General features: G+C 63.8%; 52 protein-coding genes, 1 tRNA gene and 1 riboswitch (2 of these 54 only partly in view). Of the genes, 33 read left to right on the top strand and 20 right to left on the bottom strand.

Annotated elements, in window-relative coordinates:
* The 7 genes from QQL79_RS14075 to QQL79_RS14045 all read right to left on the bottom strand — a co-directional run.
* Positions 1–274: the beginning of an ABC transporter permease gene (locus tag QQL79_RS14075; RefSeq protein ID WP_284391864.1), read on the bottom strand. It extends 566 nt beyond the left edge of the window; 274 of the gene's 840 nt are visible here — the first part of the coding sequence; it begins with the start codon at positions 272–274; its stop codon lies off the left edge, out of view.
* Entirely contained in the window at positions 271–1,224 is a 954-nt protein-coding gene (locus QQL79_RS14070; RefSeq protein ID WP_284391862.1) for an ABC transporter permease, read from the bottom strand. The genes QQL79_RS14075 and QQL79_RS14070 overlap by 4 nt, the downstream gene beginning before the upstream one ends.
* Positions 1,225–1,401: 177 nt before the next feature.
* On the bottom strand, positions 1,402–2,883 hold the full coding sequence (locus QQL79_RS14065) for an ABC transporter substrate-binding protein (protein ID WP_284391860.1): 1,482 nt from the start codon (positions 2,881–2,883) through the stop codon (positions 1,402–1,404).
* Positions 2,884–3,040: 157 nt separating this feature from the next.
* Positions 3,041–4,672: an ABC transporter permease gene (locus tag QQL79_RS14060; RefSeq protein WP_284391858.1), complete on the bottom strand. Its 1,632-nt coding sequence runs from the start codon at positions 4,670–4,672 to the stop codon at positions 3,041–3,043.
* Between the two features lie 99 nt (positions 4,673–4,771).
* Positions 4,772–5,818, bottom strand: coding sequence for an extracellular solute-binding protein (locus QQL79_RS14055; RefSeq protein ID WP_284391856.1), 1,047 nt, complete (start codon positions 5,816–5,818; stop codon positions 4,772–4,774).
* Between the two features lie 233 nt (positions 5,819–6,051).
* Entirely contained in the window at positions 6,052–7,083 is a 1,032-nt protein-coding gene (locus tag QQL79_RS14050) for an extracellular solute-binding protein (protein ID WP_284391854.1), read from the bottom strand.
* Positions 7,084–7,217: 134 nt separating this feature from the next.
* Positions 7,218–9,878: a sensor histidine kinase gene (locus QQL79_RS14045; protein ID WP_284391851.1), complete on the bottom strand. Its 2,661-nt coding sequence runs from the start codon at positions 9,876–9,878 to the stop codon at positions 7,218–7,220.
* A 179-nt stretch (positions 9,879–10,057) separates the two neighbouring features.
* Between QQL79_RS14045 and QQL79_RS14040 the strand changes: the two genes are divergently transcribed.
* Positions 10,058–10,134: transfer RNA gene (locus QQL79_RS14040), tRNA-His, on the top strand.
* 19 nt (positions 10,135–10,153) lie between these two features.
* On the opposite strand, the gene QQL79_RS14035 is transcribed toward QQL79_RS14040, so the two are convergent.
* A complete protein-coding gene (locus QQL79_RS14035) occupies positions 10,154–12,046 on the bottom strand; it encodes a ubiquitin-activating E1 FCCH domain-containing protein (RefSeq protein WP_284391848.1) in 1,893 nt (630 codons plus the stop codon).
* A 269-nt stretch (positions 12,047–12,315) separates the two neighbouring features.
* Between QQL79_RS14035 and QQL79_RS14030 the strand changes: the two genes are divergently transcribed.
* The 8 genes from QQL79_RS14030 to QQL79_RS13995 all read left to right on the top strand — a co-directional run bounded on the left by QQL79_RS14030 (position 12,316) and on the right by QQL79_RS13995 (position 19,354).
* Positions 12,316–12,945, top strand: a complete 630-nt coding sequence (locus tag QQL79_RS14030; protein ID WP_284391846.1) for a DNA-3-methyladenine glycosylase I — start codon at positions 12,316–12,318, stop codon at positions 12,943–12,945.
* A gap of 416 nt (positions 12,946–13,361) precedes the next feature.
* A complete protein-coding gene (locus tag QQL79_RS14025) occupies positions 13,362–13,631 on the top strand; it encodes a hypothetical protein (RefSeq protein WP_284391844.1) in 270 nt (89 codons plus the stop codon).
* Positions 13,632–13,742: 111 nt separating this feature from the next.
* Positions 13,743–15,239, top strand: coding sequence for a histidine--tRNA ligase (gene hisS, locus QQL79_RS14020; RefSeq protein WP_284391843.1), 1,497 nt, complete (start codon positions 13,743–13,745; stop codon positions 15,237–15,239).
* Positions 15,240–15,276: 37 nt separating this feature from the next.
* Positions 15,277–16,341: an ATP phosphoribosyltransferase regulatory subunit gene (locus QQL79_RS14015; RefSeq protein WP_284391840.1), complete on the top strand. Its 1,065-nt coding sequence runs from the start codon at positions 15,277–15,279 to the stop codon at positions 16,339–16,341.
* On the top strand, positions 16,338–17,045 hold the full coding sequence (gene hisG, locus QQL79_RS14010) for an ATP phosphoribosyltransferase (RefSeq protein WP_284391838.1): 708 nt from the start codon (positions 16,338–16,340) through the stop codon (positions 17,043–17,045). Before QQL79_RS14015 ends, hisG begins: the two co-directional genes overlap by 4 nt.
* A 41-nt stretch (positions 17,046–17,086) precedes the next feature.
* Positions 17,087–17,338, top strand: a complete 252-nt coding sequence (locus QQL79_RS14005) for a hypothetical protein (protein WP_284391836.1) — start codon at positions 17,087–17,089, stop codon at positions 17,336–17,338.
* Positions 17,339–17,397: 59 nt separating this feature from the next.
* Positions 17,398–18,600, top strand: coding sequence for a glycosyltransferase family 2 protein (locus tag QQL79_RS14000; RefSeq protein WP_284391834.1), 1,203 nt, complete (start codon positions 17,398–17,400; stop codon positions 18,598–18,600).
* A gap of 1 nt (position 18,601) precedes the next feature.
* A complete protein-coding gene (locus QQL79_RS13995; protein WP_284391833.1) occupies positions 18,602–19,354 on the top strand; it encodes a TSUP family transporter in 753 nt (250 codons plus the stop codon).
* A gap of 13 nt (positions 19,355–19,367) precedes the next feature.
* On the opposite strand, the gene QQL79_RS13990 is transcribed toward QQL79_RS13995, so the two are convergent.
* The 3 genes from QQL79_RS13990 to QQL79_RS13980 form a co-directional block, all read right to left on the bottom strand.
* On the bottom strand, positions 19,368–19,610 hold the full coding sequence (locus tag QQL79_RS13990) for a BrnA antitoxin family protein (RefSeq protein ID WP_284391831.1): 243 nt from the start codon (positions 19,608–19,610) through the stop codon (positions 19,368–19,370).
* A 303-nt stretch (positions 19,611–19,913) separates the two neighbouring features.
* Positions 19,914–21,557 (bottom strand): chaperonin GroEL, encoded by a 1,644-nt coding sequence (gene groL, locus QQL79_RS13985; RefSeq protein ID WP_284391829.1) that lies wholly within the window; start codon positions 21,555–21,557, stop codon positions 19,914–19,916.
* 48 nt (positions 21,558–21,605) lie between these two features.
* Positions 21,606–21,896: a co-chaperone GroES gene (locus QQL79_RS13980; protein WP_113123956.1), complete on the bottom strand. Its 291-nt coding sequence runs from the start codon at positions 21,894–21,896 to the stop codon at positions 21,606–21,608.
* Positions 21,897–22,122: 226 nt separating this feature from the next.
* Between QQL79_RS13980 and QQL79_RS13975 the strand changes: the two genes are divergently transcribed.
* The 4 genes from QQL79_RS13975 (at position 22,123) to QQL79_RS13960 (ending at position 25,759) form a co-directional block, all read left to right on the top strand.
* Positions 22,123–23,934: a glycosyltransferase family 39 protein gene (locus QQL79_RS13975; protein ID WP_284391825.1), complete on the top strand. Its 1,812-nt coding sequence runs from the start codon at positions 22,123–22,125 to the stop codon at positions 23,932–23,934.
* 49 nt (positions 23,935–23,983) lie between these two features.
* Complete coding sequence (locus tag QQL79_RS13970) at positions 23,984–24,346, top strand: DUF427 domain-containing protein (RefSeq protein ID WP_284391823.1); 363 nt, start codon at positions 23,984–23,986, stop codon at positions 24,344–24,346.
* Between the two features lie 213 nt (positions 24,347–24,559).
* A complete protein-coding gene (locus QQL79_RS13965) occupies positions 24,560–24,757 on the top strand; it encodes a hypothetical protein (RefSeq protein ID WP_284391821.1) in 198 nt (65 codons plus the stop codon).
* A gap of 36 nt (positions 24,758–24,793) precedes the next feature.
* Positions 24,794–25,759: a DMT family transporter gene (locus QQL79_RS13960; RefSeq protein WP_284391819.1), complete on the top strand. Its 966-nt coding sequence runs from the start codon at positions 24,794–24,796 to the stop codon at positions 25,757–25,759.
* Between the two features lie 133 nt (positions 25,760–25,892).
* On the opposite strand, the gene QQL79_RS13955 is transcribed toward QQL79_RS13960, so the two are convergent.
* The gene (locus QQL79_RS13955; protein WP_284391816.1) at positions 25,893–27,323 is read right to left on the bottom strand and encodes a sigma-54-dependent transcriptional regulator; all 1,431 of its coding nucleotides are present in this window, start codon (positions 27,321–27,323) and stop codon (positions 25,893–25,895) included.
* Between the two features lie 187 nt (positions 27,324–27,510).
* Here QQL79_RS13955 and QQL79_RS13950 point away from each other — a divergent pair, with 187 nt between their 5' ends.
* The 9 genes from QQL79_RS13950 to rsmD all read left to right on the top strand — a co-directional run bounded on the left by QQL79_RS13950 (position 27,511) and on the right by rsmD (position 39,405).
* Positions 27,511–28,695, top strand: coding sequence for an ROK family transcriptional regulator (locus QQL79_RS13950; RefSeq protein WP_284391814.1), 1,185 nt, complete (start codon positions 27,511–27,513; stop codon positions 28,693–28,695).
* Between the two features lie 104 nt (positions 28,696–28,799).
* Complete coding sequence (locus tag QQL79_RS13945; RefSeq protein WP_284391812.1) at positions 28,800–30,029, top strand: EAL domain-containing protein; 1,230 nt, start codon at positions 28,800–28,802, stop codon at positions 30,027–30,029.
* 174 nt (positions 30,030–30,203) lie between these two features.
* The gene (locus QQL79_RS13940) at positions 30,204–31,070 is read left to right on the top strand and encodes a TIGR01459 family HAD-type hydrolase (RefSeq protein ID WP_284391810.1); all 867 of its coding nucleotides are present in this window, start codon (positions 30,204–30,206) and stop codon (positions 31,068–31,070) included.
* A 5-nt stretch (positions 31,071–31,075) separates the two neighbouring features.
* Positions 31,076–32,053, top strand: a complete 978-nt coding sequence (locus QQL79_RS13935; protein ID WP_284391809.1) for a bifunctional riboflavin kinase/FAD synthetase — start codon at positions 31,076–31,078, stop codon at positions 32,051–32,053.
* Positions 32,054–32,288: 235 nt separating this feature from the next.
* On the top strand, positions 32,289–35,267 hold the full coding sequence (gene ileS / locus QQL79_RS13930; protein ID WP_284391807.1) for an isoleucine--tRNA ligase: 2,979 nt from the start codon (positions 32,289–32,291) through the stop codon (positions 35,265–35,267).
* 176 nt (positions 35,268–35,443) lie between these two features.
* Positions 35,444–36,007 (top strand): signal peptidase II, encoded by a 564-nt coding sequence (gene lspA / locus QQL79_RS13925; RefSeq protein WP_284391806.1) that lies wholly within the window; start codon positions 35,444–35,446, stop codon positions 36,005–36,007.
* Positions 36,008–36,095: 88 nt separating this feature from the next.
* On the top strand, positions 36,096–36,782 hold the full coding sequence (locus tag QQL79_RS13920; RefSeq protein WP_284391805.1) for a hypothetical protein: 687 nt from the start codon (positions 36,096–36,098) through the stop codon (positions 36,780–36,782).
* A 130-nt stretch (positions 36,783–36,912) separates the two neighbouring features.
* Entirely contained in the window at positions 36,913–38,772 is a 1,860-nt protein-coding gene (locus tag QQL79_RS13915) for a pseudouridine synthase (RefSeq protein WP_284391803.1), read from the top strand.
* A gap of 51 nt (positions 38,773–38,823) precedes the next feature.
* Entirely contained in the window at positions 38,824–39,405 is a 582-nt protein-coding gene (rsmD, locus tag QQL79_RS13910) for a 16S rRNA (guanine(966)-N(2))-methyltransferase RsmD (RefSeq protein WP_284392888.1), read from the top strand.
* Positions 39,406–39,599: 194 nt separating this feature from the next.
* Here the strand turns inward: rsmD and QQL79_RS13905 are convergent, their stop codons facing one another.
* From QQL79_RS13905 to QQL79_RS13895, 3 genes are all read right to left on the bottom strand, one after another.
* Positions 39,600–40,013, bottom strand: coding sequence for a Fur family transcriptional regulator (locus QQL79_RS13905; RefSeq protein ID WP_284391801.1), 414 nt, complete (start codon positions 40,011–40,013; stop codon positions 39,600–39,602).
* Positions 40,003–40,821, bottom strand: coding sequence for a metal ABC transporter permease (locus QQL79_RS13900; RefSeq protein WP_284391799.1), 819 nt, complete (start codon positions 40,819–40,821; stop codon positions 40,003–40,005). The genes QQL79_RS13905 and QQL79_RS13900 overlap by 11 nt, the downstream gene beginning before the upstream one ends.
* Before the next feature lie 176 nt (positions 40,822–40,997).
* On the bottom strand, positions 40,998–41,798 hold the full coding sequence (locus QQL79_RS13895) for an ATP-binding cassette domain-containing protein (RefSeq protein WP_284391798.1): 801 nt from the start codon (positions 41,796–41,798) through the stop codon (positions 40,998–41,000).
* Between the two features lie 261 nt (positions 41,799–42,059).
* On the opposite strand from QQL79_RS13895, the gene znuA reads away from it, so the two are divergent.
* Entirely contained in the window at positions 42,060–43,007 is a 948-nt protein-coding gene (gene znuA / locus QQL79_RS13890) for a zinc ABC transporter substrate-binding protein ZnuA (protein WP_284391797.1), read from the top strand.
* Between the two features lie 137 nt (positions 43,008–43,144).
* Here the strand turns inward: znuA and QQL79_RS13885 are convergent, their stop codons facing one another.
* A complete protein-coding gene (locus tag QQL79_RS13885; RefSeq protein WP_284391796.1) occupies positions 43,145–43,501 on the bottom strand; it encodes a DMT family protein in 357 nt (118 codons plus the stop codon).
* Positions 43,502–43,578: 77 nt separating this feature from the next.
* On the bottom strand, positions 43,579–43,833 hold the full coding sequence (locus QQL79_RS13880) for a DUF2164 domain-containing protein (RefSeq protein ID WP_284391795.1): 255 nt from the start codon (positions 43,831–43,833) through the stop codon (positions 43,579–43,581).
* A 146-nt stretch (positions 43,834–43,979) separates the two neighbouring features.
* Positions 43,980–44,191, top strand: a riboswitch (cobalamin riboswitch).
* A 53-nt stretch (positions 44,192–44,244) separates the two neighbouring features.
* Here QQL79_RS13880 and QQL79_RS13875 point away from each other — a divergent pair.
* From QQL79_RS13875 to cobO, 7 genes are all read left to right on the top strand, one after another.
* The gene (locus QQL79_RS13875) at positions 44,245–44,442 is read left to right on the top strand and encodes a CbtB domain-containing protein (protein ID WP_284391794.1); all 198 of its coding nucleotides are present in this window, start codon (positions 44,245–44,247) and stop codon (positions 44,440–44,442) included.
* A 27-nt stretch (positions 44,443–44,469) separates the two neighbouring features.
* A complete protein-coding gene (locus QQL79_RS13870; protein ID WP_284391792.1) occupies positions 44,470–45,207 on the top strand; it encodes a CbtA family protein in 738 nt (245 codons plus the stop codon).
* On the top strand, positions 45,204–46,262 hold the full coding sequence (gene cobW, locus QQL79_RS13865) for a cobalamin biosynthesis protein CobW (protein ID WP_284391790.1): 1,059 nt from the start codon (positions 45,204–45,206) through the stop codon (positions 46,260–46,262). Before QQL79_RS13870 ends, cobW begins: the two co-directional genes overlap by 4 nt.
* Positions 46,263–46,331: 69 nt before the next feature.
* Complete coding sequence (locus QQL79_RS13860) at positions 46,332–46,799, top strand: hypothetical protein (RefSeq protein WP_284391789.1); 468 nt, start codon at positions 46,332–46,334, stop codon at positions 46,797–46,799.
* Complete coding sequence (cobN, locus tag QQL79_RS13855) at positions 46,799–51,193, top strand: cobaltochelatase subunit CobN (protein WP_284391787.1); 4,395 nt, start codon at positions 46,799–46,801, stop codon at positions 51,191–51,193. The genes QQL79_RS13860 and cobN overlap by 1 nt, the downstream gene beginning before the upstream one ends.
* The gene (locus QQL79_RS13850) at positions 51,186–51,752 is read left to right on the top strand and encodes a hypothetical protein (protein ID WP_284391785.1); all 567 of its coding nucleotides are present in this window, start codon (positions 51,186–51,188) and stop codon (positions 51,750–51,752) included. The genes cobN and QQL79_RS13850 overlap by 8 nt, the downstream gene beginning before the upstream one ends.
* Positions 51,753–51,781: 29 nt before the next feature.
* On the top strand, positions 51,782–52,390 hold the full coding sequence (gene cobO / locus QQL79_RS13845; RefSeq protein ID WP_370461253.1) for a cob(I)yrinic acid a,c-diamide adenosyltransferase: 609 nt from the start codon (positions 51,782–51,784) through the stop codon (positions 52,388–52,390).
* Between the two features lie 141 nt (positions 52,391–52,531).
* Here the strand turns inward: cobO and QQL79_RS13840 are convergent, their stop codons facing one another.
* Both QQL79_RS13840 and QQL79_RS13835 read right to left on the bottom strand, forming a co-directional pair.
* Entirely contained in the window at positions 52,532–53,008 is a 477-nt protein-coding gene (locus QQL79_RS13840; protein ID WP_284391781.1) for a hypothetical protein, read from the bottom strand.
* A gap of 44 nt (positions 53,009–53,052) precedes the next feature.
* On the bottom strand, positions 53,053–53,946 hold the full coding sequence (locus tag QQL79_RS13835) for a cation diffusion facilitator family transporter (RefSeq protein ID WP_284391780.1): 894 nt from the start codon (positions 53,944–53,946) through the stop codon (positions 53,053–53,055).
* Positions 53,947–54,241: 295 nt separating this feature from the next.
* On the opposite strand from QQL79_RS13835, the gene QQL79_RS13830 reads away from it, so the two are divergent.
* Positions 54,242–54,730 carry a cobalamin biosynthesis protein gene (locus tag QQL79_RS13830; RefSeq protein WP_284391779.1) on the top strand — a complete coding sequence of 163 codons (489 nt, stop codon included), beginning with the start codon at positions 54,242–54,244 and terminating at the stop codon, positions 54,728–54,730.
* Here the strand turns inward: QQL79_RS13830 and QQL79_RS13825 are convergent.
* The gene (locus tag QQL79_RS13825; RefSeq protein ID WP_284391778.1) at positions 54,667–55,392 is read right to left on the bottom strand and encodes a cobalt-precorrin-6A reductase; all 726 of its coding nucleotides are present in this window, start codon (positions 55,390–55,392) and stop codon (positions 54,667–54,669) included. The two genes, QQL79_RS13830 and QQL79_RS13825, sit on opposite strands and share 64 nt — an antisense overlap.
* A 130-nt stretch (positions 55,393–55,522) precedes the next feature.
* Between QQL79_RS13825 and cobA the strand changes: the two genes are divergently transcribed.
* Positions 55,523–56,359 (top strand): uroporphyrinogen-III C-methyltransferase, encoded by an 837-nt coding sequence (gene cobA, locus QQL79_RS13820; protein WP_284391777.1) that lies wholly within the window; start codon positions 55,523–55,525, stop codon positions 56,357–56,359.
* Positions 56,346–57,252 carry the 5' portion of a cobyrinic acid a,c-diamide synthase CobB gene (locus tag QQL79_RS13815; RefSeq protein WP_284391776.1) on the top strand. Its footprint extends 389 nt past the window's final position, so only the first 907 of its 1,296 coding nucleotides appear in the window; the start codon lies at positions 56,346–56,348; its stop codon lies beyond the right edge, outside the window. Before cobA ends, QQL79_RS13815 begins: the two co-directional genes overlap by 14 nt.

The raw sequence follows: 57,252 nt of genomic DNA, 5'->3' as shown, positions 1-57,252 counted from the left end.
CCAGCGGCACGCCAATGCCCGCCCCGATAGCCACGGCCAAAGCCGCCACCACAAAGCTCGTCAGCGTGCCCGACATGACCAGCGAAGCCATGTCCCGGCCCAGATTATCGGTGCCCAGCCAATGTTCGGCAATGGGCGCCAGAAAGCGGCGGGCGATATCGATTTGCGCGATCGGGTAGGGGGTCCAAACCAGCGAGACCAGCCCCAACAGGGCAAACAGGATTGTCCCTATAAGGCCGATCATCAGATTGGGATGGCGCCTCAGAAAATTCATGGCGTGCCCCGCTCCCGCAGCCGCGGATCGACCAGCCCATAGGTCAGGTCGACCACGAACATCGTCGCCGTCACCGCCACGATCAGCACGATTGTTGCCCCCCGCACCAGGATCAGGTCTCGCTCGGAAATCGCGGTGAAGATCAGCCGCCCCAGGCCGGGCAGGTAGAACACATTCTCCACGATGATCGTGCCGGCGATGAGAAAGGCAAATTGCAGCCCCAGAATGGTCAGCACCGGCAACAGCGCATTGCGCACCCCATGGCGCCACACGGCCTCGCCCATGGTCAGCCCCTTGGCTCGCGCCGTGCGGATAAAATCCTGCCCCTGCACATCCACCAGCGCCGTCCGCATCACCCGCGCCAGGATCGAGGCCTGCGGCAGCGCCAGCGCCAGGCTGGGCAGCACCAGGCCGCGCAGCGCCAGCCATGGGTCTTCGCCCCAGGGCGTAAACCCACCCGGCGGCAGCCAGCGCAGCCCCACGGCAAACACCAGCGTCAGCATCATGCCAAACCAGAAATTGGGCACCGCCACGCCAAGCTGCGCCAGCACCATGATCGCCGTATCCGGCGCCTTGCCCCGCGCCCGCGCCGAAAAGATACCCAGCGGCAGCCCGATCACCACCGAAATGATCATGGCCATTACGGTCAGCGGCAGTGTCACCGCCAGCCGCTCCCACAGCAGCGCCGCCACCGGCGCCCGCTGCGTATAGGACATGCCAAAATCCCCCCGCAGCATGCCGCCGATCCAGCTCAACAACCGTTCATGCGCCGGTGCATCAAGCCCCATCTGCGCCCGCAAATTGGCCACCGCTTCGGGCGTGGCGGTAATGCCCAGCGTGAACCGCGCCGGGTCCCCCGGCAGCAGGTCGAGCAGATAGAAAATCACCACCGCTGCCAGCAGCAGGGTGGCGGCAAAGCCGAGGAAACGGCGGAGGGCGAAGAGGATCATGGCGTTGAGATCCGGGGCAAAATACCCCCACCCCTGTCCCCTCCCCACAAGGGGGAGGGAGACGATGGAGCCGCAGACTCAACGCGTCCGGCTACGAAGATAGACTGAGAGGGTCTCCCTCCCCCTTGTGGGGAGGGGACAGGGGTGGGGGTGGTCCCACGCGCGGAACGAGCGTTCTCACTCCACCCAGTGAACCCCCCGCAGCACCAGCCCTTCGATCGGAGAATTCTGCCACATGCCCGCAAGCTTGGCGTTCCACACCCCGGTCTGGGCGAGCTCGAACAGGTAGCCATTGACCGCATCCTTGGCCAGGATGGTCTGCGCCTCGATGGCCAATTCCTTGCGTTTGGCGTCGTCAACCGTCTCATTGAGTGTCTTGATCAGCGCCTGGAATTCGGGGTTGTCGTAACCGAAGTAGTAGTCTGGATTGGCATAATTTCCAATGTCGAACGGCTCGACATGGCTGATGATGGTCAGGTCGAAATCATGGTTGGTGTAGACGTCCTGCAGCCACTGGGCGAATTCCACATTGATCAGCTCGAGCTTGATGCCCACTGCCGCGAACTGGCTCGCGATGATCTGCCCGGAGAGCCGCGCATAGCCCAAGGGTGGTAGCTTCAGCGTCGCGCTGAACCCATCGGGATAACCCGCTTCTGCCAGCAGCTCCTTGGCTGCTTCCGGGTCATAAGGATAGGTATTGGTCAGATCGACATAATAGGCATTATGCGGCGCAAAGGGCGCGCCGATCGGCGTGCCATAGCCATAGGTTGCCCCATTGATGATCGCCTTGCGATCCAGCGCATGGGCCATGGCCTGCCGCACCTTGAGATTATCGAATGGCGCCTTGCGATTATTGGTGCCCAGGATCGTCTCGCCTTCGGTGGTGCCCACCAGCACCTTGAATTGCGGATTGCCCTCGAACACGGCCAGCGAATCCGGCGCGAAATTATTGGTACCGTCGATATCGCCGGCCAGCAGCGCACTGGTCATGGCTGCCGTGTCGCCGATAAAGCGGTAGGTCGCCTTGGTCAGCGCGGGCAACTCGCCCCAATAGGGCTCATAGCGCTCCAGCAAGACGCGATTGCCCTTGTCCCATTGTACAAAGGCAAACGGGCCCGTGCCGATCGGCGTTGTCGCATTATTGTCGGCACTTTCCAGCGCCACGATCACTGCATCGCCCCGGCCCAGATTGAACAGGAACAGCCCCACCGGCTTTTTGAGCTTGAAGGTGATGGTGAACGGATCGACCACCGTCACGCTTTCAATATCGGTGTAGAGCTCCTTATGCGCATTGACGCTGTCGGCAGCCAGAATGCGGTCGAAGGTGAATTTGACATCGTCGGCATCGAAGGCCGAGCCGTCATGAAAGGTCACGCCCTCATGCAGCTTGAACGTATAGGTCAAATTGTCGTCCGAAATGGTCCACTCGCTGGCCAACCCCGGCTGCACCGCGCCGTTTTCGTCAATGCTGGTCAGACCCTCGAAAATGTTCTGATAGACCACGATATCGATGGCCTCGGCCGCGCCCGCCGTGGGATCAAGAATTGGTGGCTCCAGCGCCACCCCGATCCGCACCTCGGTCTTTTGCGCCAGCGCCACTCCGCTCAGCGCGCCCATCAGGGCCAGAGCCAGCGCGGCACTCTTGAAAATCCTGCCCATCCCGTCACTCCAAAAACCGCGTTCCCGGCGTCCCCAGGCGAATCGCACCCGGCTTAGCCCGTTATTCCCGTGCAAAACCGTGCCGGCGCATGTGGCGCCAGCTCCCATGGCCCAATCGTATAGGCAAACGCCACTAACATGGCAGTAGGTACAGCGGTTATACTTTCCTACGATCGCCCAGCCGCGTAGCAAGGATGACCGGCACCAACCCTGCCAGCACGATAAACAGCGCCGGCATCGCCGCCTGCGCGAACAGCCCCGCATTGGCCCGGCCATAAACCAGCGTCGCCAGCGTATCCACCCCCAGCGGCCGCAGCAGCAGTGTTGCCGGCAATTCCTTGACGATCTCGACGAACACTAGCGTCGCCGCGCTCACGATGGCCGGCATCAGCGTCGGCAGATCCACCCGCAGCAATAGCCCCAGCCCGCTCTGCCCCAGCACCCGCCCGGCATGCAGCATGGAATCGCCACGCTTCTTGATCGCGGCGTCCAGCGTTGAATGGCTCACCGCCAGAAACCGGATCGCATAGACATAGAGCAGCGCCGCCATCGAGCCCGACAGGATCAGCCCCGGCCGCCAGCCCGCCAGCGCCATGGTCATGCGATTGAACCACAGATCGGCCTGTCCCAGTGGCTGCAACAGCCCCAGCGCCAGCACCGTGCCGGGAATGGCATAGCCCAAGGTCGCCAGCCGGATCGCGCCGCGCGAGAGGCTTCCCGCATGCTGCCCGATCTTGGCAGCCACCAGCCCCAATATCACCGTGATAACAGCCCCTGCCGAAGCCAGCACCAGCGTCGGCCCCAACGCGCCCAGTGTCATCCGCACCGTCTCGGGCAGCACCAGCCTGAACGCCAGATAGCTCAATTCCCCCACCGGAATGCCAAAGCCCATGCCCAGCAGCACAAGGCAAAACCCGAACGCTGCCCAGGCCCGCCCGCCTGTCAGCGCCTCACGCGCCGGCGGCACCCGGCTATCGCGATTGGCGAGATAAACCCGATTATGCCGCGCCCGCTGCTCCGCCGCGATCAAAAGGCCAATGACCAAAACCACCGTCACCGCCAATTGCGCCGCCCCGCCAAAGTCGGAGCGGTTGATCCAGGTCGAATAGATGATGGCGGTAATGGCATTGATGCCGAAATACTGCACCGCTCCCAGATCGTTGACCACTTCCATCATCGCCAGCGTCACCCCCACGACGAGGGCCGGGCGCGAGGTCGGCAGAATGATCGAAAAAAACGTCCGCATCCCGCCCGCGCCCAATGTGCGCGCTGCAATATTGAGCGAAGCCGACTGCATCAGGAAAAAGCCCCGGCACGCGACATAGACATAGGGGTACAGCACCGAGGACAGCACGATGGCCGCGCCCCAATGGCTGCGAATATCGGGAAACCAGTAATCCTGCAGCGTCCGCGCGCCGGTGACCCCGCGCAACGCCGTCTGCAAGGGCCCGGTAAAACCCAGAAATTCCACATAGCCATAGGCCGCCAGGTAAGTCGGCACCGCCAGCGGCAGCACCAGCATCCAATCGAACACCCGGCGCAGCGGAAAATCGTAATGCGTCACCAGCCACGCCGCCACCAGACCCACGACGCCGGTCAATATCCCGACCGATCCCATCAAAATGCCGGTTTCCCGCAAGGCGGTTGGCAACATCGTCGCGGCCAGCCCATTGCTGCCGCTGCTCACCGCCGCCCAGCCCAGCCACAGGATCGGCAATCCCGCCGCCACAGCCAGCACAAGCGCAACGACCGGCAGGGCTTTCACCCCACCGGTCACATTTTTGGTCACTCGTATCTGAGCCGTCAAACAACCACCGTGTCATTCCGGCGCAGGCCGGAATCCATCCTGAGATGCTGCAAGCCCCTCGATCTCGTGGTTGGGCAGCGCCTAGTTCTGCGCACCTTCGTTGAACTTGAGCTCATCGACAAGAGCCGCCGCCGCTGCACGATTGGCAGCGACCTCCACCAGCGGCGTCGCCACGGGCTTCAGCGCACCCCAGGACAGGGTCAGCTCGGACGGCGCCACCGAGGCCACCACCGGGAATTCGTAATTTGTGTCGGCATAGATCTGCTGGGCGTCGTCGGACAGCAGGAACGCGATCAGCGCATTGGCATTTTCGGCATTGGGCGCATGCTTGGCAATGAAGCCGCCGGCCACATTGACCTGGGTGCCTTCGCCCTCGGCGTCGGGATAGATGATCCGCGCCGAATTGGCCCAGTCCTTCTGCTCCGGCTCGGCCTGGTTGTTCAGCATCACACCCATATAATAGGTATTGGTGATGGACAGATCACACGTGCCGGCCAGGATGTTCTTGACGCCTTCGCGGTCGCCGCCGCTGGGGGCATAGGCCAGGTTGTCGCGCACCTTGGTCAGCCATTCGCGGGTATTGTCGAGCCCATGGGCCGCGATGCGCTGCGCGATAAGACCAATATTATAGGCATGGTCGCCCGGACGGGTGCACAGGCGCCCCTTCCATTCCGGCCCGGTAATGTCCTCATAGGTCAGCGCCGTATCCTCGACGCGGTCCTTGGAGACGTAAAACACACGAGCCCGCAGCGACAGCGCGGTCCAATTGGCATCGTCATCGCGGAAAGCTTCCGGCACGCGCTCGGCCAGAACCGGGGTGGTGATCGGCTGGGTCAGCCCCTGTTCCTCGGCGCCCACCAGATTGCCGATATCGACGGTCAGCACCACGTCGGCCGGCGACAATTCGCCCTCGGCGGCAACGCGTTCCAAGAGGCCATCGCCCGCATAAAGCACCTTGGCCTCGATGCCGGTCTCGGCAGTGAACTTGTCCAGCAGCGGCTGCAGCAGGCCCTGCTCGCGATAGCTGTAAATATTGACTTCGCCGCTCTGGGCAAAGCTGGGGGTGCTGAGCCCCGCCAGAAGCGTTGAACTCAGCAGGGCAAAGGCAAGGCGTGTCGTCTTTGTCATGGTTCTCTCCCAAGGGCGGCATCGGGGCCGCAATGGACGCCTTGTCTTGGCAAAGCGTCACAATGTCAAGAAATACCAATAATAACAAAGACTTGCAGCTTAGAGCGATTCAAATCTTCGTTGCAAATCCAATGCGAAAACAAGCCGTTAGCTGAGCGAGAAAATCATGTTACGCGCCTGCGGCATTTGCGCCTAAACCCACAGGGTGGTTAGAACAGCAGCAATGCGGCGACCTAATTCTGCGGCCCCTCATCAAACTTCAGCTCATCCACCAGCGCCGCCGCTTCCTTGCGATGCGCGGCAATCTCGGTCAGCGGTGTCTGGTCCGCCTTGAGCATCCCCCAGCTCGCGACGAGTTCTGATGGCTCCACCCCCGGCACCACCGGAAATTCATAATTGCCGCTGGCATAAAGATGCTGCGCTTCATCCGACAGCAGGAATTCCACCAGCCGATCGCCATTGTCCTTGTTCGGCGCATATTTCGCCAGGATCGCCCCCGACACATTGACCTGCGTGCCCTCGCCATCCGCATCGGGATAAATGATCCGCGCGGAAGCGGCCCAATCCTTCTGCTCGGGCTCGGCCTCATTGGTCAGCATCAGCCCCATATAATAGGTATTGCCGATCGCCAGATCGCAGGTGCCGTCAAAGATCGCCTTGACCTGGTCACGATCCGCCCCTGTCGGCGCCCGCGACAGGTTATCCCGCACCGCCCCCAGCCAGGTTCGCGTGCGGTCCACGCCCCAATGGGCGATGCGTGTGGCGATCAGCCCGATATTGTAGACATGCTGGCCCGAGCGGGTGCAGAGCCGCGCCTTCCATTCCGGCTTGGCAATGTCCTCATAGGTCAGCGCCGTCTCACTCACCCGGTCGATCGAGGCATAAAACACCCGCGCCCGCAGCGATAGCGCCACCCATTGCCCATCGGGGTCATGATATTGGTCGGGCACCCGCGCCAAAGCCGCCGCCGAAATGGTCTGCGACACACCCAGTTCCTTGGCATTGGCGAGGTTCCCGATATCGACCGTTACGATGACGTCCGCCGGCGAAAGCTCCCCCTCCGCCGCCACCCGCTCGATCAGTCCATCGGCGGCATAAAGCACATTGGTCCTGATCCCGGTTTCTTCCGTGAACCGGTCCAGCAGCGGCTGGATCAGCCCCGGTTCGCGATAGGTATAGACATTGACCTCGCCATTCTGCGCCCAGGCCGGCGCGCTCAGCGCCCCCAGGATCAGCAGGCAAGCAACAAGCGCGGTTCTGGCCATCGGGACTCTCCATCGGCATGCAGCGGGCGTTGTGCGCCGCCAACCGATGTCTGTCAATAAACTCAACAAAACCAAGAGTTTACCGATTGGAATGGTTCAAATCTGGCCAGCAAATGCCATGCACGATCAGGCGCTTAACTGCTCGGCTGCTCCGATTGCAGTGCCGGCTTGTCCACCAGGTCCGCCGGGATCAGCAGGGTAAACAGCATGCCCGTGGCCCCGGCCGGGTCCACCGACAGCGCAAATCCATTGACCGACAGCAGCGAGCGCGTCAGCGCCAGCCCCACGCTGGAACGCACGGGCGTCAGCGCCTTGCCTTCCCGGCTGGTGCCGTCGCGGAACACCACGAACCGCTCGGCCATATCGACCGGCGCCGTCGAGCTGTCCCGCACATGCACGGAAATGCCGCCATCGTCCTCGCGCTGCGCCGAAATCACCACCGCACCGCCCGTCGGCGTCTGGTCGATGGCCGAAGCCAATAGGTTCAGCACCGCCTGGACCAGCGAGGCGCGGTCGGCGGTCACCCGTGGCAGGCTCTCGGAAATCGCGTTGCGCACGATGACGCGGGCATTGCTTGCTTGCTGCCGAATGCGCATGACGCAGCTTTCGAGCAGCCCCGTCAGCTCGATGCTGGCGCGTTGCGGCAGGTAGCGCCCGTCACGCAGCCGCGCATAATCATCCAGCTCGTCGACCAGTGCGGCGATTTCCTGCCCGGCCGCCGAAATGTCCTGCGCATATTCTTCATAGCGCTCATTGCCCAGTGCGCCCGAGGCCTGCGCACGGATCAGGTCGGAAAAGCCGACAATGGTGTTAAGCGGCCGCCGCACGCCCCGGCTGATCCGCGCCAGCAGCGCCGGATCGGGTTCCCCCGGCCCCGCAAGTCGGGCAGGGGTCGTGCCACGTTCTTTGACAAAGCCGAAATAGCCCGTGACGATGCCGGCCTGTCCTTGCGCGAAAATGCTCATCTCGGCCGCCCCGCCATCGCTGCGCAGGGTAAGGCTCGGGCGCGCCGTCTCGGCAAAGCGGGCCGGCCGCTCGAGAAATTCGCGCAAGGCCGCCAGGTCGTCCTCGGCCACCAGCCCGCTCAATGGCCGCCCGGCCAGGCCTTCGCCCAGCAAGGCGAGCGCCCGTGGGCTGGCGAGGTTGATCACCCCGGCCCGGTTGGCATCGAAAAAGCCGTCGCCCCGCATTTCGGCGAAAGACTCGGCAAAGGCGCGCACCGCCGCCTCGTGCCCGGTGCGCACTTCGGTGGCGCTAGCCGATAACATCAGGGCAGGGCGGCCCTGCCAGGAGATTGATTGCAACCGCGCCGTCACCGGCACCAGCGCGCCATTCCGCTGCACCAGATGGTTGACTGGCCCAGCCTCCTGCTCATCCGGCCCCGCTGCCGGAAACACCGAGGCCAGGCCCGCATTGCGCAATTGCTCCACCGAATCATAGCCCACCATTTCGGTGATGGCCCGGTTGGCAAACAGCACCTGCTGGTCGCGGAACACCAATATGCCCAGCGGCAGCCGGTTGAGCACCAGCGTTTCTCCGCCCAGATTGATCAGCGCGCCCGCCACGCGTTGCGGCACTGCCACCGGCGGCGGCTCGGGTTGCGGCGATGGGGGCGGCGTCACCGGCGCGGCGTCGCCAATGCCCACCCGGTCATTGAGAATGCGCGATAGCTCATCGAAATTATAGCGCGACACCCGCTCGACTGCTTCGGGATCTTCGGGCAAGGGCGGCGCGATTTCGGCAATCGCTGCCGCCACGCTTTCGGGGTCCGAACCGGCGCTTTCAGGCGTTTCCGAACCGGTTTCGTCCGGCTCCGCGCCCGCCTCGCCAGTAAAGCCCCGGCCCGTCACGCGATAAAGCTGCCCGCTGGCCGGCGCCGGCGGGTCTTCGGGCTTGGCATACATGACATCGTCTGCCGATGTCAGCGGGGTAAAGAGCGCCGCATCCGCCGCCAGCCGGTCGACCAGGGCCGAGAGCCGGCTGACCGATTCGGCTCCGGCATTATCGTCGCTCTCATGCCATTCCGGCCCGGGCTCATCATCGGCCGGCGGCATTGGCGCGGGCGGAGCCTCGCCGTCGTCCGCTATCGGCGCCTGCCCGTCCGCCTCGGCCGAACGCCAATTGGCCAGCTCCTGTTCATAGGCATGTTCGTCCGCGGCGATGATTTCGGCCACCGTGTCGGCGTCGCCGCTCTCGACCGTCTCTTCGCTGGCGGGCGGTATCTCTGCAGCCGGCTCGGCTCCCTCATCGGGGCGGCTCTCGGCCGCCGCGGCTGCGAGAACCTCCGCTTCGATCGGGTCGACGCCAACCACCAGCAGCACCGGCTGTCCATCCTGCCAGATCAGCGGGGTTGTTGCGCAAGTGCCCGAGGCCGGCTTGCTGCCCGCCAGAAACTGAATGCGGGCCAGGCTGGTCCGTCCGGTCGAGCCCAGCCTGATATTGCGCGCCACCTGCCCCTTGATCGGGGTGGCGAGCGGCGCACGCTTCAATCCATGTTTCTTGAGTTTCGCCAGAAACAGCTCGGCGGCTGCGTTTTGCCAGATCAGCTCCTGGCCATCCTGCGCCCAGACCCAGGCCGGACGTGCATCCTCGGCATGCTGCAGCACGCGACGGGCGCTCGGCGATGTGATCCAGTCGGCATCCATATACAGCCAGTTTCCGTCGAGAAGGGGTGGCCTCTTGCTGTGCCAGATCGGCACAATTGCGCGCACCGTCCTTACGGTTTCTTCAATATAGTGCGCGTGTCCCATGGTCCAGAGCAGCCGGGCCACGCTTCCCGCAGCTTTGATCGCCATGGTTAAGTGCAAAAACCTTACGAATGGTCACGTTTTCGTGGCCGTCACGATCATGTTGTGGAAAGGCGCGGTGTCGGGCGGTGGAATGAGGCAAAAAGGGTGCTTGTCATCCAGAAATTCTCGACCTATGTTCCGCCCGCTTTCGGGACGCCCCTCCGGCATCCCTCGACAAGCCCCCTGCCGCCTTAGCTCAGTTGGTTAGAGCGCTAGATTGTGGATCTAGAGGTCCCCCGTTCAATCCGGGGAGGCGGTACCATTTTTCAGCAGAATCAAAGTTATTTCGTGACGCGTAGTGCCGCGAGATTGCGCCCGATTTCGCTGAACACATCGGCCAATTGCTGGCCGGTATTGGCCTGATAGGCATGTGAGGCATCGGTCGCGCAATTGGCCATCAGGTTGATGGCGCTTTGCGAGTTCACGATGGCAAAGCCAACCGTATAGACGATGATGCCGGCCCGCTTCATGGCGTCGCATTGCGACTGTGTTTGCGAATAAGAGCTCCCATTGGGCGGGGCGCAGGTGATCTGGTCGCTGGCATTGCCGCTACCGGTTGTCGAGCTGTTGCTGATAACGCCATTGCAATAGGAGCTGTTAAATTCGCCATCGGTCATCAAAACAACGGCCTTGACGATGTTGACCTTGCCCGGTCCCGCAGGTTGGCTGTCCTGCGGCCAGGGGCCGTTAAAGTTCGGCGAAACCATATACCAGGCCCAGGCGACGCCGGTATGGCCCGCAGTCGACCCACCAGCGGTCAGGCTGCCGGCCACGCCGTGCAAGGCGGTCTTGTCCGATGTCAGCGGCAATACCGTATTCGGCAGGCATGGATTATTGCCCGTCGCCGGATAGTTCATCCCCAGCGGGGTGGTCGAGGTGGGGACATCCGTATAGGCATTGGCCGTGCGCTCGGTGATGCACGTGCTGATCGGAAAGCGCCGCAGATTGCCCGAGGAATTGGCGAACAGATGATAGCTGCAGCCTGGCAGGACACAGGCAGCAGTCCCGCCGGAACTATAAGTGCCATAGTTGATCCCGTTGGTTTTTGGCGTTCCGGGCAGCACGAAAGTATTGGTGGTCGCGGCGCCGATCGTCCAGGCGAGGTTGCTCCCAGATACGGCGCCATTGTTGTTAAGGCTGGACATGCCGCCAATGCCGGAAAGATAGGCGTTGGCATTGCTTGTCAGGCCGTGTTCTGGCGACGTGACGACCAGCTCGCATGTGCTGACAAGGCATTTGGTGGCCGTTCCACTGGTATTGTTGAGGCTTTTGTAGTTGCGGCCGTCGCTGCCATTTAGCGAATAGGAATTGTCGCTGACCTTGGTAACCACGAAGATCTTGTTATTGAGCTCCGTCATGCCGCCGACATTGTTGATATAGACGACGTCGCCGGTGACGAAACCATGCAGGTTCGACGTGATAACGACTGGTCTTTTCTGCGTCGCTGCGGTGATGGCCTTACCGGTGCCATTGGCCCAGCCGATCGCGGTGATCGGAGTGGGTCCCTTGGGGGTGCCGCGAATGCTATTGGCATAGGTGGCGCCAACATTGACGGCCATGGAGTAAGGCACCAGCGCCATTTTCGAATAGGTCGGTGTTTGCTCGTCCTGCACGACGATGTCGATCAACTGACCCAATGCAGTCTTGAGCGCCTCCACCTTGCTTTGCTTGGTCGAGCCCTGATTGGAGGTGGAGATCGGGTCGTTCATCGATCCGGTCAGGTCAACCGCCACAGCCACCTCGATATCCATCGAACCGCGCGTCACCTCCGAAACGATGCTGGCACTCAGATCGTGCACCCCGACCAATCCGACGAACAGGGTCGGCACAGTCATCTCTGCTTCGAAATAGAGCGATCCCAGGGTTGCGTCCGTGCGCGCCAGGGTCACTTCAGCACTGATATCGGTATCGGCTATGCGATCCACCATCAGCGCCTGGGCCTTCTCGGTCAGCACGGCACTCGTCATGCCGGTGCTGAAGGCCTCCTTCTGCAGCGCCAGCGCCGCCGCATCGAGCGCGATCTGTGCGCGATTGCGCGTCTGCTCCAGCCGCACATAATCCACCACGGCGCCGCCCATGGCGATCAGCACCACGGCCATCAGGCCGAACATGATTGCAAACACACCGCTCTCGTCGCGGCCAAATCGCGCGACAAGCCGAAGGAAAGGACGCATGACGCTAGCACCCGTGGGATCGGTCGCCCCACAGCGGAGCAGCGGGAATATCGGTGATATTCCTTATTAAAAAGCCACCACCGGCCAATAAACTTTTACCCGGCGGCAGATGCGGTTCACGTTTTCGTTTGTCAAATCCGGGTCGCCCCCGCCAACAATACTCGCGACATCTGCCAATCGATGATTTTCGCCGCTGCTTGGGGCCGCAATTCCCAGAATCGCCATGCAGCGCTACGAGCTTTTCCAGCCCGATATCAGTGGAGCCCGCCATGACCGTCGAAGTCCCGCCCCCCGATGGCCTGCCGCGCTGCCCCTGGCCGGGCGATGATGCCCTCTATCGCCATTATCACGATCACGAATGGGGCCGCCCCGTCACCTCCGATACACGTCTCTTCGAAAAGATCTGCCTCGAAGGCTTCCAGTCCGGCCTGTCCTGGATCACCATTCTGCGCAAGCGGGAGCGCTTCCGCGAAGTCTTTCATGGCTTCGACATCGCCAAAGTCGCCGCCATGACCGAGGCCGATATCGAGCGCCTCCTGCTCGATCCCGGCATTATCCGCCATCGCGGCAAGATCGCTGCCACCATCAACAATGCCAGGCGGACTCTGGAGGTTCAAAAGGAGTTCGGCTCGCTCGCCGCCTATATCTGGCAGTTCGAGCCCCGGCCTGGCCATCGCGCCGAAGACTATTCCTGGTCCGCCCTCAGCGCCGTCGCCCAGACCGACGCCTCCCGCGCCCTCTCCAAGGATTTGCGCAAACGTGGCTTCAATTTCGTCGGCCCCACCACCTGCTATGCCTTCATGCAGTCCATGGGCATGGTGAACGATCACATCGAAACCTGCTTCTGCCGCCCCGAAGTCGAAGCCTCCCGCGCTGCGCTTCAGCGACCGGTGAAATAGTCCTTGTGCACTCGTTCCCGCGCGGGAATGGCGTGGCGAAATGAAATGTGCAGGGAACGCCCTCGATTTGCCTGTTGCCCATCGGCAACACCCCTCGCTTTCCGCGACAACCCGTCACACCCCCGCTTGCGGCTCACGGGGCCGTGAGCTAGAACGGATTCGTCCCGCAACGCCAACCAGAGGGAGGCGCTACATGAATATTGTACATGAACTCCATCTGGGCCCACATGCGTGGGGCATGAAGCGAGCCTAAGGCTCACTTTTCATCACCGCCGGTTTTTCTGCCGCGGACACTTCCCAAACCCAGCATCGTGATCGGTTGAAACCGGGTCTTTTTCGACTCCGATTCCCTCCCTTCCCGCCGCTCCTCAACTCACAGAAGGCCGGTCCGCGTTCCTGCGCTGCCGGATATCGCTATGTCGTTCAATGCACTCAATGAGGGCAGCGTCGTGCTGCGCCTTGAATTCTCCATCGCCGATGCCGTGCATCAGCGTGGCCTCATCCCCGTTCTGCATGCAGCTTTTGCTGCCTGGTGGAACCGTCCACGCATCAGCCAGGCTGTCGATCTGTCGCCGCGCCTGCGCGCCGATGTGGGCCTGCCGCCCGCTGAAGGCTTTGACCAATGGCTGCAACAGCCCGCGGCCAACCCGCAGATCCCGCCACCCTTGTGGAGACCGGGCATGTAACCCGTGCCCCCTCGCTTTCTTCGGAAGGCGAGGGGGCACAATCCCCCGCTCACCTGTTGCCCCTCCATGCCCGATCCGCTAACAACGGCCCGTTCCCGAAGGACTGCCCAAATGACCGAAAAAGCCAAGCTCATCGCCCCGCGCCTGCCGCGCGGCTTCGAGGACCGTACCCCCGGTGAAATCGCCGCCGTCGGCGCCATGATCGACAAGATCCGGCATGTCTATGAGCGCTATGGCTTCGATCCGGTCGAAACGCCCCTGCTCGAACTCACCGAAACGCTTGGCAAATTCCTGCCCGATACCGACCGCCCCAATGCAGGCGTCTTCTCCCTGCAGGACGATGACGAGCAGTGGATGAGCCTGCGCTACGATCTCACCGCGCCGCTCGCCCGCTATTTCGCCGAAAATTTCGAAACCCTGCCCAAGCCCTACCGCTCCTATCGCCAGGGCTATGTCTTCCGCAACGAAAAGCCCGGCCCGGGCCGCTTCCGCCAATTCATGCAATTCGATGCCGACACGGTCGGCGCCGCCGGCCCCGAGGCCGACGCCGAAATGTGCATGATGATGGCCGATGTGATGGATGCGCTGGGCCTAGCCGGCAAATATGTGGTCCGCGTCAACAATCGCAAAGTGCTCGATGGCGTGCTGCAGGCCGCCGGCGTTACCTCCGACGACCAAAAGCTCATCGTGCTTCGCGCCATCGACAAGCTCGATAAATTCGGCACCGAGGGCGTCAAGCTGCTGCTGGGGGCAGGGCGCAAGGATGAAAGCGGCGACTTCACCAAGGGCGCCGGGCTCGACGATGCGCAGATCGCGACCCTGGTTGGCTATATCGAAAGTGGCGTTCCCGGAACGGGCGTCGAAAAGGGCAGCAATGCCCATGTCATTGCCACCATCAATACCCTGGCTGGCCTCATCGGCAGTTCGGAAACCGGCCTCCAGGGTGTTCAGGAACTGGCCAGTATTTTCGGCCTGGTCAGCGCTGCCGGCTTTGGTGGTCGCGTCATTCTCGACCCTTCCGTCGTGCGCGGCCTTGAATATTACACCGGCCCGGTTTTCGAGATCGAACTGACCTTCAAGGTGCAGAACGAAAAGGGCCAGGACGTCGTCTTCGGCTCGGTCGGCGGCGGTGGCCGCTACGATGGCCTGGTCTCCCGTTTCCGCCGCGAGCCCGTGCCCGCCACCGGCTTTTCCATCGGCGTTTCGCGCCTGTTCAACGCGCTCAAGCTCACCGGCAATATCGCCTCGAGTGAGCCCGTTGGGCCCGTCGTCGTCCTCGTCATGGACAAGGACCAGACCTCCTCCTACCAGGCCATGGTGGCCGAGCTGCGCAATGCCGGCATCCGCGCCGAAATGTTCCTCGGCAATACCAAGAATTTCGGCAAGCAAGTCTCTTACGCCGACAAGCGCAATTCCCCCGCCGTCATCATCGAAGGCAGCCAGGAACGCGAGCAGGGCATCATCCAGATCAAGGACCTGATCGCCGGCAAAGAGGCCGCCCAGGCCATCACCGACAACGCCGAATGGAAAGCCGCAAGGCCGGGCCAGTTCGAGGTCAAGCGTGGTGACCTGGTAGCGGCCATCCAGAAGCTGCTGAGCGAACAATGATGCTCATGTCCTCCGGCCCATCTCGGGAAACCACCCAATGACCGGCGCCGCCCTCCGCCGCGCCAATCTCGAAGCCCTGGTCGAAGCCCAGGGCGCCACCCGCGCCACCCCGCCATTGCTGCTCTCGGCCGATCCCTATTTCGATCTTGCCGGCGAGGAATTCGGCCGCCGCCTCCTGCTCACCACTGACGCCTCCGGCGCCGAATATTGCCTGCGCCCTGATTTCACCCTGCCCATCGTGGCCGATTACATCGCCAATGGCGTGGGCGCACCGGCTGCCTTCTCCTATCTCGGCCCCATTTTCCGCCAGCGCGAGACCGGCGCCGCCGAATTCGATCAGGGCGGCATCGAATTGCTCGCCCAGCGCGATGGCGATGTGGCGCTCGATCAGGTGCTGACCTTTGCCCGCGCCGCCCTCTCCATTTTTGGCGTCAGCCCCTTGGTTCGCCTCGGCGGGGTAGGGCTCTTCGAAGCCCTCCTGGCCCAGGCCGATATGCCCGATCCCTGGCGCTCGCGCATCCGCCACCGTTTCGGTCACACCGAGGCGCTCGATCGCCTGCTGACCCGGCTCGAACTGGCTCCCGACCTGCCGCGCGAACAGCAGCCCTCCCGCGAGGCGCTGGTCTCCGATGTCACCGAGCAAATGGTCGCCGCCGGCCTCAGCCTGTCCGAAGGCCGCTCGCCCCAGGAAATCGCTGACCGCTATCTCGAGCAGCAGGCTCTCGACGCCGCCCACGTCCCGGCCAAAACGCTCAGGCTGCTGCGCGAATACCTCGCCATTTCCGGCCCTGTTCTGCAGGCGCTGACCCGTATCGAGAGCCTGGCCGCCGAATACCGACTCATGCTCGGCGCGCCCATCCGCACCATTCGCCGTCATCTCAATGGCCTGGGCGAAGCCCGCGTCAGCTTCGACGCCGGCTTTTCCCCGCGCCTCGACTATTACACCGGCATCGTCTTCGAAATGACCGGCCCCAATGGCGAAGTCCTCGCCTCGGGTGGCCAATATGATCGCCTCCTCGAACGCCTCGGCGCCAAAGCTCCCATCGCCGCCTCCGGCTGCGCCGTCTGGGTCGATCGGCTGGAAAAAGAGGTCCGCTCATGACCGGCATCACCCTCGCCGTCCCCTCCAAGGGCCGCCTCGAAGAGCTCACCCGCGACTGGTTCGCCCGCAATGGCTTCACCATTTCTCGCCCCGGCGGCGCCCGCTCCTATCTCGGCGCTATCGAAGGCCTGCCCGACGTCACCGTACGCTTCTTTCCCCCTTCCGAAATCGCCCGCGAACTGATCCGCGGCACGATCGATATCGGCATTACCGGCCGCGATCTCATCCACGAAACCAGCGAGACCGGTCCCCAATCGGTCGCCTTTGCCAAAACCCTCGATTTCGGCCATGCCGACGTCGTCGTCGCTGTGCCCGATGCCTGGATCGACGTCACCCATCTGCACGATCTGGCCGATGTGGCCTCCGATTTCCGCTCGCGCCACGGTCGCTGGCTGCGCATCGCCACCAAATACATCACCATCACCCGCCAGCATTTCGCCAAGGCAGGCATTGCCGAATACCGCACCGTGGAAAGCCTGGGCGCCACCGAGGCAGCCCCCGCCTCGGGCGTGGCCGATATCGTGGTCGACATCACCACTACCGGCTCCACCCTCGCCGCCAACAATCTGCGCGTCCTCGAAGATGGCGTCATGCTGCAAAGCCAGGCCTGCCTCATCGTCTCGCGCACTGCCGATTGGACCAATCCCCGCCGCGCCAGCATGCAGGCGCTGCTATCGCGCCTTGCGGCTGAAACCGAGTTCTGACGAACCAGCCCGTTCTTCCAAGCAAAACCGAGGCTAACACCATGGAATGGCTCCTTCTGCTTCCCCTGGTCTGTATGGGGCTCGTCGCCTGGTCCATCGCCCGCTCGCGCCCGCGCCACGCCAGCCGCCGCCGGTCCCGCCAGTCCGATGACTCGGGCACTGTCTATGGCGGAGATGCCGGTGGCGGCTCCACCCACCGGCATGGCGATAACACTGATTCCGGCGGCACGGGCGATAGTGGTGGCGACAGCGGCGGCGGGGGCGATGGCGGCGGTGGTGGTGGCGGCGACTGAGCTTTCTTGCCTGCCGCCCCTATTTGCGCCACAAGACGCCATCCGGTTTGGGGGCAAACTTGGCCGACGACGTCGAACTCACCATTCTCATGCCATGCCTCAATGAGGCCGAAACGCTGGCCACCTGCATTGGCAAGGCCAATGCCTTCCTCGCCCGCACCGGCATAAGGGGCGAGGTGGTCATCGCTGATAACGGCTCCACCGATGGCTCGCGCGATATCGCCCTCGCCAATGGCGCGCGCGTCGTCCCCGTTGCCCAACGTGGCTATGGTGCGGCGCTGGGCACGGGCATCGAGGCCGCGCGCGGCCGCTACGTCATCATGGGCGACGCCGATGACAGCTATGATTTCGCCAATCTCGATGCTTTCGTCACCCAATTGCGCGACGGCGCCGATCTGGTCATGGGCAATCGCTTCGCCGGCGGCATCGCGCCCGGCGCCATGCCCTGGCACCACCGCTATATCGGCAATCCGGTGCTCAGCGCGATTGGCCGGCGCTTCTTCCATACGCCCATCGGCGATTTCCACTGCGGGCTGCGTGGCTTTTCCCGCGCTGCCGTGCTGGGCCTCAAGCTGCGCACCACCGGCATGGAATTCGCCTCCGAAATGGTGGTCAAGGCGACGCTCGCCCATCTGGATATCAGCGAAGTGCCCACCACGCTGTCCAGGGATGGCCGCTCGCGCCCACCCCATCTGCGGTCTTTCCGCGATGGCTGGCGCCATCTGCGCTTCCTGCTGCTGTTTTCTCCCCGCTGGCTGTTTCTCTATCCGGGCATTGCCCTGCTCTGTATGGGGCTTTTGGTCGGCGCCATCCTGCTGCCCGGCCCGCTGCATATCGGCCAGGTCGCCCTCGACATCCACACCTTCCTGATCGCGGCGCTCTGCGTCATCGTCGGCGCGCAATCCATCGCCTTTGCCGTGATCGGCCGGCGCTTTGCCTCCCGCTATGGCTTCATTCCCCGCTCCGGCACCTATGATCGCATTCTCGAAGCCCTGACCCTCGAGCGCATCCTGGCCATAGCCATCGTGCTGATGCTGGTGGGCCTGGTGGTTCTGCTCTGGGGTTTTGGCCAATGGGCCGAGCGCGGCTTCGGCCGTCTCAATCCCAATTCCACCCTGCGCGCCATGATCCTGGCCATGACGGCCCTCGTCACCGGCTTCCAATTGATGATGAGCGGCTTTATGTCCTCCATGATCAATATTCCCATCTACGAGCGCCGCGTCGCCGATCCCGCGCCGCCGCTCCACTCCGATCAGGCCTGACGTGATTTCCGATCCGCTGATTCTTCTCGCGCTGGCCGCCGTCGGCATGCTGGCCGGCTTTGTCGATGCCATTGCCGGCGGCGGCGGCATGATCGGCATTCCCGCGCTCCTGTCCGCCGGCCTGCCCCCCGTCGCGGCCCTCGCCACCAATAAGCTCCAGGGTGTGGTCGGCACAGCCATGGCTACGCTCACCTTCTGGCGCCGCGGCTTTGTCTCGTTCCGGGCGCTGATCCCCGCCATCGCGCTCACCTTCGCGGGCAGCTTCTGCGGCGCGCTGGCCGTCAAGCAACTCGATACGAGCCTGCTCACCCTGGCCGTGCCCATCGCCTTGATCGGCATCGCGCTCTATTTCGTCTTCGCGCCCAATCTCTCCGATGCCGATAAGGCCGCCAGACTGCCCTTCGGACGCTTCGTGCCGCTCATGGGTCTGGTCATTGGCTTCTACGACGGCATTTTCGGCCCCGGCACGGGCTCGTTCTTCACCATCTGCTTCGTCACCCTGTTCGGCTTCGGGCTCACCCGCGCTTCGGGCAATACCAAGGCGCTCAACCTGGTTTCAAACCTGGCCGCACTGGTGATCTTCATTCCCGCCGGCGACGTCGTCTGGCCCGCCGCGCTGGCCATGGCCGCCGGTCAAATAGTGGGCGGGTATATCGGCGCCCGCACCGGCATCCGCTACGGCGCCAAAGTCATCCGCCCGGTCGTGGCCGTGGTGTCGATAGCGCTGGCGCTGAAGTTGATTTTCTTTCGCTGAGGCTGCCTCAACCCTATTCCAGCCCCGCACTCACCCGCAGCGCCGCGTTGATCCGTTCCTGCCAGCCCGGCCCATCTTCCTGGAAATGCTCCAGCACGTCCCGGTCCAGCCGCAATGACACCAGCTCTTTGCCCGCCGGCGGCGTCTGGCTTTTGGGCGCGGGCGCTGCCTCTACTGGCTTGCTGGTCACGGCCTTGAAGGCGGCCTCGGCCTGATCGAGGGCGCTGCCGCCCCGGCGCATGGGTGGTCTGCTCATGGCAAGAATGCTCCTTTGATCTGCACATCTGTCACCAACAGCATTTGGTTAGCAATCCAAGCTTGTGCGGGGATTGCAGCCGGCAACGAAAAAGGCGCGGTGTTTCCACCGCGCCTCCTGCAAAGTCCGTGACTGGGAAGTAACGAGACTTCGTAGCTTCTTATTCTGCTTCTTGAGTCCGCAAGGCGGACCGGCAGGCGTCTGCCGCGCCCGCGCAGGGCCAGCAATTGGTCCAGCGCGGCTTTAGCGCGTCGGGCCAATTGCGAAACGCCCCGTGAGCGAAAGGAATCTAAGGCGTTAGCCTTAGAAATCCATGCCGCCCATGCCGCCCATGCCGCCGCCGCCACCCGGCATTGCCGGTGCAGCTTCCTTGGGGGCTTCCACGATCAGCGCTTCGGTGGTGATCAGCAGCGAAGCGACCGACGCCGCGTCCTGCAGAGCGGTGCGAACCACCTTCACCGGGTCGATAACGCCGAGTTCGACGAGATCGCCATATTCGCCCGTCGCAGCATTGTAGCCGAAGGTTGCCGAGCTGTTTTCCAGGATCTTGCCGACAACAACGGAGCCTTCGGCACCGGCATTGTTGGCGATCTGGCGCACGGGTTCCTGCAGGGCGCGGCGCACGATGGCGATACCGGCGGCCTGATCGGCATTGATGCCCTTGGCGGTGATGGCGTTCGAAGCGCGCAGCAGCGCAACGCCACCGCCGGCCACGATGCCTTCTTCAACGGCAGCGCGGGTTGCGTTCAGCGCGTCGTCGACGCGGTCCTTGCGCTCCTTGACTTCAACTTCCGTCGAGCCGCCAACCTTGATCACGGCAACGCCACCGGCGAGCTTGGCCAGGCGTTCCTGCAGCTTCTCGCGGTCATAGTCCGAAGTGGTTTCTTCGATCTGTGCCTTGATCTGCCCAACGCGGCCCTGGATGTCTTCCTGGGTGCCGGCGCCATCGACGATGGTGGTGTTTTCCTTGGTGATTTCAACGCGCTTGGCAGTGCCCAGCATGTCGATGGTCACGTTCTCGAGCTTGATGCCGAGATCTTCCGAGATCACCTGGCCACCGGTCAGGATGGCGATGTCTTCCAGCATTGCCTTGCGGCGGTCGCCGAAGCCCGGAGCCTTGACGGCAGCAACCTTGAGGCCGCCACGCAGACGGTTGACGACGAGGGTCGCAAGAGCCTCACCTTCAATGTCTTCGGCAATGATCAGCAGCGGGCGCTGCGACTGCACAACCGACTCGAGAATCGGCAGGATAGCCTGCAGGTTCGAGAGCTTCTTCTCGTGCAGGAGGATCACGGGATCTTCCAGAACGGCGGTCATCTTCTCGGCATTGGTCACGAAGTAGGGCGACAGGTAGCCACGGTCGAACTGCATGCCTTCAACGACATCGAGTTCGGTCTCGGCGGTCTTGGCTTCCTCGACGGTGATCACACCCTCGTTGCCGACCTTCTGCATGGCTTCGGCAATCATGTCGCCGATGGCGGTTTCGCCATTGGCCGAAATGGTGCCGACCTGGGCGACTTCCGAAGACGACTTGATCTTGGAGGAAGCGGCCTTGAGCGAAGCAACGACTTCTTCAACAGCCAGATCGATACCGCGCTTCAGGTCCATCGGGTTGAAGCCGGCGGCAACAGCCTTGACGCCTTCGACAACGATAGCCTGACCCAGAACGGTCGCGGTGGTGGTGCCGTCGCCGGCAATGTCATTGGTCTTGGAAGCGACCGAACGCAGCAACTGTGCGCCCAGGTTTTCGAACTTGTCTTCCAGTTCGATTTCCTTGGCGACGGTCACGCCGTCCTTGGTGATGCGCGGTGCGCCGAACGACTTTTCGATGACCACGTTGCGGCCCTTGGGACCCAGGGTCACCTTGACGGCATTGGCCAGGATATTGACGCCGCGCAGCATCTTGTCGCGGGCATCGGTGGAGAACTTTACTTCTTTAGCGGCCATGAGGGGCGCTCCTTAAGTACGGACAAAAAGAAAGGGCAACAGAAGGGTTTAGCCTTCGATGATGCCCATGATGTCGGATTCCTTCATGATCAGCAGGTCTTCGCCGTCGACCTTGACCTCGGTGCCGCTCCACTTGCCGAACAGCACGCGGTCGCCAGCCTTGACGTCGAGCGCCACGGTCTTGCCGGCGTCGTCGCGGGCGCCGGGGCCCACGGAGACGATCACGCCCTCGGAGGGCTTTTCCTTGGCGGTGTCGGGGATGATGATCCCGCCTTTGGTCTTTTCTTCGCTGTCGAGGCGACGGACGACCACGCGGTCGTGCAGAGGACGGAAGCCCATGATTGCTCCTATGGCATCAATTTCAATGCAATATCGGGCCTGTTAGCACTCGATATAGGAGAGTGCTAACAGGTGACGGGGATATAGGAGGGGGGCTCTGCGGAGTCAAGGAAAACGCTCTCGCCAGCCAATAAACTTTGCCTAGTCGGCAATGATGAAGCCATTGCGACACCCGCCCCGGCGCTATACCACAGGGACCGGATTTCCCAAGGTATTTGCACGCGACATGGCCAGCTCCGATGTTTCCCCGCGCTCTTCCGCCAATCCAGCGGTCTGGGCGCTCATTCTGATCGGCCTTGCGCTGCTGTTCCGCCTCTGGGGCGCCACCGCCATCGGCTTTGGCACTGGCGAAGCCTATTATGCCAGTAGCGCTCGCGAGCTTCACCTCAGCTATTTCGATCAGCCCCCGCTGTCGCTCTGGATCATCTGGGCCACCATGAAGCTGACCGGCTCGGAAGCGGTCTGGCTGCTGCGCCTGCCTTTCGTGCTGATGTTCGTGGTCACCTCCTTTCTGGTCTATCGCCTGGGCGAAAAGGTGCATTCAGGCTGGGCCGGTTTCTATGCCGTGCTGATCCTCAACGTCTCCGCCATTTTCACCCTCTCGGTCGGCAGCTGGCTGCAGCCCGATGCGCCCATGATGCTGTTCTGGGCCGCCACCTGCCTCGTGCTGGTCGATATTTTCGTCGGGCAGGGCGGTGAACGCCCCTGGCGCAATTGGTTGCTCGCCGGCCTCTGGCTCGGCCTAACCCTGCTGTCGAAATATCACGGCGCTTTCATCGGCCTGGGCGCTGCCATCTTCATGCTGGCCAACGCCAATGCCCGCCGCTGGTTCGCCCATCCCGCGCCCTATGTCGCCGCACTCCTGGCGCTGGTTATCTTCCTGCCCGTCCCCATCTGGAATGCTCAAAACCACTGGGTTTCCTTCGCCTTCCAGGGTGGCCGCGCGCTGGCCGAAGAGAGCTGGAACTGGGCCCGGCTGATCCGCATGATTGTCGGCCAATTGCTCTATATCGTGCCCTGGCTGGCCCTGCCGGCCATCTGGGTTGGCCTGCATGCCATCTTTGCCGGCCCGCGCGCGCAATATCCCCAAGGCAGTGTGCCCGGCGCGGCCGCTTTGCTCGCCTATATCGGCGTGCCCCCGGTCATCTTCTTCACCCTCGTTGCCCTGTGGTCCGATACCCAGTTCCATTTCCACTGGCAGGCGCCGGGCTATATGTCGCTGTTTATCATCCTGGCCGCATCCACCACGGTCATTGCGCGCCGCCACGCCTGGCTCATCCGCACCTGGCTGGGCGCCACCGCCGCCATCACCGTGCTGCTGATCGGCGCCCTGCTCAGCCACGCCGCAACCGGCTGGGCCCGCCAGGCTTTCCCCGGCCAATGGGAAGACCCCACCGTGCCGCAAATGGCCTGGACCGAAGTGGGTGAAGCCCTCAACCGCCTCAATGCCTTCGCCACCCCGGACACATTCGTTGGCGGCCTCAACTGGATCGAATGCGGTTATCTCGACGCCCAGACCGCCGGCCGGGCCCCGTTGCCCTGCATTGGCGAAGACCCGCGCAACATCGCGTTCAATGTCGACCTGGCCGACCTCGCCGGCCGTAGCGGCTATTTCGTCACCCGCACGACCGATCCTCAATCATCCATCGCCTATCTCGCTCAGCTCTTCGACAGCGTCTCGCTGGTCGAAACGGTCGACATCAAGCGCAATGGCCTTGTCGAAATCCCTGACCTGCAAATCTTGTCGGCGACCAATTTCCACTTCGATGGCTCAGTCCCCGATGTCTCGGGCCGCAGCGTCTCCCTGCTCGAACTTCCCCGCACCGCCATTACCCGTGTCGAAGGCCAGGTGACAGGTTCCGGCCCTGTCGATCTCTGGCTCGATGGCGTTCAGGTTGCTTCGTTCACTGCCAATGGCCCGACGGCATTTGCCTTCGACGCCCCGGGACGCTGGGATGTCGGCGCGCGCAATTCCACCCTCGAAATCACCGGCCCCGAAGATGTGGAATTCACCGCCGTCTCGGTCACCAGGCAATAGGAACCCACGGCAAACGGTCGCGTTAGGCTAGGGCAAAAGGAGATTGCCCATGCCCCGTCAATGCCTCGACAAAGACATCAGGATCACCCCCGCCAGGGGCCGCGCCCATGTCATTTTCGACGGCGCCGAGATCGTCAGCTCGCTCAATGCCCTCGAGCTGGACGAGCCGGGTCAGCCCCTGCGCATCTATTTCCCGCGCGAGGATGTCCAGCCCGGCATTCTCGAGGCCTCCGAAACCAGGACGAGCTGTCCCTATAAGGGCGAAGCGTCCTACTACACCCTCAAGACCCTCACTGCGACGGGCACCGACCTGGCCTGGTACTACCCCGATCCATGCCCCCTGGTCGAACCCATCCGTGACTACCTCGCCTTCGAAGGCGACGGTATCGAGCACAGGCGTTCCGAGGTTTAGGTAACGGTCTTCTGCCAATGGCATCATTTCGACCCAATCACGGTCGCTTTCCTCGGGCTTGACCCGAGGACCACTCGCCGCTCGTGCCGGGCTGGGAGTGACCCTCGGGTCAAGCCCGAGGGAGGCGATCGTGGGTGAAAGGCAGAAACAACCCGAGCCAAAAATCCCAAAAACCCCCTTTCCCCTCGCCGTCACCTGCTGCATAAGACCGCCATGACCCAATTCACCGCCCCCCTCGCCATCAAGCTGCGCCTCAAAGGCGGCAGCGGCCCCAATGCCAACTGGCACTGGGAGATTCACGACGCCGATGCCAAGGTCATCAAGACCGGCAGCGCCGTCGGCCCCGAGCACAAAGCCTTCGCCACCGCCCGTGTCGCCAAGGAAAAGCTAGAGCAGACCGCCGGCAATTAACCGGCCAAAAGCTGCATTTCGCAGCACGAGAGTTCCGTGACCAGTCCCGCCGCCGCCAGTGCCCCCTCCGTTCATGCCGGTGGCACCAATGCGCTGCGCGGCATCGGGCTCAAGGTCGCCTCGGTCTGCATCTTCGTGGTCATGGCCACCTGCCTCAAGGCAGCGCAGGGCATTCCGGCCGGCCAGTTGGTCTTCTACCGCTCGCTCTTTGCCATTATCCCGGTCATTGCCTGGCTGCTGTGGAAGCGCCAGCTCGTCGCCGGCCTCAAGACCGCCAATCCGGTCGGCCATGTCCTGCGCGGTCTCATCGGCGTCGGTTCGATGGGCCTGGGCTTTTTCGGCCTCACCAAGCTGCCGCTGCCCGAATCCACCGCCATCGGCTATGCCTCGCCCCTGCTGCTGGTCATTCTGGGCGCGCTGCTGCTCAAGGAACGCGTCTTCATCTATCGCTGGACGGCGGTCATTGTCGGCCTTGCCGGTGTCGGCATCATGCTCTGGCCGCGCCTGACGCTTCTGACCCATCCCGCGGGTCTCGGCGCCGAAGAAACCATCGGCGTTATCGCCGCATTGGGCGCCGCTTTCCTCAGCGCCTTCGCCATGTTGCAGGTACGCCGCCTGGTGCAGACCGAGCGCACCGAGACCATCGTGCTCTATTTCTTCGTCAGCGCCAGCTTCCTCTCCCTGCTGACGCTCCCCTTCGGCTGGGTCTGGCCCAATCCGCAGCAAACCGCATTGCTGGTCACCGCCGGCATTGCCGGGGGCATAGCGCAAATCCTGCTCACGGCCTGCTACCGCTACGCCGATCTCTCTGTTATCGCGCCCTTCGAATATACCTCGCTCCTGATCAGCCTTGTGATCGGCTATTTCGTCTTTGGCGACATGCCCACGCTGCTCATGATCATCGGCGCCTCGATCGTGGTCTGCTCCGGCATTTTCGTGGTGCTGCGCGAACACTATCTCGGCCTCGATCGGATTAGATCGAGAGAGGCGAATACGCCTTAGGATCGGAGCTCCTGGTACCCCCACCTAGGGACCATCTTGTGGTTTGAACTCGATCCAGCCTTAAGAGTGGAGAGATCCCTCCCCCTATCAGGGGGAGGCTAGGAGGGGGTACTCCGATCTCACAACCAAGCCCCTAAGCCGCCCCAGCCACACCCATCTCCGCCCAGCCCTGCCGCTTGCGATAGATGGTCGATGGGCTGATTTCCAGCGCGGCCGCGGCCAGCGAGACATTGCCGCCAAAGCTGGCAATGGCATCCTCGATAATGCGCTGTTCCTGCTGCCACATCGGCAAAATCGCCGGCCGCCGCCCCGGCACAGGCGTCGCCACCGCCATGGTGCCGCGCGATTCCACATCGGCCGCCGCCAGCATCTGGGCGTTGATTTCTCCGCCGTCGAACATCACCACCAGCCGCCGCACCAGGTTTTGCAGCTGCCGCACATTGCCCTTCCATTCCGCCGCCGCCAGCACCGCGCCCGCTTCGCCCGAAAAGCCGGTAAAGCCCTTGTGCTCTTCCCTTCCATAGCGTTCGAGGAAATGCCGGGCCAATACCAGGATATCGGTGGGCCGCTGCCGCAGCGGCGGCAGGTGAATGGGCAGCACATGCAGCCGGTAGAACAGGTCTTCGCGGAATTTCTTTTCCGAAATCAGCTGCATCGGGTTGCGGTTGGTGGCGCAGATCACCCGCACATCCACCCGTCGCACGCTCGATTCGCCCACCCGGCTCAATGTCCCGGTCTGCAGGAACCGCAGCAACTTGCTTTGCAGCGACAGGTCCATTTCCCCGATCTCGTCGAGGAAAAGCGTGCCGCCATCGGCGAGCTCGGCCGCTCCCTTGCGGTCTTCATGCGCGCCGGTAAAGGCGCCCCGCGCCACCCCGAATAATTCGCTTTCCATCAGGTCGCGCGGAATAGCCGCGCAATTGATGGCGACCATGCGCTTGCCCGCGCGCGAGCCCTGAGCATGCAGCGCCTCGGCGCACACATCCTTGCCCGTGCCGCTTTCCCCGGTGATGAAGACCGGAGCCGATGAGGTCGCGATCCGCCCGATCTGCTCATAAACAAACTGCATGGCGCTCGATGCGCCGATGAATCCGGCATAATCGGCCATCCGGCCCCCGCTATGGGCCTCAAGGCTCAGCGTCCGTCCCTTGCCGTGCCGCTCGGCCAATTCGCCGATCTTGGCCGCCAGCGCCGGCCCGGTAATGGGCTTGGCCATATAGTCGTGGGCGCCTGCACGCATCGCGCCCACCGCCGCCGAAACCGAGCCGCCATCCGACAGTGCCAGCACCAATGCGCCATTGGCCAGCCGGGTCAGCCGCGCCACGGCTTCCTCGCCGCGATCATCCAGGTCGCCCAGGCTCGACAGATCTGCCAGTACGATATCGAAGCGCCCTTCGCGCAGCGCGTCGGCGGCCTGTCTTCCGGTCGTGGTCAAGGTGATTCGCGGGGCGGTGACCAGATTCTGCGCCAGGCCCTCGGCAACAAGCTGCGCGGCAAGGCCATCCTGCTCGACCAGCAGCAGACGGCCCTGCGACATGCTGTCGCTTCGAGTGTGCATCGCCATGCGGCCCGTCCTTGTCAAAGTCAAATCCGCCCGGCTTGCCCCGCCGCCATGGCGGGGTTTCCGGTGTTACCCCGATTGTTCGCCAACAGGGTAAATAAACCGTATGCACCGGCCGGTGTTTCGGTGCTTGATCGGCCGCCGCGCACACGATTAAGTCGTGGTTATGGAAGACCAATCCCCCATTGATATGTTTGAGCCCATTGGCCGGGGCGTAGCCCAGGCCGGGGTGCGCATTGCCAATGAGCGGGCAGTGCTGACGCTGGTCGCCATTTCCCCCGGTCTTTCCAATGCCGATCTGGCCCGGCGCACGGGCCTCGGGCCCCAAACCACCTCGCGCATCGTCTCCGATCTGGAGGCTCGCTCCATGATCATGCGGGGCGAAGTGCTGCGCGGTCGGCGTGGCCAGCCGGCCACTCCGCTCTTCATCAATCCGCGCGGCGCCTATTGCATCGGCGTCGAGATCGGCTGGCGCCACCGCGAAGTCCTGCTTTACGATCTGGCCGGGCGCACCCTTGCCACGCTGCGCGCCAGCTACGAATATCCCGATGCCAATACCGTCTTTGCCGATGTCGCCGCCGATGTGCAGACCCTGCGGTCCGGCATGGCGCCCGAGGATTGCGGCCGGCTGGTGGGCATCGGCGTCGCCGCGCCGACCTTCATTCATGGCAGCATAATGCGCATCGGCGCGCCTCCTGAGCAGGTCGAGCTGTGGCGCGACATCGACATTGCCGGCCGCGTCGCCGCCGCCACGGGGCTTCCCGCGCAATGGTTCAATGACGGCAGCGCCGCCGGCTGGGCCGAAATCCTGGCGCAGCCCGCGCCGCGCCCCAGCATCTTCGCCTATCTGCATGTCGGCACCTTTGTCGGCGCCGGCATCGTGGTCAACGGCTCCCTCTGGGAAGACCCCTCCGGCAATGCCGCCGATCTGGGCAGCATCGTGGTCGCGGGTCCCGATGGCGCGCCCACCTATGTACATATGGTCGCTTCGCTGAACGCGCTCGATCACCGCCTCAGGGCCGCCGGCATGAGTCGTCCGCCGGGTTTCCCGCAGGATTGGGATTGGGATGCGCTCGAGCCGGTGGCTTCCGCCTGGCTCGATGAGGCCGGCCGGGCGCTGGCCACCGCTGTACTCAGCACCCGCGCCATGATTGATATCGAGCGCGCCGTCATCGATGGGGTCATTCCCCGCGCCATTCTGGCCCGCCTGCTCGAACGCACCACCCACCACCTCGGCCGGTTCCCGACCCTGGTGCGGCCCATGCCCCGTGTCGAGGCGGGCCTGCAGGCCAGCTCGGCCGCGGCCACCGGCGCCGCCCAGCTCCACCTCTTCCGCCGCTACTTCTCCCGTTCCTGGCATTTGCTGGTGACCTAGCACCACACCCCTGCAAAACCCTGCCACGCCGCTTTTGCACCGGGGAGGGCGATGCTAGAAGAAGAAGCCGAATCCCGGCGCGTGGAAGGGGGGCAGGTCCGCCCGTGCAGGCACTGGTCTATATATTCATCGGGCTTGCAGCGATTGGCGTCGGCGCCATCGCCTATTTCGGTCTGACTTTCACTCCGGCCGAAGCCATTCTCGCCGCCGTGGTTTTCGGCTGCGTCTGCGTGGTCCTGCTGGAGCGCGCCCTGCGCCAGCGTGCGGAGGCCCGGCTCGAAAAGGCCATCGAGGATCTTTCGCGCCTGCTGGCCACCGATGCCCAGGCCGGCGCCGTGCTCGGACAGCGCATCAACGCCTTGACCGATATCGATGCCGGCGGGCGCCTTGAAGGCGTCGAGGCCGATATTTCCGTTTTGGGCACGGTCATCCGCCAGGTCGCCGAAGCCGTGTCCGAAATCGAGGAACGCGCCGCCCGTGTCGCGCCCACCCACCGTGACCGCCCTATCGGCACCGCACCCCTGGCGCCGGCTATCCGCGAGCCCGAGCCGGTCATTCCGCTCGAAACGCTGCGTCGTTCGGTGGCCGAAAACCGGCTCATCTATCATGTCCAGCCCGTGGTGACTTTGCCCCAGCGCCGCCCCCAGGGTTATGATCTGGTGCCTCGCCTCATGCTGGACGATGGCGATCTGGCCGACAGCGCCGATTTCCTGCCCCGCCAGGGCGGCGAGGATGTGCTGATCCATATCGAGGCCATTGGCCTGGTCGAAGCCGTGACCATTGCCCGCCGCGCCCGCACCGGCGGCCAGCCCGTCAAGCTCTATGTGCCCCTGTCGCGGGCCACCTTGGGCGATTCCGATGCCTCGGCCCAGCTCATGGCCACGCTCGAAGCCAATCGGGCCATTGCCGCGCTGCTCACCTTCCGCTTCCCCGAAGGCCAGTGGCTCTCCCTCACCACCGGCGAGCGCGCCATTGCCGATGCCATCGCCAAAAAGGGCGCCGGCTTCTCGCTGACCGGCATTGCGTCCCTGCGCGTCGATCTTGCCGAGCTGGCCGCGCAGGGTGTGCGCACGCTGCGCATCGATGCCGCCCGTTTCATCGAGCGGCCTGAAGATTTCACCGATTACCACCCCGCCGATATCGCCAATTATCTCGCCCGTTTCGAGATCGCGCTTCTGGCCATGGGCATTGCCGGGGAAAGCCAGATCGTCGAGCTGCTCGATACTGGCATCACCCTGGTCCAGGGCCCCTATATTGCCGGCCCCGGCCCCATCCGCCCCGATCTCATGGCCGAACCCCTCCGCCAGGTCACCCGCCAGCGGGCCGAGGTTTAATCCCGGCTGCGGTTTCCCGGTAGACCTCATCCTGAGCGTGTCGAAGGACGAGGGCGTGGCGTTCGGTCCCGCCAGTCTGCATCCACCGCAAACCGGCCCCGCGCCGCTTTTCGCTTGATCCTGCCACCCAAGCTGCCACATAGGACGTGCCTTCCACCGCCCCGGACCCCAGCCATGACCCAGCCCATTCCCAACATTGCCGGCCTTTCCGATCTGGCGGGCCGTTACGATGCCGTGCTCAGCGATGTCTGGGGCGTGGTGCATAACGGGGTCGCCGCTTTCCCCAGCGCCGTCGAGGCATTGGTCGAGTACCGCAGGGCAGGGGGCAAGGTGGTGTTCATCACCAATGCGCCGCGCCCATCCCCACCCATCGTCGACATGCTCGACCGGCTCGGCGTGGTCCGCGACGCCTATGACGCCATCGTCTCCTCGGGCGATGCCACCCGCACCATGATCGCCAAATATTCCGGCCGCGCCATCCACCATGTCGGCCCGGCCACCGAGGACGACGCGCTCTATGAAGGGCTCAACGTCCGCCGCACCGGCCCCGAGGAAGCCGAGGCCGTCATCGTCACCGATCTCGACACCGATGACGACACCCCCGAAATGTATCGCGAACGCGCCAAGCTCTGGCTCGCCCGCAAGCTGCCCATGATCTGCGCCAATCCCGACCGCGTGGTCGAGCATGGCGACAAGATCATCTATTGCGGCGGCGCTCTGGGCGATCTTTACGCGGCCATGGGCGGCATGGTGCTCATGGCCGGCAAGCCCTATCAGCCCATTTACGAGGAAGCCTTCCGCCTCGCCGAAGTCGCCGCCGGGCGCAAGCTCGACAAGTCGCGCGTCCTCGCCATTGGCGATAGCGTGCGCACCGACGCCACCGGCGCCGCCCAGTTCGGGCTCGACCTGCTCTTCATCACCGGCTCCATCCACGCCGCCGAACTCGACGCCTTTGGCAAGCCCGATCCGCAGGCCATTGCCGATCTCGTCGCCCCCAGCCGCGCCCGCATGGCCGGCTTCCTGCCCCGCCTCGCCTGGTAGCCACCGTGACCGATTTTCTTCGCCTTTCGGATCTCTCCGCCATCCCGGCCTCGCTGCGCGGCGCCTATGTCGCCATCGGCAATTTCGACGGTTTCCATCGCGGCCATCAATCCGTGCTCGAAGCGCTCAAGACCCGCGCTGCCGAAGCCGGCGTTCCCGCCGTTGTGCTCACCTTCGAGCCGCATCCACGCGATGTCTTCGCCCCCGCCCCCTTCATGTTCCGGCTGACCCAGGGCGACGCCAAGGCGCGCCTGGCCCAGGCTCTGGGGCTCGATGCCATCATCATCGCCAATTTCGACCGCGCCTTCTCCCAGATCGAGGCGGAAGATTTCGTCTCACGCTTCCTCGTCGATGCGTTGGCCGTAACCGGCGTCATCGTCGGCACCGATTTCCATTTCGGCCGCCAGCGCCGCGGCACGCCCACCTTCCTCAAGGCGGAAGGCGACCGGCTGGGCTTTGCCGTCGAAACCCTGGGCCTGATGGATGAGGGCGACGAACCGATCTCATCTTCCCGGATCCGCGCTGCTCTCTCCGAAGGCGCCGTCACCGCCGCCAATCGCCTGCTCGGCTATCACTGGTTCTTCGAAGGCGTCGTCGAAAAGGGCGACCAGCGCGGCCGCGAGCTGGGCTATCCCACCGCCAATATGGCCACCCCCACCGGCTTCGGGCTCGCCCAGGGCGTCTATGCCGTGCGCGCCCGCCTGGGCGACCGCCTGCTCGACGGCGTCGCCGCCTTCGGCAAGCCCATGTTCGATAACCAGCGCCCGCCCTTCGAAACCCACCTCTTCGATTTTTCCGGCGACATCTATGACCAGACCATTTCGGTGGCTCTGCTCTGCCACATCCGCGGCCAGGAAGTCTTCTCCGGCCTCGACGAACTGATCGCCGCCATGGACCGCGACAGCCGCAAGGCCCGCGCTCTCATTGCCGAAGGCAAACCGATTAGTCCGCTCGATGCGCGGCTGGGGTTTGTCGGGGGCTAAGCGGATACCCCCTCCTAGCCTCCCCCTGATAGGGGGAGAGACCGTCTGCTGGCTAAAACTCGATCCAGTTCAAAGAGTGGAGCCATCCCTCCCCCTATCAGGGGGAGGCTAGGAGGGGGTACTCCAATCCCCCAACCCGCACCGGGGCCCCACCAGCCCCCCAAAATCATCCTTTGCCCCATCGCCCACGCCTTGCTAAAAGGCGCCCAATTCTTCCCATGCGATTGCTTACCCCATGACCGATACCGCTGCGGGCGCCACCGAAACCGACTATTCGTCGACGCTCTTCCTCCCGGAAACCGCTTTCCCCATGCGCGCGGGCCTGCCCGAGCGCGAGCCCATCTGGCTCAAGCGCTGGGCGGACATGGACATTTACAAGCTGCAGCGCGAGCAGGCCGCCGACCGGCCGCTCTTCACCCTGCATGACGGCCCCCCATACGCCAATGGCAATATCCATATCGGCCACGCGCTCAATAAGACGCTGAAAGACATGATCAGCCGGTCCCAGCAATTCCTGGGCAACAACGCTGCCTATGTTCCCGGCTGGGACTGCCACGGCCTGCCCATCGAATGGAAGATCGAAGAGCAGTACCGCGCCAAGGGCAAGGACAAGAACGACGTTCCGATCATCGAATTCCGCCAGGAATGCCGCACCTTTGCCGAGCAATGGGTCGATATCCAGCGCGAGGAATTCAAGCGCCTTGGCGTGCTGGGCGAGTGGGATGTGCCCTATCTCACCATGAGCTTTGATGCCGAAGCCCAGATCGCCCGCGAGCTGATGAAGGTCTCGATGTCGGGCCAGCTCTATCGCGGCAGTAAGCCCGTCATGTGGTCGGTCGTCGAGCGCACCGCTTTGGCCGAAGCCGAAATCGAATACCAGGACTATGAGAGCGACGCCATCTGGGTGAAATTCCCGGTTCTGGGCGCCTCCGCCACTGTCGACACCAAGGCCGAAGCCGGTTTTGCCACCAGCGCCGATGCTATCCGTGGCCTCGAAGGGGCCTCTGTCGTCATCTGGACGACCACCCCCTGGACCATCCCGGCCAACCGCGCCATCAGCTATTCCAGCAAGGTCCGCTATGGCCTTTACGAGGTCACCGAGGCGCCCGAAGGCAATTGGGCCAGCACCGGCGAGCGCTATGTGCTGGCTGACAATCTGGCCGGTGAAGTCTTCACCAAGGCCAAGGTCACCGGCTTCTCCCGCCTGCACGATGTCGATCCGGGCATGATCTCCGCCTGCGCCCATCCGCTGCGCGGCTTTGGCGGCGGCTACAATTTCGATGTGCCCCTGCTCGATGGCGATCACGTCACCGACGATACCGGCACGGGCTTCGTCCATACCGCGCCCAGCCACGGTCTCGACGACTTTGAGATCTGGATGAATTCATTCCGCCTCTTGGCCGAGCGCGGCATCGATAGCACCATCCCCTATGTCGTGGCCGATGACGGTTTCTACACCAAGGACGCCCCCGGCTTTGAAGGCGGCCGCGTCATCGATGACAATGGCAAGAAGGGCGATGCCAACCAGCGCGTCATCACGGCCTTGGCCGAGCGTCACGCCATGGTCGCCCGCGGCCGCGTAAAGCACCAATATCCCCATTCCTGGCGCTCCAAAAAGCCGGTGATCTTCCGCAATACCCCGCAATGGTTCGTCTATATGGACCGCGACATCAGCGGGCAGAGCGGGGATACCCTGCGCGCCCGCGCCCTGCGCGCCATCGACCAGACCAAGTTCTATCCTTCGACGGGACAGAACCGCCTGCGCTCGATGATCGCCGACCGCCCCGATTGGGTGCTCAGCCGCCAGCGCGCCTGGGGCGTGCCGATCACGGTTTTCGTGCATAAGGAAACCGGCGAAATCCTTAGGGATGAGGTGGTCAATCACCGCATCGCCCAGTCCTTCGAGGAAGAAGGTGCCGATGCCTGGTATAAGCCCGATGCGGCCCAGCACTATCTGGGCAGCCAATATGCCGTCGAAGACTATGAAATGGTCACCGACGTGCTCGATGTGTGGTTCGACAGCGGTTCGACCCACTCTTTCGTGCTGCGCAATAAACAAAAGTGGCCGCATCTGAAATTCCCGGCCTCCATGTATCTCGAAGGCTCCGACCAGCATCGCGGCTGGTTCCATTCCTCCCTGCTCGAAAGCTGCGCCACCAACGGCTTTGCCCCCTATGACAGCGTGCTTACGCACGGCTTCACCATGGATGGCGAAGGCCGCAAGATGAGCAAGTCGCTGGGCAATACCGTCGCCCCGCAGGACATCATCAAGCAATATGGCGCCGATATCCTGCGCCTCTGGGTCGCCTCCTCCGACTATTCGGAAGATCTGCGTCTGGGCAAGGAAATCATCCAGACCACGGTCGATAGCTACCGCAAGCTGCGCAACACGCTGCGTTGGCTTTTGGGCAATCTCGCCCATTACCAGCCCGGTGACATTGTCGACTTTGCCGATATGCCCGAGCTGGAACGGCTCATGCTGCATCGTCTGGCCCAGCTCGACGTCCAGGTTCGCACCGCCTTCAAGGAATATGATTTCCGGCGCGTCGTGACCCTGCTCGGCAATTTCATGAATATCGAATTGTCGGCCTTCTACTTCGATATCCGCAAGGACGCGCTCTATTGCGACCCGATCTCTTCGGTTCGCCGCAAGGCGTCGCTCACCGTGCTCAATCACCTGTTCGATTGCCTCACCGCCTGGCTTGCCCCCATCCTGGTCTTCACCATGGAAGAATGCTGGCTTGAGCGGCACCCGGAGGAGGGCGCCTCGGTCCACCTGCGCTTGTTGCCCGAAGTCCCGGCCGAATGGCTCGACGATGATCTCGCCAATAAATGGCAGCTCATCCGCGCCGTCCGCCGCGTCGTGACCGGCGCCCTCGAAGTCGAGCGCCGCGAAAAGCGCATCGGCTCTTCGCTCGAAGCCGCCCCAAAAGTCTTCATCGCCGATGAGCGTTACCTCACGGCGTTGGAAGGCCAGGACCTGGCCGAAATCGCCATCACCTCGGATGTCTCGCTACTGACCACCGAAGGCCCCGCCGACGGCTTCCGCCTCGAAGACGTCCCCGGCGTCGCTGTTGTCCCCGTTCTTGCCGAAGGCAATCGCTGCGCCCGCTCGTGGAAAGTCCTGCCCGAAGTCGGCTCCGACCCCGACTTCCCCGACGTCTCCCTGCGCGACGCCCAAGCCTTGCGCGAACGCGCTGCTCTGGGGCTTTAGCGCTTGCTCGCCATCCCGCATCACCCCCTCCCCAGCTTTTTCGCCGCGGCGAAAAAGCTGGCCTCCCCCATCAAGGGGGAGGTGCCGTCCTGTGGGTGTGGCGCTATCTCAGAAAATACACCGCGCTCCACCTCCCCCTTGATGGGGGAGGCCGGGAGGGGGTGATGGGAGCCACTATGTTTTTGACCAAACTCCTCAACCCCACCACCTACGCTTCCATCACCGCGGCCATCCTCGCCTTCGGCATTGATCGCGCCCACAAGGCCTTCCAGGTCTCGGCCGATTGTATCGCCATCGGCGCCGCGCCCTGCGTCGATATCTTCACCACCTATATCCCGGTCTCCATGACCAATTGGCGCGGTGGCGAAGTCGTCCGCGTCACCGATTTCTTCGATTATGTCCTGGTCTGGAATACCGGCATTTCCTATGGCCTGTTCGATAGCCTGCCGGTCTGGGGCCTGGGCGCCATCATGCTCGTGGCCATTGCGCTGCTTTCGGTCTGGTGGTGGCGCGCTGAACAGCGGCTGATCCGCATGGGCCTGGCCCTCTGTATCGGCGGCGCGCTCTCCAATGCGCTCGATCGCCTGCTTTATGGCGCTGTGGCCGATTTCTTCCATTTCCACTGGCAGGCCTATTCCTTCTACATCTTCAACCTTGCCGATATCGCCATCACCCTGGGCGTCATCCTGCTCATTGCCGACATGCTTGGCCTGGGTCGTTCGCGCCGCGTTGACGCCTGATTTCATTCCGCGAACACTTTACTGCCAGAATCTGGTCTTAGGCGGCAGGATGCTATATAAGCGCGGCCGAAATCGTGAAGGACGTTGCATGCGTATTGGATTGACCGGGCTCGCTGTCGCCCGCAAGGCCTCAATGGCGTCGCTGAGCCTGTTGCTTGCTGTCGCGCTGGCTGCCTGTACCACGGTGGAGGGCACTAATGCTCTCACCGATCCTGGTACTTTCGAGCGCGAGGTGATGAGTTCCACCGCCCGCGGCTTTGGTCTGATCCCCGGCGAAGCCCCCAAGGAAGAGCCTACCCAGGCCCGAGCCCCGCTGGTATTGCCGCGCAATGCCGAAAATCTGCCGGCCCCCACCACGGCCGTTGCCGTCGCCCAGCTGCCCGCCAATAGCGATGCGGTGCGGATCGACGCCTCCGGCCTCACCGAAGCCGATCTCGCCCGCCTGCGCAATGCCAAGGTCGTCGATCTGCGCTCCATGTCGGGCCGTCCGCTGACCGAAGCCGAAGCCAGGGCCCTCACCGCCCGCATGCAGGCCGCCAATATGGCGGTCGGCGTCAATGGCAAGCGCCCGCTCTATCTGCCGCCTGACGAATATTTCACCCGCGTCGGCAATGCCGACATGGTCTGCCGCAACCCGGCCGGCCAGATCGTTTCGCTCAGCGATCCGAGCTGCCCCGAGGAAATCCGCCGCGCCCTGCGCAGCACCGGTCCCACCGGCTCGGGTATGCTGGGCGGCGCCATCGATTCGGAAATCCGCGATATGAAGAAGGACTGATCGCCAGCCTTTCTGGCATCTTTCCCAGCGCCCCGCCCTGTGCGGGGCGTTCGTTTTGTGCGATGGGATTTCTCATTGCTCCACCAGCGCCGCCCTCCGGGGTCCCGCATGACATGAAGGCACCACGCCGATGACCGATTCTCCCGTCCCCCACGATACCGGCGACCGCCTCGCCAAGGTCATCGCCCGCTCCGGCCTCTGCTCGCGGCGTGACGCCGAAGCCTGGATCACCGCCGGCCGCGTCAGCGTCAACGGCAAGAAAGTGCTGACCCCGGCCTTCAACGTCACCTCGCGTGACAAGGTCATGGTCGATGGTGCCCCGCTGGCTGCCCGCCAGGGCACCCGCGTCTGGCTCTATCACAAGCCCGCGGGCCTGGTGGTCACCGAGAAGGACCCCGAAGGCCGCCCCACCGTCTTCGAGGCGCTCGAGGAACACGGCCTGCCGCGTGTCGTCTCGGTCGGCCGCCTCGATATCAATACCGAGGGCCTGCTGCTGGTCACCAATGATGGCGGCCTCAAGCGCGTCCTCGAATTGCCCGCCACCGGCTGGCTGCGCCGCTATCGCGTGCGCGCCCATGGCACGGTCACCCAGGCCGCGCTCGACCGCCTCAAGGACGGCATCGAGATCGACGGCATCAAATATGGCGCCATCGAAGCCACGCTCGAGCGCGAGCAGGGCTCCAATGTGTGGATCGTCATGGCTTTGCGCGAAGGCAAGAACCGCGAAGTCAAGAACGTGCTCGGCGCCCTCGGTCTTGAGGTCAACCGCCTGATCCGCGTTTCCTACGGTCCCTTCCAGCTTGGCGATATCCCCGTCGGCGCCATCGAAACCGTCAAGGCCAAGACCCTGCGCGACCAGCTCGGCAAAAAACTGGCCGATGCCGCCGATGTCGATTTCGACAGCGAAATGCCCGAAATCAGCCAGCTCACCGGCAAGCCGACCCGTGATCGCCTCACCGGCCGCGGCACCAATACCGTCGAAATCGCCCAGCAGCGCTTCCGCTTCACCGATCACGCTGAAAAGACCGAAGAGGAAATCCGCGCCGAGCGTCCCCGCCAGGATCGCCCCGGCCGATTCGACAGCCGCAAGCCGGCCGCCAGACGCGTCGATCCGCGTGCAGACGAAGAGATGGCGCCACCCCGCCGCATCCATTTCGAAGAGGATGGCCGCGCCCCCGAGGATTTCGTCGCCAAGCGTGGTGGCGGCAAGCCCGCCTGGCGCGATCCAGACGATCAATCTGCCCGCACCTTCGGCAAGCGTCCCGAGCGTCCTGCCAAGCCGGCCGGCGACAAGAAATCCTTCGGTGACAAGAAGCCCCGCGCCGACAAAAAGTCCTTTGGCGACAAACCGGCCTTTGGCAAGCCCCGCCGCGAGGGTGAGGATCGCCCCAAGCGCGGCTTTAGCGAGCGTCCCGCCCGCGCCGGCGGCTTTGCCGAGCGCAGCGAGCGCCCCAAGCGCGATTTCGGTGATCGTCCGCCCCGTCGCGACGATGCCGGCGCGCCCCAGCGCGGCTTTGCCGAGCGTCCCCGTGGTCCCCGCCCCGAAGGCGGTCGCCCTCCGCAGGATCGTGCCTTCACCGGCACCCCGCGCGGCCCTCGCCGCAATGATGCGGCGGCTGGTGAACGCCCGCCGCGCAGCTTCGCGCCGCGCACCCGTCCCGATAGCGAACGCGGCGAGGGCGCAGCCTTCACCGGCGCGCCCAAGCGTCCCGGCCGCAATTTCTCGGAAAAGCCGCGCTCCATGCGCCCCGACGCCGATCGCGCCCCCCGTCCTGCCCGTGCCCCCCGTCCCGGCCGCGACAATCTAGGTTCGGAGGCTAAGACCTACGGCAAGCCAAAGACCCGCGCCGATGGCAAGCCCCATCCCAAGCGCGACGGCGCCGCACCCTCGCGCGGCCCACGCCCCGGCGGCCCCAAATCCGGCGCGCCACGCTCAGGCGCACCAAAGTCCGGTGCCCGCCCCACCGGTCCGCGCCGTCCCAAGGCCTGACGACAACCACCACATCATTCCCGCGAAAGCGGGAATGATGTGGTGCAATAAATAACCCGGAATAAAGGGAGCCAGCCCATGCGCATCGTCGCCGGCAAATTTCGTGGCAAGCAGCTGACCTCGCCCTCCGACGAGTCCATCCGCCCCACCGCCGACCGCGTCCGCGAGAGCATGTTCAACATCCTCGCCAGCCGCCTCGGCCCGGTCTTTGACGGCATCCGCGTACTCGACCTCTTCGCCGGCACCGGCGCGCTGGGCCTCGAAGCCCTCTCCCGTGGCGCCGCCCATGTCACCTTCGTCGACACTGGCGCGGAAGCCCGCGGCATCATCCGCGATCACATCGAAGCCTTCGGGGCAGGGGGCATTACCAAACTGCTGCGCCGCGACGCCACCGCTCTGGGCACACCAGGCACTTTCGGCCAGTTCAACCTGGTCTTTCTCGACCCGCCCTATAACAAGAGCCTGGGCGAACAGGCCCTCACCGGCCTCCGCGCCAACGGCTGGCTCGCCCCCGGCGCCACCATCGTCCTCGAAGACAGCATCGACGCCAATATCGACCTCCCCGCCGGTTTCACCCTGCAAGACCGCCGCGAATACGGCGCCGCCGCCGTGCATTTTCTGAGCGTGGAATAGCCCACCGGCTTCCCTCACCCCTTGAGGGAGAGGGACAGATTTTCTGCGTTCAGCAGAAAATCAGGGTGAGGGGTTCTGCGCCCTCCTATGCCAGAAACACGGAAAGACACCCCTCATCCCAACCGAATTCGCAAATGCGAATTCGGTGACCCTTAGGACACCTTCTCCCTCAAGGGGCGAAGGGCAGTGAGCCCCTAAGCCGCCACCGCGCATTCCGCACAGCGCCCACGAATCTCCATCGTGGTCCGCTCGACCTTGAAGCCCTTGTGCCCGGCCCAATCGCCCAGCCGCTCCTCGATCACCGCATCGGCGAATTCATCCACCTTCCCGCAGCCCTCGCAGATGGCAAAGGCAATCAGCCCCTTGCGATGGCAATGCTCATCGGCACAAGCCACAAACGCATTGAGCGATTCCAGACGGTGGGCCAGCCCGCGCTCCACCAGTTTGTCCAGCGCCCGATAGACCTGCAGCGGCGCCCGCAAGCCATCGCCGCGCAGCTTGTCCAGAATATCATAGGCGCTGAGCGGGCCTGCCGAATGGTTGAGCGTGCCCAGAACCAGCCCCTGATTGCGCGTCAGATCGCTGGGAACTTCGTGACTATGCGCCATGAACCGGTCTCCTGCCGAACAATCGCCCGGCGGGAACCGCCAGCGACACTGCAAATACTATCAAAGCCATCACTACAATCGAAGGGCCCGAAGCGGTATCCCAGGTTTTTGAGCCATAAAGCCCGCCGATCACGGCCACCGCGCCCAGCCCGGCCGCCACGGCGGCCATCTGCTCGGGTGTCGCGCTCAGCCGCCGCGCCGTCGCCGCGGGGATAATCAGCAGCGAGGTGATCAGCAACACCCCCACCAGCTTCATGGCAATGGCGATCACGCTGGCCATCAAAATCATCAATACCAGCCGGCTCACCTCGGGCCGCAGCCCCTCGGCCTCCGCCAGTTCCGGGCTTACCGTCGAAGCCAGCAGCGGCCGCCATCCCAGAATGAGAATGGCCAGGATCGCGATTCCGCCGCCATAGATGACGGCGATGTCCTCCACCGACACGGCCAGGATATCCCCGAACAGGAACCCCATCAGGTCGATCCGCACCGTGGTCAAAAAGCCCACCAGCACCAGCCCCACGGCCAGCGTCGAATGGCTCAATATCCCCAGCAGCGCATCGGTCGACAGCGTTGCCTGCCGCTGTAGAATGATCAGCGCTCCCGCCACAAATGCCGCCACCGCAAACACGCCCAGCGTCATATTGAGCGACAGGATAATCGACAGCGCCACCCCCAACAGCGCCGAATGCGCCATCGTATCCCCAAAATAAGCCATCCGCCGCCACACGACGAAGCAGCCCAGCGGCCCGGTGACGAGCGCCAGGCCAACACCGGCAATCAGCGCGCGAGAGAAGAAGTCACCAAACATCGAAGTTTTCTCCCGTGCACTGGGGCCAGCCGTCCCCCTCCCCAACCCTCCCCACAAGGGGGAGGGTGCTGGATGGAGTTTTGCGCAACATTACGTCCCAACCACAGAGCGGCACCTCCCCCTTGATGGGGGAGGTTGGGAGGGGGTGTGGGCTAGCCCCGACGCCAATCGTCAAGTCACCCATGCCGATGCCCCTCATGCTCATGCTGGTGCCCATGCTCATCCGCCCCCACCACGCACCCATCGTCATGGTGCTCATGATCATGATGATGCTCATAGATCGCCAGCGTCTGCGCCGCTCGCTCGCCGAACAGTTTCAGATATTCCGGGCTCCGCTTCACCGTCGAAGGCGTACCGGTGCAGCACATATGCCCATTGAGGCAGATCACCGTATCGGTCTCAGCCATCACCACATGCAGATCGTGCGAAATCATCAAAATGCCGCTCTGCGTACTATCGCGGATCGATCGCACCAGCTCGTACAGCGCCACTTCGCCCGAAAAATCCACGCCCTGCACCGGCTCGTCCAGCACCAACAGGTCTGGCTTGCGGATCATCGCGCGGGCAAACAGCACCCGCTGGAATTCCCCGCCCGATAGCTCCTGCACAGCGGCCTTGCGCAGCCTTGTCGCCCCCACGGCCTCCAGCGCCGCATCGATCTCGCTTGCGCTGTGCCGCCCCGTCAGCGTCATCAGCCGCTCCACATTGAGCGGCATGGTCCAGTCAATGCTCAGCTTTTGCGGCACATAGCCGATCCGAATGCCCGGCCGCCGCGTCACGCTGCCCTCGGTCGGCCTGTAGACGCCGGTCACCATCTTGGCCGTGGTCGATTTCCCCGAACCGTTCGGCCCGATCAGCGTCACGATCTCGCCCCGCCGCAGCGTCAGGTCCACCCCGCGCACCAGGCTCCGATGCCCCCGGGTGACCCCGGCCCCCCGCAAGGTCACCAGCGTTTCTTTCTCAGCCAAAGCATCCATAAATCTATCAGCTCCATTCCTCCCCTCCCGCTTGAGGGGCTTCGCGCCGTCCCGTAGGGCCAATCGCTCCAGTGGAGCGATTGGAGGTAAGAAGGCCATGAGAGCTATGCTCGAATGGCAGCTGGGTGGGGGTGCTGCGTTCGGAAGACAGCGCCAAAATCACCCCTTGACGCCCTTCTTTACGTTATAGCATAACATCGCCACAAGCGTAATAACATTACATATTGCTTCGTCTCTCCCGTTCAAGAGGTCTTCCTCCAAATGAAACGTCTCGCCCCCTTCGCCCTGCTGTCCGCCCTGTTTCTGACCACCACCGCCTATGCGGCGCCCAATGTCGTGGCCTCGATCAAGCCGGTGCATTCCCTGGTCGCGGCGGTCATGGCCGGCGTTGGCGAGCCGACGCTGATCGTAAAGGGTGCAGCTTCCCCCCATACCTATGCCCTGCGCCCTTCTGACGCCCGCGCGCTCGAATCTGCCGATATCGTCTTCTGGACCGGCCATGGCATGGAACTCTTCCTGGCCGATGCCCTCGATACCCTGGCCCCCAATGCCGAAATCGTCGAGCTCGCCGAAGCGCCGGGCATTACCCTCCTGCCGGTGCGCGAAGGCGGCGCCTTCGAGCCCCATTCCCATGAAGGGGAGGGGGAAGATCACGACCATGACCATGAAGGCCACGATCACGATCATGAACATGACGCCGGTGACATGCATTTCTGGCTCGACCCGGAAAATGCCAAGCTGATGGTCACCGAGATCGCCGCCACGCTCGCCAAGGCCGATCCCGAAAACGCCGCCGCCTACCAGGCCAATGCCGCCACCGAAATCGTCGCTCTCGACGCCCTGGAAACCGAGATCGCTGCCGATCTGGCCCCCGTGCGCGACAAGCCCTTCATCGTCTTCCACGATGCCTATCAGTATTTCGAGGCCCGTTTCGGGCTTAGCCTGGCCGGCTCCATCACCGTCACGCCCGATGTCATGCCCGGCGCCGCGCGCATCGGCGAACTCAAGGCCAAGGTCGCCGAACTGGGCGCCACCTGCGTCTTTGCCGAGCCCAATTTCGAGCCCACCATCATCAAGGCCATCACTGAAGGCAGTTCAGCAAAATCGGGCGTCCTCGACCCCGAAGGCGGCGCTCTGACCGAAGGCGCGGACCTCTACCCAACCCTGCTGCGCGGCCTTGCCACCTCACTGGTCGACTGCTTGAAATAGGGGGATACCCCCCTCCTAACCTCCCCCTGATAGGGGGAGGGACCGCCTTGGTTAGAACTAGATTCCCACCCCAAGAGTGGAGAGATCCCTCCCCCTATCAGGGGGAGGCCAGGAGGGGGTACCCCGATGCCCGAACCCTATTTGATCGGCCCCTTGAAAATAAAAAACGCCCCCAGCGCGATCATTCCAAACCCGATCCCATGGTTCAGCGTCAGCTTCTCGCCGAAATAGAATACGGTGAACACCGCGAACACCGAGAGCGAGATCACTTCCTGAATGGTCTTGAGTTCGGACGGGCTATAGACCGCTTCCCCGATCCGATTGGCCGGCACCGCCAGCCAATATTCGAAAAACGCGATCCCCCAGCTGATCATCACCGCCATCCACAGCGCCGATGTCGGCCATTTCAAATGCCCATACCAGGCAAAGGTCATGAAGATATTGGACGCCAGCAGCAGCCCGATCGGAGCAAGGGTGGCAAAGTTGAAGCCCAAGGCTTCCTCCTGAAAACAGAACAGCCCGCACTTCTATCACCGCCACAGCACGTTTGAACCCTCTGGAGGTCGTGCCTCTACCGCAAATGCTTGGTCGGCTGCTCCAGCCCGAAAATATCGTCGGTCAGGCTATCGATCCGCTCCCGGATCAGGCCCTGCGCATCATAAAGCCCGCGGTTGTAGAAATAGGCGCCCATCTTGTCGACGAAGAACATCATCAGCATCTCAGCCGGAATGGCGCCGATCTGCTGGTCCAGCTCCTCGCGGAAATAATCCTGGATTTCGCCCACGATGGCCTTGGTTTCCTCGCGGCTGAATTTGATCGGCTTCATCTTTTCCTCCGAAATGTCTTGGGCAAAAGCTCTACCGCGAGTCGCTCCCCGCGCTGTCCGCCAAATTAGGCGCCGGCGGCCCATCCCCGCCTTGACCCCGATGCCCATTTCCCAGCAAGCGCGTTGCGGTCGGCCCGATTTAGTGGCAAACCAGTCCCCGTGTTGGTTCCCCGCGTCCGTTGTGGCAAGGGGATCAAAAGGGAACACGGTGCGACGTACCCATCAGGGCGCAAAACCGTGGCTGCCCCCGCAACTGTAAGCGGTGCATTCCCCTCTCATGCCACTGGCGAAAGCCGGGAAGGCGAGGGGAGTGGCTATCACTGCGAGCCAGGAGACCTGCCGGCACCTTGGAATGTCCAAGTATGAGCCGGGCGAAGAGCCCAATCTATTCCGCGCACGGAGGGTGCCGCCATGAATACTACGACCAATACCAATACTGCCGTTTCGAGCGGCCTCTCGTCTCTCTCGCTGTCCCAGCGGCTTGTTGCTGGCGCCCTGGCGCTGCTGCTGGGCTTGACCCTGCTGGTGGGCACCGGCTTTGCCGGCGATTACCGCCTGCACAATGGCGCCCACGACACCCGCCACGCCATGGGCTTCCCCTGCCACTGAGGTGGTAGTCAAAGAGAGAACCGAAAAATGATCCGCAATCTGTTCGCCGCTGCGCTTTTCGCAGCGCTGGCCGCTGGCCTATTGACCGCCGCCATCCAGCATTTCCGCGTCACCCCGCTGATCCTCCACGCCGAAACCTTCGAGGGCGAAGGCGGCCACAGCCACGCCGAAGGCACCGCCGAACACAGCCACGATGACGCCGCCGCCACCACCGAGGCCGAGCCCGAGGAATGGGCCCCGCAGGACGGCTTCGAGCGCACTGCCTATACGACCCTTGCCACGGTCCTCGCCGCTGCCGGGTTTGCCCTGGTCATCGGCGCGGTTTCCATGTTCGCCAATATCCCCATTACCTTTGCCAATGGCCTGCTCTGGGGCGCTGCCGGCTTCATCGCCTTCTCGCTCGCCCCCGCCTATGGCCTGGCGCCCGAACTGCCCGGCATGCCCGCCGCCGAGGTTTTTCCGCGCCAGCTCTGGTGGGCCGGCACGGCCCTGGCCACCGGCGGCGCCTTGCTGCTGCTCGCCAAGACCCGCGCCAGCTGGGCCATTGCCCTGGCCGTGGCGCTGATCGTTATTCCCCACATTATCGGCGCACCCGTCGCTCCCGATGAGCCCAGTGCCGTTCCTGCCCATCTCGCTACCGAATTTGCCGCCGTCACGCTAGGCACCTCGGCGGTGTTCTGGGCGCTGCTCGGCGCCATTTTCGGCCGCCTCAACGACCTCTTCGCCGCCCGTTCCGCCACCACCCCTTTGGGAGCCACCGCATGACCGAAAAGATCCCCACCACCGTCATCACTGGCTTTCTCGGCGCCGGTAAAACCACGCTTGTCCGGCACCTGCTGGCCCATGCGCCCAAGGGCAAACGCATCGCGCTGATCATCAATGAATTTGGCGATCTGGGCGTCGACAAGGACATCCTGGCCGGCTGCGGCGACGAAACCTGCCGCGAAGAAGATATGGTCGAACTCTCCAATGGCTGCATCTGCTGCACCGTGGCCGATGAATTCATCCCCACCATGCAGGCGCTGCTGGCGCGCCCGGAAAAGTTCGATCACATCATCATCGAAACCTCCGGCCTGGCTTTGCCCCAGCCCCTGATCCGCGCTTTCAACTGGCCCGAGATCAAGGCCCAGGTCACCGTCGATGGCGTGGTCACCGTGGCCGATGCCGCCGCTCTCGCCGAAGGCCGCTTCGCCGCCGATGAAGCGGCCATTAATCGCCTGCGCGAAGCCGATGAAATGCTCGATCACGAAACGCCCCTGGGCGAGCTTTTCGAAGATCAGCTTTCGGCCGCCGACATGGTCGTCATCAACAAGACCGACCTGGTCGATGCCGCGACGCTTGCCAATGTCGAAGCCAATCTGCGTGCCGAAATGCGCCCCGGCACGGGCCTCATCCGCGCCCATAACGGCCATGTCGATATCGCGGCCCTGCTCGGCCTTGGCCTCGGTTCGGAAGCCGATATCGCCAATCGCCCCAGCCATCACGAGCTGGAGCATGGTGGCGAGACCCACGAGCATGACGATTTCGACAGCTTCTCGTTGCGCCTGCCCGCCATCACCGGCAAGGATGAGCTGCTTGCCACCATTGAGGCCACCATCCGCGAGCATGACGTGCTCCGCCTCAAGGGCTTTGCCGCCGTTCCGGGCGCTGCCGCGCGCCTCGCCATCCAGGCAGTCGGTCCTCGCGTCACCGCCTATTTCGACCGCCCCTGGAAAGATGGTGAAGCCCGCGAGACCGCCCTCGTCGTCATCGGCGAAAGCCCCCTCGACCACGCCGCGATCACCAAAAGCCTTGAGCGCGCCATGGCCGCCGCGGCCTGATAAGGTTCGCACCTCCCGTTTCGGCTTCCCCTGGGCGGTCGAAACGGGATCAAAACCGGAGGACCGAACGTGACGGCGCCCGCAGACAGCAAGACCACGCCAACAGGCAAGGACACGCCGCGGCAAGCGGTGGCTCGTTTCGCTTTCACTGTGCTCTTTGGCCCGCTGATCGGCACGCTCGGCGTCATCGCGGCATTGATGCTTCCGGCCATGTTCTCCGACCCCCCATCCTTGCGCCAGCTGGCCGAAATCCTGATCTTCGGCTGGATGATCGGCGTCATTCCCGCCGCGCTGGCCGCCCTGATCATGGTTCCGCTGACACCGTACCGACAGGGTCTGGGCCTCACCATCGTGCTGACCCTGCTCGCTGGAGCGCTGGCCAGCCTCGCCGGCATAGTCGTCTACACTACATTGACGCAGTCACCGTCTTTGCTGGTCACCCTGCTGGCGCTGGCCATCCCCGCCGGCGCCGTCAGTCTCACGCTTTCCACCCTGGTATTCGACCGCGTCGTGTGGCGCCGGGCCAGCGCCGCCTGATGCACCTGCTTTCCGCCCAGGCCGGCGCGATCCAGCAGGAAGGCGAAGCCATCGATCTTGGCCAGCGTTCCGGGGCCCTGGTCTTTGCCTCCTCCGCCGATAGCGAACTGGCCATGCTCGCCGCCGCTGCCGACCGGGCAGGGGAGAATGAGCTGCGCCTCGCCAATATTCTGCGCCTCAGCCACAATCTCTCGGTCGATCTCTGGCTCGAGAACACAGTCGCCCATGCCCGCCTCGTCGTCCTCCGCCTCATCGGCGGTGCGGCCTATTTCCAATATGGCGTCGACGAACTCACCGCCCTCTGCGCCAACCGCCGCATCCCCCTCGCCCTCATCCCCGGCGATTCCAATCCCGACCCCATCCTACAATCCCGCTCCACCATCCACCCCGAAGACTGGACCCGCCTCCACACCCTCTTCACCGCCGGCGGCCCGGATAATGCCGATACGATCCTGAAGGCGTTCAAACTCCTGGCAACTCCCGGCCTTCCTTCTCCCCTCGTGGGAGAAGGTGCCCGAAGGGCGGATGAGGGGGCCTTCGCCCCAGTCCTATCGCAACCACCGGCCCGTTCCCTCCCCCTTGAGGGGAGGGCTAGGGTGGGGGTGTCGGAGGCTCCGCAAGCTCAAAGGCTGAGTGCCCTCCAACCCACCCCCTTCCCCCGCTTCGGCCTCTGGCACCCAACCACCGGCATCACCAACGAAGCCAACCTGCGCACGATCCACGCCCACACGCCAACCCATCCCTCCCCCTATCAGGGGGAGGCTAGGAGGGGGTACTCCGATGCCAGGGCCCACATCCCCATCCTCTTCTACCGCGCCGCCCTCGAAGGCGCCGGCACCGCCACCATCGCGGCCCTCATCGCCGAGCTGGAACGGCAAAACCTCGCCCCGGTCCCCCTGCTGGTCTCCTCTCTCAAGGAAGGCCCCTGCATCCGCTTCGTGCAAAACGCCCTCGCCGCCTTCCCACCCTCCGCCATCCTCAACCTCACGGGCTTCTCCCTTGGCATCGATAGCCTCGACGCCAAAGCCAATCCCTTTTCCGGCACTGACGCCCCCGTCATACAATTGATCCAGTCCGGCCGCCCCGAAGCCCAATGGCTGGCCGACAGCCAGGGCCTCAGCTCCAAGGACATGGCCATGTTCCTCGTCATGCCCGAAGTCGACGGCCGCATCGGCGGCCTCATCGTCGGGCACAAGGCCGACGCCGTCTGGCACGAGCGCTGCCAAGTCCCCCTCTCCGCCTATGCCCCCGACCCCTCCGGCATCACCCGCGCGGTAACCCTGGCCGCCAACTGGTCCCGCCTCCGCACCACTCCGCGCGCGCAACGAAAAGTCGCAATCGTCCTCGCCAACTACCCCATCCGCGACGGCCGCCTTGCCAACGGCGTGGGCTATGACGCCCCGCAATCAACAGTCGAAATTTTGCGCGCGCTGGAGGGGGCCGGTTACAACGCCACGACCCCCACCCCCGGCCCCTCCCCTCAAGGGGGAGGGGAGGACATACCGATGGCTTTTGCCAATGCGCGAAAGGCACAAGGTAAGAGCGTGGCGCGGGCGCGATCGCTTCGTGCCGACCAAGCAATACCGGAACGGGTCCTCTGGCCGCTTCTGAAGATGTTTCAAAAGAGCGGCGTCAAATTTCGTCGGCAGGTTCCCATCGGCGCCTATGTCGCCGACTTTGCCTGCCACCACCCCAAGCTCGTCATTGAACTCGATGGCGATACCCACGCCACTCCGGACGCATTGCAGCACGACGAAAGGCGCACGGCCTTTCTCAATAATGCTGGCTACCGCGTTCTGCGCTTCACCAATGGCGATCTGGCCACGAACCAGGACGGCATCTGGCAGCTCATCGCTGCCACACTCGATGACCTCTCGGCGCCATCCCTCCCCTCCCCCTTGAGGGGAGGGGCCGGGGGAGGGGGTCTCTCAGTCAGCACCCTCACCTCCGCCGACCTCATCACCGCCCTACAATCCGGCCCCACCAACGCCAACCCCGCCCGCGGCACCTCCCCCGCCACGCTATCCCTTGCCCGCTACGCAGAACTGTTCGCCAATCTGCACGAGGACATCCGCAACGCCGTCACCACCCGCTGGGGCGACCCCGCCACCGACCCCTTCGTCCGCGACGCCACCTTCCACCTCCCCGCCCTCATCCACGGCAACATCGCCATCCTCCTCCAGCCCGCCCGCGGCTACCACCTGGACGAAACCGCCAGCTATCACGACCCAGCGCTCGTCCCGCCCCACGCCTACCTCGCCGCCTATCTCTGGCTGCGCCACGAATTTGGCGCCCATGCCCTGATCCACAATGGCAAGCACGGCACGCTCGAATGGCTCCCCGGCAAGGCGACCGCGCTCGATGCCGCCAGTTACCCCGACGCGCTCTGGGGCCAGCTGCCCCATCTCTATCCCTTCATCGTCAACGATCCCGGCGAGGGCACCCAGGCCAAGCGGCGCACCGGCGCCGTCATCATTGATCACCTCGTGCCCCCGCTCACTCGCGCGGAAACCTATGGTCCCCTCAAGGACCTCGAAGCCCTGCTTGATGAATATTACGCCGCCTCGGGCATGGATCGCCGGCGCCTCGCCGATCTGCGCCGCCGCATTCTCGATTTCACCCGCGATAGCCGGCTCGATCGCGATATCGGCCTGCCCGAAGACGAAACCGAAGCCCTGATCAAGATCGACAACTTTCTCTGCGATCTCAAGGAGGCCCAGATCCGCGATGGCCTGCACGTCTTCGGCCAATCCCCCCAGGGCGATCTCGCCCGCGACCTCACCGTAGCTCTTGCCAGAGTACCGCGCGGCGACGCCCCCGGGGATAACTCATTGATCCGCGCTCTGGCCGACGATCTCAAGCTCGGCTTTGATCCCCTGACCGCACGACTGGGTGACCCCTGGCGCGGTCCGGACGTATTTGCGCAATTCGCTGCGCTCAATGCTAACAGTCTGTTAGCACCCAGGCACCTTGGTGACGTGGTTGAGGCATTGGAAGCTATCGCTTCCGCGCTGGTGGAGAAGAAACTTATCCCCGCCCCCGATTGGTTCGCGACCCGATCCGTCCTCGCCACCATCGAAACCATTATCCAACCGCGCCTTGCCGCCTCCGGCCCTGCTGAAATGGCGGCCCTGCTGGATGGCCTCGATGGCAAATTCGTTCGTTCGGGCCCCTCCGGTGCGCCCTCGCGCGGCCGGCTCGACGTGCTGCCCACGGGCCGCAACTTCTACTCCGTCGATAGCCGCGCAATCCCCACGCCAACCGCCTGGGAACTCGGAAAAAAATCCGCCGAAAGCCTTATTCTGCGGCACTTTCAGGACCATGGCACCTATCTGCAATCGCTCGCCCTCTCGGTCTGGGGCACTGCCAATATGCGCACCGGCGGCGACGACATCGCCCAGGCCCTGGCACTGATCGGCGCCAAGCCCGTCTGGGACCCGTCGTCCCTCCGCGTCTCCGGCTACGAGATCATCCCGCTGGCCAGGCTCGGCCGCCCCCGCGTCGATGTAACCCTGCGTATATCAGGCTTTTTCCGCGACGCCTTCCCGGCCCAGATCGCCCTCTTCGACCGCGCCGCCCGCGCCATCGGCGCGCTGGACGAGCCAACCGAAGACAATCCCATAGCCGCCCGCATGCGCGCCGACGCCTTGGGACTGATGACCCAAGGCCAGTCCGAAGCCGAAGCCGGTCTCGCCGCCGGCCACCGGATTTTCGGTTCGAAACCAGGCACTTACGGCGCCGGCCTCAATGCCCTTGTGGATTCCGGCTCCTGGTCCACCCGGGCCGATCTCGCCAAGGCTGCCCTCGATTGGGGACAATACGCCTATGGCGCCCAGGCCGCCGGCATCCCCGAGCGCGCCCGCTTCGCCGCCCGCCTCGCCAGCGTCGACGCTATTGTCCACAACCAGGACAATCGCGAGCACGACCTGCTCGACAGCGACAATTACTACCAGTTCGAAGGTGGCCTGTCCGCCGCCGCCGAGTCTCTGTCGGGCCAGAAACCGGCCGCCTATCACAACGACCATTCCCGCCCCGAACGCCCGCTGATCCGTACCCTTGAAGAAGAAATCAGCCATGTCATGCGCTCCCGCGTGGTCAATCCGAAATGGATCGCCGGGGTCATGCGCCACGGCTATCGCGGCGCCTTCGAAATCATCGCCACGGTCGATTTCATGCTGGCCTTCGCCGCCACCACCGGCGCGGTCAAGACCCATCACTTCGATCTGGCCTTCGAAGCCTTCATCGAGGACAGCGCGCTTCGCGACTTTATCCGCACCAGCAACCGCTACGGCTATGATGAGCTGATTGCCAAGTTCAACGAGGCCCGCCAGCGCGGCTTGTGGACCCCACGTTCCAACTCGGCCTATGGTCTGCTCGAGGGGAACAATGAATAACACCATCATCTATCTGATCGGCCATTACGGCGTCGGCAAACTCACCATCGCCAAGGCGATTTGCGCCGCGACCGACGCACGGCTATTCGACAACCATCTGGTCAACAACGTTATCTTCTCGCTGCTTCGCACCGATGGAAAAACGCCTCTGCCAGAGCGCGTCTGGGAAATGATCGACGTCATTCGTGGCCAGGCGCTGCTGGCAATCGAAGAGCTTGCGCCACGCGACGCCAGCTATGTGCTGACTAATTGCCTGCTCGAGAGCGACCCCATGGATCGGCTCATATTCGACAAGGTTGCCGGCACGGCCGAGCGCCGTGGCAGCATCTTCGTCCCGGTCTTCTTGCGGGCTTCCGATGCGGCCCATGCCGAGCGCATTCCCTCGCCCGAGCGCGCCGCCTATCTAAAGCAGACTGACGCTGAAGGCGCTGAACAGAAGCGCAATGCCCACGAAATTCTGCGCGTAGATCACCCCAACCGGCTCGATCTCGACACCACCCATTTGCCGCCCGCCGAAGCGGCTCGTCTCATCATCGAACACGCGGAGCGCCTTGCATGATTGATAAGCCCGTCAAAAAGACCGACCTGATGAGCGAGGCTGAACGCAACGCCTATCATGCTGAAAAGATGAAGAAAAAGCAGGAGGCGCGGAACAAGATCCTCGCCACCAAGACCGAGGAACGCGGCCTGCTCATCGTTCACACCGGCAAGGGCAAGGGCAAATCCACCGCCGCCTTCGGCATGGTGTTCCGCGCCATCGGTCACGGCATGAAAGTGGGCGTCGTGCAATTCGTCAAAGGCGCCTGGGACACTGGCGAGCGCGATGTGCTGCTGAAATTCCCCGACCTGGTCACCATCAATGCCATGGGCGAGGGCTTCACCTGGGATGTGCAGGATCGCGAGCGCGACCTCGCCGCCGCCCGCGCCGCCTGGGAGCAAGCCAAGCTGCTGATCGCCGACCCAGCCTACAAGCTGGTCCTGCTCGACGAGCTCAATATCTGCCTGCGCTACGACTATCTGCCGCTCGACGAGGTGGTCGCCTTCCTCAAGGACAAGCCGGCCGATAAGCACGTCATCGTCACCGGCCGCAACGCCAAGGACGAGGTGATCGAAATCGCCGATCTGGTGACGGAAATGACCGAAATCAAACACCACTTCCGCGCCGGCGTGAAAGCGCAGGCGGGCATAGAGTTTTAGGACTATCTCCCGGAGACCCCACCTCACCACAATGTCATTCCCGCGAAAGCGGGAACCTCTGTTTGTCGCACCTAGAGAAGAAAACGGAGGTTCCCGCTTTCGCGGGAATGACATTGCGAATAGGGGACGAACGAGGAGCTCCTAACACCCGTCGGCACGGAATCCCTTCACCAGCCGCTCCACCTTCGGCTTCATATCCGCCGCCTGGGCCGCTGAATACTGTACGGTCATGGCCGCATAGCTGCTGCCGTCACACAATTGGATCATGCGCGTATAGAACATGCGCTGCCCCATCACGCCCGAGAAACTGGCCCAGCGCGGCGTCACCGCCTGATAGGCAATGTTCCAGCCATCGCGTTCCGCATAGCCCATGCGCGAGGCCACTTCCGCCTCGAAATTCTCGTCCATGATATTGGCGCCCCAGAAGCTGAGCACCTGGGCCTTGCCGGCATTGTCGAAAATCTGCCCGTCGCCATTGTCGCTTTCGCCATAGCCGGAAAAGCCTGCGGGGATTTCGCTGGTATAGCCGAAGCGGGCATTGTCATAGCGCCCCCAGCCCAATTCCTGGGCGGCTGCCGGAACGGCAATAAGGGCAAGCAAAACAATCAGAATTCGCATGTGATGACTTCTTTCGCACGTGATGGGCAAGAGACCCGATCACATTAGACGACCACGATGCCATTATGCTTGGCTTTTTCCTCGGGCTCGACATGGATTGTGATCATCACATCCTCCACCGCCTCGCGCAGCTTGGCCTCGATCCCATCGCAAATGGCATGAGCCGCCTCCACACTCATCACGCCGGGCACCACCAGGTGAAAGTCGATAAAGGTCATCTTGCCGGCCTGCCGCGTGCGAATGTCATGGGCTTCGATAGCGCCCTCGGCATTGCCGGCAATCACCTCGCGGATCAGCTTTTGCGTCTCCGGCGGCACGGCCACGTCCATCAGCCCGCCAATGCTGTCGCGGATCACGCCCCAGCCAGACCACAGGATGTTGAGCGCTACCAGCCCCGCCAGGATCGAATCGAGCGGCGCAAACCCGGTGAGGAACACCAGCACCAGCCCGATCAGCACGCCGATGGTCGAAATGACATCGGTCATCAGATGTTTGCCATCGGCTTCCAGGGCCGGCGAGCGCACCTTGCGGCTATAGCGGATAAGCGAGAAGGCCCAGACCAGGTTGATCGCGGTCGCTGCCGCGCTGATTGCCAGCCCCTCGACTGGCGCACCGGGCATTTCCGGCGCCATTAGCCCGAAATAGGCCTCCCGCACGATGAGGATAGCAGCCACGATGATCATCACGCCCACCAGCACGGCGGAGAAATACTCCACCTTGTGGTAGCCATAGGGCAGGGCAGCGTCGGCCGGCTTCTGGGCCAGCCGCACCGCCGCCAGCGCCGCAATCGCGGTCACCACATTGACGATGGATTCCAGGGCATCCGAATAGAGCGCGACCGAACCGGTCATCCGCCAGGCCAGCAGCTTCAGCCCGAGCACGACCAGCCCAATGACAAGGCTCGCCACGGCAACCGCCAGCGTTCTTTTGTTGGTCATGCCTCTGCTCTGCTACTCGCGCCGCGCCCGAACGACGGCTGGGTTCTGCACATAACTCCGCTGGCAATGAGGCGCAACCCATTGTTTTTGCAAATCATTTTCAGAAGCATTCCGATGTGTCGACGATCCCGGCCAAGCCATTGATTGACCACACGCTTCCCCCGTCCTAGAACCGGATAAGCGCAGCGTTCCCGATAAGGAACTGAAACAGAGTCTGGTGCGGTCGACCCAAATCGGGGACCAATTCCAGAGCTGCTCCGGTTTGAGCGAACCTCTTGAGCTTAAAGAGGCGATTATGACGATTGGCACCGAAGGGCCGCAGCAGCACTCCATCGTGGCCGGCATTGGCTGCGGCAGCGCTGCAACGGCCATCGAAATCGTCACGCTGCTCGAGGCCTGCCTGCTCGAAGCCGGGCTTTCGCGCTCGGCACTCCTGGCCATCGCTTCTCACAATCGCAAGCGCGACATGCCGCCGCTTTACGCCGCAGCCGCGCATTTCGGCGTGCCATTGCGCCTGCTCGACGATACCTCGCTCGCCCACACGGCCCCCAGCCCCTCCGCCCGGGTAGCGGCTGCGATCGGCCTGCCGTCAATCGCTGAAGCGGTCGCGGCGGCCGCCGGCCGGCTGCTGCTCGGCAAGCGGAAATCTGCACACGCCACCTGCGCCCTCGCCAGTTGCGCTCCCCAATTCGATGTTGCCCGGTTCGGCAACGCCGCGCCTTACCCCAGTTCCAGCGCGGCAATGGCCTCTTCCACGCTGCTCACCTCCAGCGCCGGGCCATAGGCGGGGCGGGCGATCATGATCACCTTTACTCCCAGCCGCTGCGCCGCTTCGAGCTTGGCCGAGGTCTGCGCACCCCCCGAATTCTTGGTGACCAGATGAGTTATCCCCTCGCGCTCCATCAGCGCCATCTCGTCGATCAGCCCATAAGGCGGCCGCGATTGCAGCAGGCTGGCATGCCGCGGCAGCGCCATGGCGGGCGCCTCGATGGTGCGCACCACGAACCGGCAGTCATCGCGCTCCAAAAACTTGTCGAGCCCGGTATGGCCGGTGGTCAGCAGCACATCGGCATTGTGGGGCAGGGCGGCCGCCGCCTCGGCTGCCGTTTCCACGGTCAGCCAGTTGGCGCCCGGCTTCTGCTCCCAGGCCGGCCGCATATAACGCACCAGCGCAATGCCGGTGGCCTGCGCCGCGGCAACGGCATTTATCGACATCAGCCCCGCATAGGGGTGTGTCGCATCCACCAGTCGCTCTATGCCCGCTGCGCGCAAATAGGCGCACAGGCCCGGTATGCCGCCAAATTTACCCATGCGAATATCGCCCCGGGGCAATTTGGGGTCTTGCGTTCGCCCGGCCAGGGAGGTGATGACGGCATGCCCCATCGCCACCAGCCGCTCGGCCAGCTCCCGCGCTTCCGCCGTTCCTCCCAGGATCAGGATTTTCATAGTCTTTTGTTTGTCCCAACGCTTCCGCCCCACTCTGCCCATTTCGCCCGCCGGGCTCAAGCGCTTGTCCTGCCTTCAAGGGGAAGGGGACACGCATTGCCCGCGCCACCGCAAACGACGGGTTGCCTTCATGTTTGACTGGATCAGGCGTCCCAATCGCCGGGGCCATTTCGCTGCGCTCGACCACGCCGATTTCCCCCCGTTGGAACCTGGCACGGTCTGGCTCGTCGGCGCGGGTCCCGGCGGGCCCGGCCTCGTCTCGCTATTGGGTTATCACGGCCTCGGCCAGGCCGATGTGGTGGTTCATGATGCCTTGGTCTCCGATGCCCTGCTGGCCATGGCGCCGCGCCGCGCGCAACGGATTTTCGCCGGCAAGCGCGGCGGCCGGCCTTCGCCGAAACAGGCCGATATTTCGCTGCAACTCATCGACCTCGCCAAGGCCGGCAAACGCGTCCTCCGCCTCAAGGGGGGAGACCCCTTCATGTTCGGCCGCGGTGGCGAAGAGGCCGGCGCTCTGGCTCGGGCCGGCGTGCGATTCCGCATCGTGCCCGGCATTTCCTCGGGCCTGGGCGGGCTGGCTTATGCCGGCATTCCCGTCACCCATCGCGACACCAACCACGCCGTCGTCTTCCTCACCGGCCACGACGATACCGGCGCCGTGCCACAAGGCGTCGATTGGAACGCCATCGCCAATGCCGCCCCGGTCATCGTCATGTATATGGCCGTCAAGCATCTGGGCTCCATCGCCGAAAAACTCATCGCCGCGGGACGGCCTGCCGATGACAGCCTGACCATCGTCTCCCACGTCGCCACGCCCCGGCAATCCGCCATTGCCACCACGCTGGGCAAAGCGCCTTCCTTGGCCGACATCCCCACCCCCGCCATCGTCGTGCTCGGGCCCGTGGGCGCCTATAGCCAGACACTCGATTGGTATGTGCAAGGCGCCCGGAACCATGTCTTTGGCTAAGGGGCTCGTCATCGCCGCGCCGCGCTCCGGGTCGGGCAAGACCGTGGTCACCCTCGGCCTGCTCGCCGCCCTGCGCCGTCAGGGTGTGGTGGTCGCGCCTGCCAAGACCGGTCCTGATTATATCGACCCCGCCTTTCTTGGCCGCGCGGCCCTGCGCGATGCCGTCAATCTCGATCCATGGTCGATGCGCCCCGCACGCCTCAAGCATCTCGCCTCGGTGCAGGCGACAGGGGCTGAATTGCTGCTGGTTGAAGGCGTCATGGGTCTGTTCGACGCCGCAGCCGATGGCTTTGGCTCCACTGGCGATCTCGCCCAATTGCTGGATTTGCCCGTTATCCTCGTCGTCGATGCCGATCGGCAAAGCCAATCGATAGCGCCATTGGTCGCCGGCTTTGCCAATTGGCGCCTCGGCGTCCGTATTGGTGGCGTTATCCTCAATCGCGTCGCTTCCATGAAGCACGAGCGCATGCTGGTTGGCGCTCTGGCTGCCACTGGCATTCCCTGCCTCGGCGCCATTCCGCGCAATCCGGCTTTGGCCGTGCCCGAGCGCCACCTTGGCCTCGTGCTGCCCGGCGAGGTCCAGGCCTTCGAGACGTTTCTCGATGCGGCCGCCGAGGCGGTCGGCAATTATGTCGATCTCGCTCGCCTGCGGGCCCTGGCCGCCCCCTTGCCCGAGGCCGCCGCATCCACCCCATCGCTGCCGCCACTGGGCCAGCGCATTGCTATTGCCCGCGATGCGGCTTTTGCCTTCCTCTATCCCCATCTGCTCGATGGCTGGCGGGCCATGGGCGCCGAACTGAGTTTCTTTTCCCCCCTGGTCGATGAGGCGCCTCGCGCCGATGCCGATGCGGTCTTCCTGCCCGGCGGCTATCCTGAGCTGCATGGGCCGGCCC

Origin of the sequence: Devosia yakushimensis, from assembly GCF_030159855.1 — a bacterium.
Classification (GTDB): domain Bacteria; phylum Pseudomonadota; class Alphaproteobacteria; order Rhizobiales; family Devosiaceae; genus Devosia; species Devosia yakushimensis.
Note: the sequence above shows the minus strand (reverse complement) of the source record. Positions and strands in the feature narration are given on the sequence as shown.

What these genes read in the sequence shown, in the direction of transcription:
- QQL79_RS13915 (WP_284391803.1), top strand. Translation starts at nt 36,913, where the DNA reads ATGACCGATTCTCCCGTCCCCCACGATACCGGCGACCGCCTCGCCAAG.
- QQL79_RS13825 (WP_284391778.1), bottom strand. Translation starts at nt 55,392, where the DNA reads ATGAAAATCCTGATCCTGGGAGGAACGGCGGAAGCGCGGGAGCTGGCC.
- QQL79_RS13920 (WP_284391805.1), top strand. Translation starts at nt 36,096, where the DNA reads ATGCGTATTGGATTGACCGGGCTCGCTGTCGCCCGCAAGGCCTCAATG.
- QQL79_RS14050 (WP_284391854.1), bottom strand. Translation starts at nt 7,083, where the DNA reads ATGGCCAGAACCGCGCTTGTTGCTTGCCTGCTGATCCTGGGGGCGCTG.
- cobW (WP_284391790.1), top strand. Translation starts at nt 45,204, where the DNA reads ATGACCGAAAAGATCCCCACCACCGTCATCACTGGCTTTCTCGGCGCC.
- hisG (WP_284391838.1), top strand. Translation starts at nt 16,338, where the DNA reads ATGACCGGCATCACCCTCGCCGTCCCCTCCAAGGGCCGCCTCGAAGAG.
- QQL79_RS13975 (WP_284391825.1), top strand. Translation starts at nt 22,123, where the DNA reads ATGGCCAGCTCCGATGTTTCCCCGCGCTCTTCCGCCAATCCAGCGGTC.
- cobO (WP_370461253.1), top strand. Translation starts at nt 51,782, where the DNA reads ATGAGCGAGGCTGAACGCAACGCCTATCATGCTGAAAAGATGAAGAAA.
- QQL79_RS14055 (WP_284391856.1), bottom strand. Translation starts at nt 5,818, where the DNA reads ATGACAAAGACGACACGCCTTGCCTTTGCCCTGCTGAGTTCAACGCTT.
- QQL79_RS13940 (WP_284391810.1), top strand. Translation starts at nt 30,204, where the DNA reads ATGACCCAGCCCATTCCCAACATTGCCGGCCTTTCCGATCTGGCGGGC.
- ileS (WP_284391807.1), top strand. Translation starts at nt 32,289, where the DNA reads ATGACCGATACCGCTGCGGGCGCCACCGAAACCGACTATTCGTCGACG.
- QQL79_RS13870 (WP_284391792.1), top strand. Translation starts at nt 44,470, where the DNA reads ATGATCCGCAATCTGTTCGCCGCTGCGCTTTTCGCAGCGCTGGCCGCT.
- QQL79_RS13965 (WP_284391821.1), top strand. Translation starts at nt 24,560, where the DNA reads ATGACCCAATTCACCGCCCCCCTCGCCATCAAGCTGCGCCTCAAAGGC.
- QQL79_RS14045 (WP_284391851.1), bottom strand. Translation starts at nt 9,878, where the DNA reads ATGGCGATCAAAGCTGCGGGAAGCGTGGCCCGGCTGCTCTGGACCATG.
- QQL79_RS13835 (WP_284391780.1), bottom strand. Translation starts at nt 53,946, where the DNA reads ATGACCAACAAAAGAACGCTGGCGGTTGCCGTGGCGAGCCTTGTCATT.
- QQL79_RS13850 (WP_284391785.1), top strand. Translation starts at nt 51,186, where the DNA reads ATGAATAACACCATCATCTATCTGATCGGCCATTACGGCGTCGGCAAA.
- cobA (WP_284391777.1), top strand. Translation starts at nt 55,523, where the DNA reads ATGTTTGACTGGATCAGGCGTCCCAATCGCCGGGGCCATTTCGCTGCG.
- QQL79_RS14030 (WP_284391846.1), top strand. Translation starts at nt 12,316, where the DNA reads ATGACCGTCGAAGTCCCGCCCCCCGATGGCCTGCCGCGCTGCCCCTGG.
- QQL79_RS13900 (WP_284391799.1), bottom strand. Translation starts at nt 40,821, where the DNA reads ATGTTTGGTGACTTCTTCTCTCGCGCGCTGATTGCCGGTGTTGGCCTG.
- QQL79_RS13950 (WP_284391814.1), top strand. Translation starts at nt 27,511, where the DNA reads ATGTTTGAGCCCATTGGCCGGGGCGTAGCCCAGGCCGGGGTGCGCATT.
- QQL79_RS14070 (WP_284391862.1), bottom strand. Translation starts at nt 1,224, where the DNA reads ATGATCCTCTTCGCCCTCCGCCGTTTCCTCGGCTTTGCCGCCACCCTG.
- znuA (WP_284391797.1), top strand. Translation starts at nt 42,060, where the DNA reads ATGAAACGTCTCGCCCCCTTCGCCCTGCTGTCCGCCCTGTTTCTGACC.
- cobN (WP_284391787.1), top strand. Translation starts at nt 46,799, where the DNA reads ATGCACCTGCTTTCCGCCCAGGCCGGCGCGATCCAGCAGGAAGGCGAA.
- QQL79_RS14005 (WP_284391836.1), top strand. Translation starts at nt 17,087, where the DNA reads ATGGAATGGCTCCTTCTGCTTCCCCTGGTCTGTATGGGGCTCGTCGCC.
- QQL79_RS13880 (WP_284391795.1), bottom strand. Translation starts at nt 43,833, where the DNA reads ATGAAGCCGATCAAATTCAGCCGCGAGGAAACCAAGGCCATCGTGGGC.
- QQL79_RS13895 (WP_284391798.1), bottom strand. Translation starts at nt 41,798, where the DNA reads ATGGATGCTTTGGCTGAGAAAGAAACGCTGGTGACCTTGCGGGGGGCC.
- QQL79_RS13840 (WP_284391781.1), bottom strand. Translation starts at nt 53,008, where the DNA reads ATGCGAATTCTGATTGTTTTGCTTGCCCTTATTGCCGTTCCGGCAGCC.
- QQL79_RS13905 (WP_284391801.1), bottom strand. Translation starts at nt 40,013, where the DNA reads ATGGCGCATAGTCACGAAGTTCCCAGCGATCTGACGCGCAATCAGGGG.
- hisS (WP_284391843.1), top strand. Translation starts at nt 13,743, where the DNA reads ATGACCGAAAAAGCCAAGCTCATCGCCCCGCGCCTGCCGCGCGGCTTC.
- QQL79_RS13970 (WP_284391823.1), top strand. Translation starts at nt 23,984, where the DNA reads ATGCCCCGTCAATGCCTCGACAAAGACATCAGGATCACCCCCGCCAGG.
- QQL79_RS13990 (WP_284391831.1), bottom strand. Translation starts at nt 19,610, where the DNA reads ATGAGCAGACCACCCATGCGCCGGGGCGGCAGCGCCCTCGATCAGGCC.
- QQL79_RS13875 (WP_284391794.1), top strand. Translation starts at nt 44,245, where the DNA reads ATGAATACTACGACCAATACCAATACTGCCGTTTCGAGCGGCCTCTCG.
- groL (WP_284391829.1), bottom strand. Translation starts at nt 21,557, where the DNA reads ATGGCCGCTAAAGAAGTAAAGTTCTCCACCGATGCCCGCGACAAGATG.
- QQL79_RS14065 (WP_284391860.1), bottom strand. Translation starts at nt 2,883, where the DNA reads ATGGGCAGGATTTTCAAGAGTGCCGCGCTGGCTCTGGCCCTGATGGGC.
- QQL79_RS14035 (WP_284391848.1), bottom strand. Translation starts at nt 12,046, where the DNA reads ATGCGTCCTTTCCTTCGGCTTGTCGCGCGATTTGGCCGCGACGAGAGC.
- lspA (WP_284391806.1), top strand. Translation starts at nt 35,444, where the DNA reads ATGTTTTTGACCAAACTCCTCAACCCCACCACCTACGCTTCCATCACC.
- QQL79_RS13980 (WP_113123956.1), bottom strand. Translation starts at nt 21,896, where the DNA reads ATGGGCTTCCGTCCTCTGCACGACCGCGTGGTCGTCCGTCGCCTCGAC.
- QQL79_RS13830 (WP_284391779.1), top strand. Translation starts at nt 54,242, where the DNA reads ATGACGATTGGCACCGAAGGGCCGCAGCAGCACTCCATCGTGGCCGGC.
- QQL79_RS14025 (WP_284391844.1), top strand. Translation starts at nt 13,362, where the DNA reads ATGTCGTTCAATGCACTCAATGAGGGCAGCGTCGTGCTGCGCCTTGAA.
- QQL79_RS14015 (WP_284391840.1), top strand. Translation starts at nt 15,277, where the DNA reads ATGACCGGCGCCGCCCTCCGCCGCGCCAATCTCGAAGCCCTGGTCGAA.
- QQL79_RS13955 (WP_284391816.1), bottom strand. Translation starts at nt 27,323, where the DNA reads ATGGCGATGCACACTCGAAGCGACAGCATGTCGCAGGGCCGTCTGCTG.